Here is a 56,804-nt window from a genome sequence, read left to right on the forward strand (position 1 = left end):
GCAGTAGGGAGGATTTTCATGAAACACCACGCTTTTGGCCGCATGCCCTTCACCGTCACCAATGTCGGCTTCGGCGCCTGGCAGATCGGCGGCTCTTGGGGTGATATCAGCGAGGCGGACGGACGCGCGGCGTTGAATGCCGCGCTCGATGCCGGCATGACATTCATCGATACGGCGGATGTCTATGGCGACGGCCGCTCGGAAAAGATCATTGCCGATGTGCTGAAGACGAGTGGGGCGGCCAAGCGCCCGATGGTCGCCACCAAGGCCGGCCGCCGCCTCAACCCGCATGTCTCGGAAGGCTACACAAAGGCTAATCTCGAAGGCTTCATCGACCGCAGCCTCACGAACCTTGCCGTCGACAGCCTCGACCTCGTGCAGCTCCACTGCCCGCCGCGCGACGTGCTTTATCAGCCTGAGGTCTTCGAGGGCCTGAACGCGCTGCAGAAGGCCGGCAAGATCAAGGGTTACGGCGTCAGCGTCGAAAAGGTCGAAGACGGGCTGAAGGCGATCGAATATCCCGGCGTCGTCAGCATCCAGATCATCTACAACATCTTCCGCCAGCGCCCCGACCATCTGTTCTTCCAGGAAGCGCGCCGCAGGAATGTGGCGATCATCGCCCGCGTGCCGCTCGCCAGCGGTCTTCTCTCCGGCAAGATCACCCGGGACACGCATTTTGCCAGCGACGACCACCGCAATTTCAACCGCAACGGCGAAGCCTTCGATGTCGGCGAGACCTTTGCCGGGGTGCCGTTCGAAGTCGGCCTGCAGGCGGTGGAAGAGGTGCGCAAGCTGGTGCCCGAGGGCGCCACCATGGCCGCCTTCGCGCTCCGCTGGATCCTGATGAGCGATGCCGTCACCGTCGTCATCCCCGGCGCCCGCAATGCCGAGCAGGCCAAGGCCAACGCGGCCGCCGCCGACCTTGCGCCGCTTTCGGCCGATGTCATGGCGGCCACGCGCGAGATCTACGAGCGGCTGATCGCGCCGCATGTGCATCAGCGCTGGTAGGCATGGAGTGCTGATTCTCCGTCCGACGCCGACCTTTCGCAGGGCACGTCCCCTCTCCCCGTTTTTACGGGGAGAGGGCTAGCGTGAGGGGCAGCTTTCAGTTTGTCGCGCTCAGCTCGACCGGGAAGAACAGGGTCTCGCCGGAGGAGTCGCTGACGCCGTCATTGTCGGTGACCGCGTAAGGCTTGCCCGATGCGTCGAAGGTGAAGCCTTCGAGCTTGTCCAGAACATAGCCGTTGGTGGCAGACTTCAGTTCACCGAGGAAGTCATGGGCTTCGGTTTTCTTGACGACCGGCAGCTCGGCCCCGAGCTTGGCGGGCTTCAGCTCCGAAATCGCGACCTTGTAGAGCTTCTTCAGCCTGGCGGCATCGCCGACAAGGTTGTCGCGCTCGATGATGTAGACGCTGTCGCCCTCGGCCGATATTTCCGACAGACCGACCCAGCCGCTTTCCGTCTTGTCGAGCGGATAGCGAACGGCACCCCATTCCTTCTTCTTCGGATTGTAGGAGACGAGCTTGACGAAGCCCTTCTCGTCGTCGCTCCACTCGCGCTGGACCGCCATCCAGAGCGTCGTGTCGTCGCCGGTGCCGACAATGGTCACGCCTTCGAAGCCGTAGCGGATTTCGTTGGCGACGAGCTCCTTCGGCAGGGCGATTTCGGCTTTGATGTCACCCTTGGCATTGACGTTGTAGAGGGCGTGCGGAACGAGACGCTCGCTATAGCCCTCCGAGGCGAGCCAGAAGGAGCCGTCAGCGGCAGCCGCAATGCCTTCGATGTCGAGCTTCTGCGCCGGAGCGCCGTCACGCTTGACGACGAGGGCGTCGGTGATGACGGCCGGCTTCTTGCTGGCATCGATCGTGTAGATCGTCGGCTGTGAACCCAGAACGCTGTCGCTGACGGCGTAGAGCATGCCCGGCTTGCCCGGAACGGCAGCGAGACCCGAAAGGGCTGCGAAGCCGATCGGATTGCCGTCCTTCTCGGCGGAGACGATCTGCGGATAGGCCTTCTCGCCTTCCGAGCGCTCGTAGATCATCACATGCGAGCGCGTGCCGCCGTCCTTGCCGAGATCGACCTCGTTGGCGGTCGCAAAGAGATTGCGGGCGGGAATGGCGATCGCGCCTTCTGGCGAAATGCCTGATGGCAGCAGTTGGACGAGTTCGGGATCGGCGCCGGTATCTTTGAAAACGCCGACCACCGAGGCGCGCTCGGCGAGCAGGAAGAAATACTTGATGTCACCGAACTTGGCGGCTTCGAGGCCTTCCGGCTCGACGCCCTTCGATCCCGAGCGGCTTTCCGGATAGTGGCCGATATGGGTGACGGCGCGTTCGAAGGAGGCGCCCGATTCGTAGAGAAGCTTGCCCGTCTTATCGAAGATGGTGAAGCCGCGCGAGCCGCCCTGGTAGTCGCCTTCATTGGCAACGACGAGGCGGTTGTCGTCCAGCCACTTCACGGCGTCGGGCTCGCGCAGCACACCTTTGGCTTCGCCTGAGAATTTCAGGGCGCCGTCACGCTTGGTGTCGATACCGGTGAGATCGACGCTGCCGGCGGAGAAATGCGTCTTCACTTCAGCCGTGTTGGCGTCGATGATGACGATCTCGTTGTTTTCCTGCAGCGTCAGGGCAATCTCGTTCAGGCCGTTGAAGGCGACGAATTCCGGCTCCGGATCCTCCGGGGCGACGCCGGTAAGCCCGGTCAGCGTCACGTGCTTGATGGTGCCGCAATCGACGGTGCCGTTCTTGACCTGGAAGACGACGAGATCGCCGGCCGGCATCTGCGGGATCTTGCCGTCATTGACGTCTTCGTCGCGCTCATTTTCGATTGCGATGGTGCCGAGCGTCTTGTCCTTGTTGAGGGCGATCGAATCCGGCTGACCACCGAGATCGCACGTGTTTTCGATCTTCTTGGTCGCCACGTCGACGATCGCCAGACGGCCCGAGGGCTTCGCCTTGCTTTCGGAGGTGTTGACGGCAACCAGCGCCTTGCCGGCGCTCGAGGTGACCGAAGTCGGCTCGCCGTCCATCATCAGCGCGCCGCCTGCCTTGGGGGCCTTGGCATCGGTAATGTCGATAAAGCCGATCGCGCCGAGCGGGCTGTCGCTATAGATCAGCGTGTTGCCGTCGTCGGTCGCGGTGATGATCTCGGCGGAGCTCACCGAAAGCTTGTCCTTGTCGGCCGGCAGGTTCTCTGCGACCGGGAAGGAAGCGATGCGGTTGAAAACCGGCTCGGCCGCGGCCGGAAAGGCTACCGATGCGAGAAGCACGGCAGCAAGCGCTGCGCTGCGCGATGAAATTGTCATGAAATCCCCCATGTGTCGAACATTCGAAACATGAGTTTTCTGCGGGAGCCGCATGACAGAGGCATGACAGATGCGGCATTTTGCGTCAAATCATGTCAGGCAAGTTTCCGCTCCCGGCGCATCTCGTTTCGCATGATGAACAGCGAAGCAGACAGGATGAGAGCCGCTCCCAGCCAGAGGTAACCCGCCGGCGCATAGCCGAAGAACAGCCAACCGGCCAGCACGTTCAACGGCAGCTTCAGATCGTCGAACGGCTGGACGTAGGCGGCATCCGCTGCGGCATAGGCAAGCGTCAGGAAATACTGCGCTACGGCAGTCAGCAGCCCCGCCAGCAGGAACAGAGCAAGGGTTGCGCCCGTCGGCACTGCAAAGCCTGCCGCAAGCGCCAGCCCGCCGTTTATCGGCGTCAGCAGAACGAGCAGCCAGACGGTGATCGTCTCCGGCCGTTCGATGCCTGTCAGGCTCTTGGTGATCAGCGACGAGGCGCCCCACAGCAGCGCCGAAAGCACAGGCAAGAGAGCCGCCCAGCCAAAACCATCAGACCATGGCTGCAGAATGATCATCGCTCCGGTGAAGCCCGCCGCCGTCGCTGTCCAGCGGGCCGGGCCGACGCGCTCACCCAGAAAAAGCCGGGCGCCCAGAATGATGAAGAAGGGCGAGGTCATCACCAGTGCGATCGCCTGCCAGATCGGCACCGCGGCAAGGCCGGCGACCCAAGCCTCGACGCCGAGCGCGGCAAGCACGACGCGCGCAAGGTGACGCCAGGGATAGCGCGTGCGCATCGCCGCAAGGCCGAGCCTCTTCAGGAACGGCAGCGAAAACAGGAAGGCGAAGCCATATTGCCAGAAGGCTGCCGACGCCGAGGGAAAGGCAAGCTTCATCGTCAGCCATTGGGTGACGACGTTGAGAAGCGAAAAGGCAATGCCGGCAAGGACCATCCAGAGTGCCCCGACAACGGCGCGGGATGGCTCGACGGCAACGGAAGTCTGATTCATGTCTTTCATCCATAAAAGGGACCAACATAAATCAGGACGCATGAACCCCGACAGGCGACACAGGGCAACCCCTGCCCTTCGCACGGCCGACGCTCATTCTCTTCCATCCGGACTTTAACCGTCGGCTCCGGAATCGCACCGGATCCGCTGACCCTTCCCCCGCTTGGACACGAGAGAAGGCGCTCGCGGGCTCAGGCCGAAACCCTTACCGTCGGTGGGGAGTTTCACCCCGCCCTGAGAACAGAAACGTCGTAGATTAAAGCCCGGGCGACAGCAAGGCCCGCCAAAGCAAAAGGGGTCCGGCAAAGCCGAACCCCTCTTAAATCCTGCACAACCGGTCTCGTTTCCGGCTGGTGGGATAATCTCAGATCAGCCGTTGACGGCGTCCTTCAGGCCCTTGCCGGGCGTGAATTTCGGCACGTTGCGAGCCGGAATGTCGACTTCAGCGCCCGTCGACGGGTTACGGCCCTTCGATGCGGCACGATGAGAAACGGTGAAGCTGCCGAAACCCGCGAGGCGAATGTCGCCCTTGTTCTTGAGTTCAGCCTGGACAACGTCGAAAACCGCGTCAACAGCGGAAGCCGCGTCAGACTTCGTCAGTCCTGCCTTTTCGGCTACTGCGGACACGAGTTCATTCTTGTTCATGTTTCCACCCCTTTCTAAATGGTATGAAACGACTCAAAAGTAAGCTAGGCGCAGAATAGGTTTCATCAGGCCCGCCGAAAACCCAAAAGCCCTGCAAATCAAGGAAAAGCAAGCGTCTACATGACGTTTTCACAAAAAAGGCTGGCGTTTCCGCCAGCCTTTTTCCGTGTTTTGGGCCAATTGGGCATAAATGTGGCAAAGGCCACTCAATGCGCTATGGTTGCGCCTGTCTCATCGAGGCCTTCGACCGATGCGATGACCGGCGTTTCCACCGTGCCATCCCATTCGATCGGCTCCGGCCGCCGGATCAGCGCATGCTTGATCACCTCGCCCATGCGGGATACCGGGATGATCTCCATGTTGTTCTTCACGTTGTCAGGAATCTCCGCCAGGTCCTTGGCGTTTTCCTCCGGAATCAGCACCTTCTTGATGCCGCCGCGAAGCGCTGCGAGCAGCTTTTCCTTGAGACCACCGATCGGCAGCACACGGCCACGAAGGGTGATTTCGCCGGTCATGGCCACATGCCTGTCCACTGGAATGCCGGTCATGATCGAGACGATCGCGGTTGCCATGGCGACGCCTGCCGAGGGGCCATCCTTCGGCGTCGCGCCTTCCGGCACGTGCACGTGGATATCGCTCTTGTCGAAGCGCGGCGGCTCGATGCCGAAATCGACAGCGCGCGAGCGGACATAGGAGGCCGCTGCCGAGATCGATTCCTTCATGACTTCCTTCAGATTGCCGGTGACGGTCATGCGGCCCTTGCCCGGCATCATCACGCCTTCGATGGTCAGCAGTTCGCCACCGACTTCCGTCCAGGCAAGACCGGTCACGACGCCGACCTGATCCTCGCCCTCTGCTTCGCCATGGCGGAAGCGCGGGACGCCCAGATAGTCGGAGATGTTGGCAGCCGTCACGTGAACGGCCTTCGTCTTGCCCTTGATGATCTCGGTGACCGCCTTGCGGGCGAGTTTCATCAGCTCGCGCTCGAAGTTGCGGACGCCGGCTTCGCGGGTATACTGCTGGCTGATCGACATCAGGGCGTCGTCGCTGACCGAGAATTCTTCCGGCTGCAACGCATGTTCCTTGATGGCCTTCGGCAGCAGGTGCCGCTTGGCGATTTCGCGCTTTTCATCCTCGGTGTAGCCGGCGATACGGATAATCTCCATGCGATCCATCAGAGGCGCTGGAATATTCAGCGTATTTGCCGTCGTGATGAACATCACATCCGACAGGTCGTATTCGACTTCCAGATAGTGGTCCATAAAGGTCATGTTCTGGGCCGGATCGAGCACTTCGAGCAGGGCCGAGGACGGATCACCGCGATAGTCCTGGCCGAGTTTGTCGATCTCGTCGAGCAGGAAGAGCGGGTTGGACTTCTTCGCCTTCTTCATCGACTGGATGACCTTGCCGGGCATCGAGCCAATATAGGTGCGGCGGTGACCGCGGATTTCGGCTTCGTCGCGAACGCCGCCAAGCGCCATGCGGACATACTCACGGCCGGTCGCCTTGGCGATCGACTGGGCGAGCGAGGTCTTGCCGACGCCCGGAGGACCGACGAGGCAGAGGATCGGGCCCTTGATCTTGGTGGCACGGGCCTGCACGGCCAGATATTCGACGATGCGCTCCTTGACCTTGTCGAGACCGAAGTGATCGGCTTCGAGGATCTTCTCGGCATTGTTGAGATCGGCCTTGATCTTCGACTTCTTGCCCCAGGGAATGCCGAGCAGCCAGTCCAGATAATTGCGCACGACGGTGGCTTCCGCCGACATCGGGCTCATCTGGCGCAGCTTCTTCAGTTCCGCATCGGCCTTTTCACGGGCTTCCTTGGACAGCTTGGTCTTGGAGATGCGCTCTTCCAGTTCGCTCATCTCGTCGCGGCCTTCCTCGCCGTCGCCGAGTTCCTTCTGGATCGCCTTCATCTGTTCATTGAGGTAGTATTCGCGCTGGGTCTTCTCCATCTGGCGCTTGACGCGCGAGCGGATGCGCTTTTCGACCTGCAGGACCGAGATCTCGCCTTCCATGAAGCCGAGGGCCTTTTCGAGGCGCTGTTTGACGCTGGTGGTCTCCAGCATCTCCTGCTTCTCGGTGATCTTGATCGACAGATGCGAGGCGACCGTATCGGCGAGCTTGGAATAGTCGTCGATCTGGCTTGCGGCGCCGACCACTTCGGGCGAAATCTTCTTGTTGAGCTTCACGTAGCTCTCGAATTCGGAGACGACCGAACGCGACAGGGCTTCCAGTTCGACCGGATCGTCATGCGGCTCCTCGAGCACATGGCCGAGCGCCTCGTAAAAATCCTCGCGGCTGGTATAAGTGTCGATCTCGGCGCGGGCGCGGCCTTCGACCAGAACCTTCACGGTGCCGTCGGGCAGCTTCAGGAGCTGCAGCACGTTCGCCACGGTGCCTACATTGTGGATCGCGGAAGGATCCGGATCGTCGTCGCTGGCGTTGATCTGCGTCACCAGCATGATCTGCTTGTCGGAACCCATGACCTCTTCGAGCGCACGGATCGACTTTTCCCGTCCGACGAACAGCGGCACGATCATATGCGGGAAAACCACGATGTCGCGCAGGGGCAGAACAGGGTAGGCAGTGCTGCTCGCTACAGACGTTTTCTTCGTCATTTTATGTCCTTTCCATCGTCCCGTTGCCGGGCTCTCTGCACGGCCGCTTGGGACCGGCCGGCAATCTCACTTGTTGCTACAAGTGGAGGTTCTGACTACGCTTTTCAAGCCACGCTAACGCCCGCGTCCCTCGGATGTGACAGCTTTATTACAACGGAACGCCAACACTATGAAGCGCGTGGCTGGACCGGCGCTTACCACTTCCGACCCGGCTAAAATGCAAACGCCAGCAAGAGGCTTACGGATCATTGCATCATTGCCAAGCACTACCCCTTGCGCAACATCGGCAAAGGCAATTTCGGTTCCCACCGGCAAATACTAACAGCGCTTCGCATGGTTTTTCAAATAGAAAGGGGCCTGCCTATGGCAAGCCCCCAAAATAATCACACGAAAGCCTAAGCTCACGCCGAAGCGTTGGCCTTTTCTTCCTGGCGATCGGCATAGATGTAAAGCGGACGGGCCGAACCGCGCACCACTTCCTCGGAGATAACGACCTCGCGAACGCCTTCCAGCGTCGGCAGTTCGAACATCGTGTCGAGCAGGATCTTCTCCATGATCGAGCGAAGGCCGCGGGCGCCGGTCTTGCGCACGATCGCCTTGCGGGCGATTTCGCGAAGAGCGTCCTCGTGGAAATTCAGTTCCACATCCTCCATCTCGAACAGGCGCTGATACTGCTTGATCAGCGCATTCTTCGGCTCGGACAGGATCTGGATCAGCGCGTCCTCATCGAGGTCCTCGAGCGTCGCCAGAACCGGCAGACGGCCGATGAACTCGGGGATGAGGCCGAACTTGACCAGGTCTTCCGGCTCCAGTTCGCGCAGGACCTCGCCGACGCGGCGGTCATCCTGCGACTTGACGCTAGCGCCAAAGCCGATCGAGGTCTTCTCGCCACGGGCAGAGATGATCTTGTCGAGGCCGGCAAAAGCGCCGCCGCAGATGAACAGGATGTTCGTGGTGTCGACCTGCAGGAATTCCTGCTGCGGGTGCTTGCGGCCGCCCTGCGGCGGAACGGAAGCGACCGTGCCTTCCATGATCTTCAGCAGCGCCTGCTGCACGCCCTCGCCCGAGACGTCGCGGGTGATCGACGGGTTGTCGGACTTGCGCGAAATCTTGTCGACTTCGTCGATGTAGACGATGCCGCGTTGCGCACGCTCGACATTGTAGTCGGCCGACTGCAGCAGCTTCAGGATGATGTTTTCGACATCCTCGCCGACATAACCGGCCTCGGTCAGCGTCGTCGCATCGGCCATGGTGAAGGGAACGTCGATGATGCGGGCGAGCGTCTGGGCAAGATAGGTCTTGCCGCAGCCGGTCGGGCCGACGAGCATGATGTTCGACTTCGCCAGCTCGACTTCGCCGTTCTTGGAGGCGTGCGCCAGGCGCTTGTAGTGGTTGTGAACGGCAACCGACAGGATCTTCTTCGCCTGCCGCTGGCCGATGACGTATTCGTCGAGGACCTTGATGATGTCCTGGGGCGTCGGAACGCCGTCGCGGGACTTGACCATCGAGGACTTGTTCTCCTCGCGGATGATGTCCATGCACAATTCGACGCATTCATCGCAGATGAAGACGGTCGGTCCGGCAATCAGTTTCCGGACTTCGTGCTGGCTCTTTCCGCAGAACGAACAATACAGAGTGTTCTTGGAGTCGCCGCCGTTGCTGCCGCTGACCTTGCTCATATCACTTTCCTTCCAGCACGCCGCATTTCAAGGCGAAATCGCGGTCCACTCTATCAGCTCCTGGCGGCACTCCGTTTCCGGAGCCTTTGCCGAGAAGGGCTTCAGGGGCTACGAACCGGGCCCAACCAATTATGTCCTGGCCCCGGCGGCAACGAATTCCCCTTCGAATGCCGAATGCTATGTCACAAAAATTCAACATAGCATTAATAGTTACTATTAGCGTCTTCGTCGCCGGATGAAAGCCCTTGTTCAATCACAAATGGGATAGAACTGTGGCGAGGAAAACACCATCCCTATTAATTACTAGGCCTGTTCGCCTTCCATTTCGAGGCGCGACGTCAGAACCTTGTCGATCACGCCCCAGCTCTGGGCTTCGTCCGCATCCATGAAATGGTCACGATCGAGCGTCTTTTCAACTTCCTCGTAGGTGCGGCCGGTGTGCTTGACGTAGACCTCGTTCAGGCGGCGCTTCATCTTGAGGATGTCGCGGGCGTGGCGCTCGATGTCCGAAGCCTGGCCCTGGAAGCCGCCCGAGGGCTGGTGCACCATGATGCGGGAATTCGGCGTGGCAAAGCGCATGTCCTTGTGGCCGGCCGCGAGAAGTAGCGAGCCCATGGATGCGGCCTGGCCGATGCAGAGCGTCGAAACCGCGGGCTTGATGAACTGCATCGTATCGTAGATCGCCATGCCGGCGGTGACGACGCCACCGGGCGAATTGATGTAGAGGGCGATTTCCTTTTTCGGGTTTTCGGCCTCGAGGAAGAGCAGCTGGGCGCAGACGAGCGTCGCCATGTGGTCCTCGACAGCACCTGTCAGGAAGATGATGCGTTCCTTCAACAGGCGGGAATAGATGTCGTAGGAGCGTTCACCGCGGTTGGTCTGTTCCACGACCATCGGAACGAGGGCCATTGCGGTATCGACTGGGTTTCTCATGTGCGTCCTTTGTCAACGTCTCGCCGGCCGGCGCCGGGAATCAAAGAAAAATGTCTTACCCCTACATAGAGTGTCCCGGCCCTCCTCTTCAAGACACGCATGAGGATAACGTTAAGAAGGCGGGGCAAGGCGGCTCCTGGTAGCCTCTTTCCCCCAAACGCCTGTTAACGGCGAGCCCTTGGTACGGTCTCCCCCGGCTTTTCTCCATGACAGGATGAAGGAAGGCTTACTCTATTCGACTGTGCTCATACACGTTTACCCAACGGAAAGCCTACCGGCAGATATCCGCCTAAAACAATGCCGCGGCGCAGCAACATTAAGGAAGTGGCGAGCTTCCTCGGCAAGGATGTGAACGGACAGACAAGGGGTTGCTGCCGTGTTCAATTTCGCTACAGGTCTCGCCATCTGGTGTTCCGAGGCCATGACGCTCGCTTTGGTGCTGTTCGTCGCCTGGCGCCACAACGTCAGGAACGAGGCCTATCTCTATTGGGGCCTGGGCTTCCTGCTGACCGGCATCGGCTTTGCGATGGTCGCGCTACGCGGCGAAATCCCCAGCGTGCTTTCAGTAGAGACGGGCAATGCCATCGCCCTGCTCGGCCAGAGCGCCTGGGTGGCGGGTTTTCTGGCACTCGACCGCAAGCGGATCGAATGGTGGGCACTGCTGCCGCCGGCAATCTGGCTCGCCGGTGTCTTCCTGCCCTGGGTCAACAGCGATTATTCCAACCGGGTGGTGCTCTACAACCTTGCTTCGGCGACGGGTGCGACGGCACTTGCCATGGCGGTCGCCGCCGGCGACATGCGCCGTGAGCGTACCCGCATCAAGCTGATGGGTGTGTTCATCCTCCAGGGCTGCCTGTGCTTCGGCTCGGCGCTGACGATGGCATTGACGATGCCAAGCGATATCGAGGCGACCAATCTCGGCGGTGCCTCCGCCATGGCCAGCGCCTTCCTGCTGACCATCGCCTTTGCGTTCACCTGCCGTCTGATCATGGAGCGCTCTGAACGGCACCTGCGTGCCCTCACCCTGACTGATTCGCTGACCGGCGTGCTCAACCGCCGCGGCCTGCTCGGCTATTTCGACGGCATCCAGGAACGGGCTCATAACGAGCAGCGCCAGGTCGCGGTGATCCTTTTCGATCTTGACCATTTCAAGCGCGTCAACGACCGTTTCGGCCACCAGTCCGGCGATGCCGTGCTGACCGCCTTCGCGCGCATGGCCCGCCAGTATATTCCGAACAACATCTTCGGCCGCATGGGCGGCGAGGAATTCGCCGCCTTCGCCGCCGTCGCCGACCAGACGGAAGCCGAGGCGATCGCCGAAGCGATCCGCACCGAATTCTGCCGTCTTCCCGTCAGCACCGGCGAAGCGATCGTTCCGGTCACCGTCAGCATCGGCATCGCGCTCGCCTCCTCGATCGAAGCCAATATCGACAAGCTGATCTCGGCCGCCGACCGGGCGCTCTATGCGGCGAAGGCCGCCGGCCGCAACTGCACGGTCACCTTCGGCGAAGCGGAGGCCGCAGCCCCTGCACCGGCCACGCCGAGCGGCAATGCCGGCGAACTCGTGCCGACGGTCGACGACCAGGTCGACGCGCTGCGACGCATGGGTACGCTGTCACGAGCCGGGTAGTCCGGGATCGCTTGCCCCGCATCTTCCCGAGGCCCGGCAAATCCGCTAAGCCTCGGGGCATGATGATCCCATCTTTTCTCTCGATCGACCGCGCCAACCGTCATGTCTCGCTGGACGGCCGCAACCCGGCCTTCTACGGCGACCCGAATGCCGTCTATGCCGCACTTCATGCCCATTGCCCGACCTTCTACTGGAGCGAGCAGAAGCAGTGGTTCTTTACGGGTTACGACCATGTGAACGGCCTGCTCCGCGACCGCCGCTTCGGCCGGCAGATCCTGCATATCGCCAGCCGTGAGGAGCTCGGCCTTGCCGAGCCGATGCCGCATCTTGCCAGTTTCGATCTCTCGGAACGTTATTCCCTGCTCGAACTCGAACCGCCGGAGCACACGCGGCTGCGCACGCTCGTCAACCGCGCCTTCGTTTCCCGCCATGTCGAGAAGATGAAACCTGAGCTTGCCGAACTCGCCAACCGGCTGATCGACGGCTTCGCGGAGAAGCGCGAGATCGAGCTGCTCTCGGCCTTTGCCGACATCATCCCGGTGACGATGATCGCCCGGATGATCGGCATTCCCGAAGAGATGGGGCCACAACTGCTCGCCTGGTCGCACGCCTATGTCCGCATGTACATGTTCGGCCGTACGCGCGAGCAGGAGGAAGAGGCCGAACGGGCGGCGAAGGAATTTTCCGACTACGTCAAGACGGTGATCGCCGAACGCCGTGCGACCCCACGCGACGACCTGCTCACCCACATGATCCATACCGAACACAAGGGCCAGTATCTGACCGAAGAGGAGCTGGTTTCGACGACGATCGTGCTGCTCAATGCCGGGCATGAGGCGACCGTGCACCAGATCGGCAACTCCGTGCGCACCATTCTCGACAGCGGCTGCGATCCGGCGGACCTCTTCCGGGACGAAGCGACGACGGAGCGCACCGTCGAGGAAACCCTGCGCATCTGCGCGCCTGTCCACATCTTCCAGCGCTGGGCCCTGGAGCCTGCCGAAGTAGACGGCGTCTCCTTCAAGCGCGGCGACAAGGTCAGTCTCATCCTCGCCGCCGCCAATCTCGATCCGGCGAAATTCGCCGATCCCCTCACCTTCAAGCCCGACCGCAACGAGGCGGCGAACCTCTCCTTCGGCGCCGGCATCCATTTCTGCATCGGCGCGCCACTGGCGCGGCTGGAGCTCAACGTCGTGCTGCCGATCCTGTTCGAGCGGCTGGCCGGCCTCAAGCTGGCAAAGACACCCGTGGTCAAGGATGTCTACCATTTCCACGGGCTGGACCGGCTGGATTTGCAGTGGTGATCCATTCCTCTCCGGCGTCGCAGATCAGCCGTAGCGGCCGGTGATGTAGTCTTCCGTGCGCTTGACCTTCGGCGACTGAAAAATCTCGGCGGTCGGGCCGTATTCGACCAGTTCGCCCAAATACATGAAGGCGGTGTTGTCGGAGATGCGGCTTGCCTGCTGCATGTTGTGGGTGACGATGACGATGGTGAAATCCGTCTTCAGCCGGGCGACCAGCTCTTCCACCTTGGCAGTCGAGATCGGGTCCAGGGCGGAGGTCGGCTCGTCGAGCAGAAGCACCTCGGGGCGAAGTGCTACGGCACGCGCGATGCAGAGACGTTGCTGCTGACCGCCGGAAAGGCCGAGGCCACTGCCCTTCAGCTTGTCCTTGACCTCTTCCCAGAGCGCTGCCGAGCGCAGCGCCTGCTCGACGCGGACATCCATCTCGGCCTTGGAGATGCGCTCGTGGTGACGGATACCGTAGGCGATGTTGTCGTAGATCGACATCGGGAACGGCACCGGCTTCTGGAAGACCATGCCGACCCGGGCGCGCAGTTCGTTCATCGAATAGCCGGGGTCAAGGATATTCTGGCCGTCGAGCGTGACGGAGCCGGTGGCACGCATCTTCGGGTAGAGCATGTAGATGCGGTTCAAGATGCGCAACAGCGTGGACTTGCCGCAGCCGGACGGACCGATGAGAGCCGAGACCTGGCGCTCGGGAAAGCTCAGGGTGACGTCGCGGATCGCGTGGGCATCGCCGTAGTAGAAGTTGACGCCGGTCAGCGCCATCTTGTCGACTGTTATGGCCGAGTGGGCCGGGCGAGGTTCGAAGGCTTTGTTCTCAAGCATCATTTCGCATTCCTGCGGTTGAGGATGGCGCGGGAGCCCACGCTGAGGAGAAGCACGATCGCCGTCATGACGAAGGCGCCGGCCCAGGCGAGATTCTGCCATTGCTCATAGGGGCTCATAGCGAACTGGAAGATGACGACGGGAATATTCGCCATCGGCTGCGACATGTCCAAGCTCCAATACTGGTTGTTCAGAGCCGTAAAAAGGAGTGGCGCGGTTTCGCCCGAAATGCGGGCGATCGCAAGCAGGATACCCGTCAAGATGCCTGCGGAGGCGGCGCGGTAGAGTATGTTGACCGTTACCTTCCAGCGCGGGATGCCCAGCGAAAGTGCTGCCTCCCGCATGACGTCCGGAACCAGCCGCAACATCTCGTCGGTGGTGCGCACCACGACCGGCAGGAAGATGAAGGCGAGCGCGATGCCGCCGGCAAAGCCGGAAAAGCGTGACGTCGGGCGGACGACCAGCTCATAGACAAACAAGCCGATGATGATCGACGGCGCCGAAAGCAGGATATCGTTGACGAAGCGGATTGCTTCGCCGATCTTCTTGCCGCGGCTGAACTCCGACAGGAAGGTGCCGGCCAGCACGCCGATCGGCGTGGCGATGATAACAGCCAGAACGACCATCAGCAGGCTGCCCATGAAGGCGTTAGCGAGACCGCCGCCATCTTCGCCGGGCGGCGGCGTCATTTCCGTGACGAGACTAGGGCTGAGCGCAGACAGGCCGTGTATCAGCGTCGTCCAGAGGATCCAAGCCAGAAAGACCAGGCCGACCACGGTCGCGATGCCACAGAGCGACAGCGCGATCATGCTGCCGATCTGGCGGCGGCGGTAAATGGAACCCGAATGGGTGGCCATGACTACTCTCCCCTCTGTCTTGCCATGCGCACCAGCATGAGCTTGGCGGCCGCCAGAACGATGAAGGTGACAACGAAGAGGATGAGACCGAGCGCCGAGAGCGACGACCTGTAGAGATCATCTGAAGCTTCGGCAAACTCGTTGGCGAGCGTCGCAGCGATCGACGTGCCGGGCTCCATCAACGACACAGCGATGTTATGGGTGTTGCCGAGTACGAAGGTGACCGCCATGGTCTCTCCGAGCGCGCGGCCGAGACCAAGGAAGATGCCGCCGACGACAGCGGTGCGGGTGTGCGGAATGACGATGTCGCGCACCACTTCCCACTTGGTCGAACCAAGCGCATAGGCCGATTCCTTCAGCTGCGCGGGGACGACCAGGAAGACGTCGCGCATGACCGAGGAGACGAAGGGGATAATCATGATCGCCAGCACGATGCCTGACGTCAGCATGCCGATGCCGAGCGGGGCGCCGGTGAACAATGCGCCGATTATCGGGATCGGGCCTAGCCAGTCGATCAGCACCGGCTGAACGTAGTCCGACATGAAGGGAGCAAACGTGAAGAGACCCCACATGCCGTAGATGATCGAGGGAATACCGGCGAGAAGCTCGATGGCGCCGCCGATCGGACCGCGAATGGAGCGCGGCGCAACTTCGGTAATGAAAACGGCGATACCGAGGCTCACGGGAACGCCGATGATCATGGCGAGCGCCGAGGTGACCAGCGTGCCGTAAATCGGCACAAGGCCCGAGAACCGCTGGGCAACCGGATCCCATTCCATGCCGGTCAGGAAGCCAAAGCCGAAGGTCCGGAACGCGAGAAACCCGTCCCAGACCATGGAGAACGCCGCTGCGAACAGTGCGACCAGAACAAACAGGCCGCAGCCCAAAACTATCCAATAAAAAATACGATCGCCTGCCGCGCCGTCGCGGCGCTTGACGCCCGCGGTTGTGGCGGGCAGCGATGCCATTGCTTCGCTCATATCCGTCCGCTCTGCTGCTTTGAGGATGTCAAAGGATTCGGGGCGGAAAGCTTGGCTTGCCGCCCCGGCCGCAGTTTCGTCAGGATCAGCCCTTGAAGGAGGCCGTCCAGTAATCTTCGATCTGCTTCACCAGAGTTTCCGGAAGCGGAACGTAGTCGAGCGAGGAAGCTTCCTTCTGGCCGTTTTCGAGCGCCCATTTGAAGAAGGCGAAGGCGGCCTTGGAGCGCGCCGCATCCTTCGGCTCCTTGTACATGATCGCCCAGGTCGTGGCAGTCACCGGCCAGGCCTTTTCGCCCGGAGCATTGGTCATGATCAGGTAGAAGTCCTGAGCCTTGGTCCATTCGGCGCTCGCAGCTGCAGCCGAGAAGCTTTCGGCATTCGGCTTCGGATACTGGCCTGCGGCGTTCTGGATCAGCACGTAAGGCAGCTTGTTCTGCAGGGCGTAGGCGTATTCGACATAACCGATCGAATCCTTGACGCGGGTGACGTATGCGGCAACGCCCTCATTGCCCTTGCCGCCGATGCCGACCGGCCAGTTGACGGCCGTGCCTTCGCCGACCTTGCTCTTCCAGTCTTCGTTGACCTTGGAGAAGTAGTTGGTCCAGTTGAAGGAGGTGCCCGAACCGTCCGAACGGTGGACGACGGCGATCTGGCTGTCGGGCAGTTTCAGACCGCGGTTCAGATCGGCGATGGCCTTGTCGTTCCACTTGGTGACGTTGCCGAGGTAGATGTCGGCGAGAACCTTGCCCGTGAGCTTCAGTTCGCCCGACTTGATGCCCTTGACGTTGATGACGGGCACGATGCCGCCGACGACGAGCGGGAACTGACCGAAGCCGCCAGTCGTCAGGTCTTCCGGCTTCATCGGGGCGTCGGACGCGCCGAAGTCAACCGTTGCAGCCTTGATCTGGGCGATGCCGCCGCCCGAACCGATCGACTGGTAGTTCAGCTTGTCGCCGGTCTGCTTGTTGTAGTCCGCAGACCACTTGGACAGGACGGGGTAGACGAAGGTGGAGCCGGCGCCGGTGATATCGGCGGCGGAGGCCGAAACCGCCAGCGCGGCGACCAGGCCCGCACCGAGGCAGGCCGAAAGAAGTTTCTTGGTGAGCATATGAGCGCTTCCCTAATGGATTTGAAAAACAATGAGGCCAGCGCCATGGAGGGGGTGTCCATTGTCGGGGCGCTGAAATTCTCGTCACATCAGGCGGGCTAGGCGCGTTTTATTACAGTTTGATGACGGTTTTTGACCGCCGAAACCGAATGCAGGGCCGTGCGTCAAACGCGGCAGTTACGGCCTTTCGATTGAATCGCGGATTTAACAAAGCCTTAGCAAAAACATTGGGATAGATTGACGCATGGCTGTGGTGGATTGCCGCAGCGATGCCTGGAAATGTCGTTTTCAGGATTTCGAAATGCCGGGCGGCTCGTGGCCGATACCGAATTCGTGCGATGGCCTTTACGAGATCACGCGGCCGACTCTTCTCGCAGCCTGCTGGATATGTCGCATGCCGACATGGGTTTTCCGAGCATATACCCTTGAAGCTGGTCGCAGCCGGCGTCTCGCAAGATCGCCGCCTGACGGGTATTCTCAATACCTTCGGCGGTCACGGGTATCTGCAGAGCAGTCGCCAGGGAGATGGTTGCCCGAAGAATATCGGCGCCATTTGCGGTTACATCGAGAGCGGACACGAGCGAGCGGTCGATCTTCATGCGATCAAACCCAAACTGCCGCAATGCACCGATGCTGGCGTAGCCGCAGCCAAAATCATCAAGAGCAAACTTTATGCCGACGCGCTTGAGTTGGTCTATCGACCGACGGGCCTGATCCGGATTTGTCATCAGAACGCCTTCGGTGATTTCCAGTGTCAGGCGGTTTGGATCGAAATCCAACTCCTGCAGGATCGCGATCACCTGGGCAGCAAATTCCGGATTGCAGAGCTGGATCGGCGAAACGTTCACCGACAAAGTCAGACCGGGCCAGCTCTTGGCATGCCCGATCGACGTTCTCAGCATATGGACGCCAAGGGCATCGATGAGGCCGCACCTTTCAGCAAGCGGGATGAATATTTCCGGGCTGACGTTTCCCGTTGCAGTTTTCCAGCGCGCCAGTGCTTCAAGACCGGTGACAGCGCCGGTCGAAGCAGAGACGAGAGGCTGGAAAACAGCTTCGATTGCGCCGCTGCCGATGGCGTTTTTCAAGAGACCTTCCAGCTCGGCGACCCGTATGCGTTCCCGGTCCAGTTCGGGATCGTATTCAACCGCCTGACCTTTACCATTTGCCTTGGCTCGATAGAGGGCCATGTCGGCTCTGCGAAGAAGCTCCAAAGGCGATATGTCTCCATCGTGCGCCGCAGCTCCGATGCTTGCGCCAACTTCGATCGTTCGCCCGTCAATTTTGAAGGGCTCGGCAAACAGCGCCAGAATCGCCTCTTCCATCTCTTCGCGTGCAGTGGCTCCAACGTGCACCAACGCGAATTCGTCGCCTCCCAGCCGGGCCGCGGCCAGGACTTCGGGATGACTGGTCATCAGCGCGTTCGAGACGATCCGGATCAAATCATCCCCAACCGCATGCCCCCAAGCATCGTTGACCGCCTTGAAGCCGTCGAGATCAACCAAGTAAAGCCGCGGTGACGAAGGTTCCGGGCTCTCCAGATCCTCCAGCAGGCGGAGAAGACCCTGTCTGTTCAACAAGCCACTCAAGCTGTCATGGCTCGCTTCGAAGCGAGCTGTTTGCGCCAGTTGGCGCAGGCGCCGCGCTTCGGATGCGCCAACCAACAGAACGCCGATCAAGAATAGCGAAAGAACGACGGTAGAAGCTGCAAGATAAGGATAGACCTGCTGAAACACGGCACTTCCGGGCGCTTTGCTCGGCCAAACGAGGTAGCCGATCACGCCTCCCTTGATGTCGGTGATCGGCGTGTTCAGGAATCCCGGCTTGGGCGTCGTCTCAAGGCTCAGCCCCTCGAGTTCATGTTCGTTGGAGAGAGTGTCGAGTACCTCCGACGTAAAGGCCTTGTAGAAACTCAGCACGCTGAACTTCGGAACCTCGGCGGCGGCCTCGAACGGCTGGATCGCCTGCGAGGCGATGAGTGCCATACCGCTATCGGTCTTGATGAAATTGACCACCGGCGCCTTGGCCGGAGCTGCAGCCGCATTGATCTGCTGATAAAAGGCTTCTCCGAAAAACGTGCCCGGCTGGAAGGGCTTGCCTTTGGCATAGGCCGAGACGATCGAAGACCCGTCAGGGCCGGTCACGATCGCGCCGTCATAAAGCGCATAATCCTCGCTGGTTTTTCCCCAATTCTCATAGGCCCAATCCGCAGCGGCCGGAGATGAGACAGCACTGTAGGCATCGTCCCATATGGCATTGTCCGTAGTTGTCCCGCTCAAGCGAGCCACAAAGGCTGCGACCGCCGCGCGGGCGGCGCGACTGGCCCTGGCATCGTCGATCTCGTTCGCCGACCGGGTCATCGTGGCGACGACATGTGCCATAAGGCCGGTCAATACGAGAGCGACGACAAGGAAGCAGACGGTTGTCGCAATGATGGAAGACGTTTGAGTCCGAACGTGCCTGGCTGCAAGATTCGACGACATGCAAATTCCGCAAAGATTAATTGCAAGGCCATGTCTGGGGGACGGCAGGAGACATCATGTCCGCAATGCGCTGCAGATAAGGGTTTAGCATTTGCCGATGTAGGCACGATTAATGGGATTGGTTAAAAGCATTCAAATCCGGGATATGAGGCCACAAGCACCGTCTTTGCCCGCTTGCCGTTTCGGATCATCGCTGCGACTGCGACGACAAAAGGCGAAGCCGAAAACGGGAAAGGCCCGGCTTCGTCGCGCCCCATTTGCCGGCCCGCTCAAACCTTGATCACGTAGTCCTTGCGAGTCGTTTCAACGACTTCCCACGTTCCCTTGAAGCCGGGTCTCAGGATCATCCGGTCACCTGCCTTCAGATGAACCGGCTCACCGCCGTCCTCCGTCACGATCGAATGGCCGGCCAGCAGGCTGAAATATTCCCATTCCTCGTAGACGATCCGCCACTTGCCGGGTGTCGCCTCCCAGATGCCGGAATAAAGGCCACCTTCTCTCTCCTCTAGGTTCCACGTACGGAATTGCGGATCGCCGGAGATGATCCGGCCGGGCTCCGGGGCGCCGAACTCGGGTTCGACGCCGTCGATGCTGAAGGTGATGAAATTTGCCATCGTCGTCATGGACCTCTCTGATGTCAGTCTCCTTCGCAGCCAATGCCTGCGTGGGATTATTTGAAATCATTAGCGATTTTGTATCCCGTCGCATAGATCTTCGTGCTGGTGTTGCCGTGCTCCCCGTTTTCGCCGATAAAAATGCATGCCGGAGTATTTCTCGTGGAATCTCTAATGCAAACTCGTTGACCCCTGTTCGAGCCGCTTCAGTTGCCTTCTACTTTCCTGGAGCAAAATCCGCCTCCGACAGGTCCGGACGCGGACCCTATTTCCTCGAATTCGCAAAACGCGCGCGCTATGACTGCCAAGCCTCTTATGCTGACAGGCTGCTTCAAGACGCGCGCTCAGGCCGAAGACGCTGTGGCAAGCGGTGCAGTCGACATCGTCGGCCTCGCACGTGCGCTCGTCCTTGAGCCTTCACTTCCCAATCTCTGGAAAGACGATCAGAAACCCGAGCCGTCTTTTCCAAGGTTCTCGCAAGCCCCCGAGGGTGGGATCACCGCGTGGTACACGATGCGGCTGGCAGAGATCGGCGCGGACGAGGACAGCCCCGTTTTCGGCGACCTCGCACAGGCAATTCACGACTACGCAGCACGCGACAAATTGCGGACGAAGGTCTGGCTATCTCACTTCGCTGGTAATGCCCTCATGCGTGACCGCACAGTCTCGTTTCAGACTAACCGCGATCCATCGTTGAAAGGAGCGCCGTTGCCATTCGTTTAGCCTGACCGGCAGGCTCCGCTGAGCGAACCATTTGGGCTACCGCCGTTGCTCCTTCATGGAGAAGATTGATTTCATCCGCCACACGCCGAGGGTCGCGGAATCGCACAGCATGAGCCAGTTCTTCGAAGTAGGCGAGCGCCAAGCGCTTGTGCATCTCCGCCGCTCGGAACACGGGATCAGCGATGTCCTTGTGTTCTCCAGCAGCAGCCATAAATCCACAGCCTCTAAAATCCTTGTCCTTGAACCAGAGTTCCAGAAAGTCGAACGTCGACAGAATTCGCTCCATCGGATCGGTCGCACGCTTCTCGACAAACTCGCGCATCTTACGGCGATCCTCTTCGTCGCGCCGCTCGAGCGCCTTGAGGATCAGGTCCTCCTTTGTCTCGAAGTGTCGGTATAGGGTCGTTTTCGCTACGCCACTTTCCGCGATAATCAAGTCAATGCCAGTCGCATGGTAACCATGCTCGTTGAACAGGCGCAAAGATGTTTCGAGCAGATGGTCCCTGATTTCCGATCGCCGCATTATCCCTCACCGAAAAATACTGATCTGTAGTGATACTTAATCACTCGTCGGATGGTAAGCAATGGCTTGTTGGCTGGGAATAGAATACGGCTGCAGCTGACAGTTACGCGCAAGTCGCCATGCTGCACCGTCAATCGGAAGCGACATGGATCGCGATTTCGTGATTGGAAAACGATACAGATCAGTAGTATTAATTCAACATCGATACAGATCTGTATCGTTCTGGATTTGGGTCGTCGAACTGACCGCAAAGTCCAGACATCAATGGGAGAAGGAAATGACCCAATTTATCGATCATGTCGGCATCCAGCCGAAATCGAAACGCATCGCAGGCATCCTGCATCTAGCAGAGACCTATGGCCGCACGGCAACCACCGGTGGCCTCTATGTATCAATCATCGTGATCTATGCCTGGTTTGGCGGCATGAAATTCACAGCCTACGAGGCCCAAGGACTGGTCGATCTGGTCAGCAACAACCCTCTTGTAAGCTGGATGTACTCCATCTTGAGCGTGCGAGGCTTTTCGAGCTTCCTGGGAGTCCTCGAACTCAGCATCGGCGCACTTATAGCCGCAAGACTTGTCAACCCGATTTATTCGCTTGTGGGAGGCGTCCTGTCGTCCGGACTGTTTGTCACCACCATCAGCTTCATGATTACGACCCCTGGCGTGATTGTTCCCGAACTCGGGTTCCCGGCCATCTCGGTCGCTCCTGGCCAGTTCCTGCTCAAAGACGTCGGCCTTCTGGCGCTATCACTCTGGATTGCAATGGATTCCCTTACCGCAATCCGCTTCACGAGAACCTAAATCCGGAAGCTCGGCACATCTGCCATTCGTGCGAACGCCCCGATCCAAGCCTGGATCGGGGCGTTCGCCATTCACTAAGTTCCAAACTCGTGTCATTGTGCCCGCGATCTTCTTCACTGAACGTACGGAGGATTGGTGCCGTGAACGGGTTATCCCACGGCATTGGGGTGGCAGACTTCGAGACGTGGGCCAGTTTCGGTTTGATTGGAGGGCTGGGCTTCGTCCTCGGCTTCGCGATGAACCACGGGTCGATCTGCACCTTCATCGCTACGACGGAATTGATTTCCGAACGCAGACCCGCGCGATTTCTCGCTCTGGCCGAATGCGCAGTGTGGGCCGCGATCGCCTATATCATCCTCGACAAGTTGCCGACCATGAATGGTGGATGGTCGCCTTTGGTTCACATGGTCGGCGCAGCCATCCTTTTTGGTGTCGGCGTATATGTAAACGGTGCCTGCATTTTTGGATCGGTAGGGCACTTTGGTAACGGAGAGATGGATTTCGGTTTCACCTTCCTCGGGATTCTTGTGATCCTGTCCCTCGATTCTGTGTTCAATCTGCGCGCGGAGCCGATGCCAATCAGCGCTTCACCGCCGCTTGCGCTAGAAGCCTTGTTGGTGGTTTTGTTCGTGTTCCTACTCCTGAGACTCGGCGTCTCGATCAAATCGGAGACCAACTTCCGTCGGCTGACATTGGCAATGGGTACTATTGGCATAACTTCGGCCACCTTATCGGCGTTCGCCCCTCGCTTCTCAGTCACGACCTCGGTCGGATCGATGCTTTCGATCCCGGTGACGAGTTCACTCATCTTTGTCTGCATGTTTAGCGGCAGTCTCGTCTCGGCGAGAATTCGCCGGCATCAGTTTTCACTGAGCTGGCCGCCGACATGGAAGAGCGTGTCGCGAAGAACAATTGGAGGCTTGCTGATGGGCTTTGGGGCGCTCCTTATCCCAGGTGGAAATGACACTCTCCTGCTTGTCGGTCTCCCAATGGGAGCGTGGCAGGCCTTCGTCGCCTATCTTATCATGGTGGCAGCGCTTGCCGTGCTGATCGCTAGATTTGGTTCAACAGCGCGATCGTGGTCTTGAACCCTTCCCCAAAGTCCGAGCGCGCTCACGCTTGATCGTTACGACCGTATGGCTGCGCGATCGTCGCCTCGGCGCTGATTTTATGGCTGTATGCCGACAAACATCATCTGCGAAATTAAAAAACGTTTGTTGCGAACCACATCAGATCTTCGAGAGTGCCTGTTCGAGATCGGCGATGATGTCCTTGACGTCCTCGATGCCGACGGAGAGGCGCACCACGTCAGGGCCTGCGCCGGCAGCGATCCTCTGCTCGTCTGTCAACTGCCGGTGCGTCGTCGAGGCCGGATGGATGACGAGCGAACGGGTGTCGCCGATATTGGCAAGATGGGAGAAGAGCTCCAGCCCCTCGACCAGCGTCTTGCCCGCCTCATAGCCGCCATTGACGCCGAAGGTGAAGACGGAGCCGGCGCCCTTCGGCGAGTAGCGCTGCTGCAGGGCGTGGTTCGGGTCGTCGTCGAGGCCGGCATAGTTCACCCAGGCAATCTTGCTGTGCGCCTTCAGCCACTTCGCGACGGCGATCGCATTGTCGCTGTGGCGCTGCATCCTGAGCGGCAGCGTCTCGATGCCGGTCAGGATCAGGAAAGCGTTGAAGGGCGAGATCGCCGGCCCGAGGTCGCGCAGGCCGAGCACACGGGCAGCAATCGCAAAGGCGAAATTGCCGAAAGTCGCGTGCAGGACCATGCCGTTATATTCCGGCCGCGGGCTCGACAGCATCGGATAATTGCCGGATTTCGACCAGTCGAAGGTGCCGCCGTCGACGATGAGGCCGCCCATGGAATTGCCGTGGCCGCCGAGAAACTTCGTCAGTGAATGCACGACGATGTCGGCGCCGTGCTCGATCGGACGGATGAAATAAGGCGTTGCCATCGTATTGTCGACGATCAGCGGCAGGCCGTTGCGATGCGCGACGTCGGCGATGGCGGCGATATCGACGAAAGTGCCGCCGGGATTGGCGAGGCTCTCGATGAAGATGCCGCGCGTCTTGTCGTCGATCTGGCTTTCGAAGCTTGCCGGATCGGCGGCATCGGCCCAGCGCACCTGCCAGCCAAAATTCTCGAAGGCATGGCCGAACTGGTTGATCGAGCCGCCGTAGAGCTGGCGGGCAGCGATGAAATTCTCGCCGGGGCGCATGATATTGTGGAAGACGATCACCTGCGCCGCATGGCCGGAGGCGACGGCAAGGGCTGCGGTGCCGCCCTCGAGCGCTGCGACACGCTCCTCGAGCACGGCCTGCGTCGGGTTCATGATGCGGGTGTAGATGTTGCCGAAGGCCTGCAGGCCGAAAAGGGCGGCGGCATGATCGGAATCATTGAAGACGAAAGCGGTCGTCTGGTAGATCGGCGTTACCCGCGCGCCAGTCGTCGGGTCGGGCTGCGCACCGGCATGGATCGCCAACGTGTTGAATCCCGGATCGTTCTTGGCCATGTCGTCCTCCAGTTGTTGCTGACGGGCAGGATCATAGCCGGTCGCTTGCGAAAGTTAATCGCGATCCGTTTCAACCCGTGGGCGTTCGGTGGAAAATCCGTCTCCGAGGACCGCAACTCAGGCAATAAGACGGGGATACTCGATCGCCGGGCAGCGATTCATCACCACCTGGATGCCGGCGGCCTCCGCCTTTGCCGCAGCCGCATCGTCGCGGACACCAAGCTGAGACCAGATGATCTTCGGCAGCGGCCTCAGCGCCAGCGCCTCCTCGACGACCCCGTCCAGATATTCGGAGGCGCGAAAGACGTCGACCATGTCGATCGGCACGGGAATGTCGGCGAGCCGGGCATACACGGTACGGCCCTGGATCTGTTTGCCCGCCTGCCCCGGATTGACAGGAATGACCTCGTAGCCGCGCGACAGCAGATAGCCCATGACGCCGTTGCTCGGCCGGGCCGGATTGGGCGAAGCGCCGGTCAGCGCGATGGTCTTTACAGAATGCAGGATTCCGGCGAGGTAATCATCCGTGTAGGCGTCGTGATTCATGTCCATTTCTCCACTCCCGAAAGCCCTTCGGCGCGGCCGGCATATTTTTTTGCGTGTCCGTGAAACCGACTGGGCATCTTTTCCGTATATATGAATTGGATACTCCCTGAGGATGATTCGATGAAAAAAGTCGCTCTTGCCCTCATGCTCGTGCTGGCCACATCGCCGGCGCTGGCGATCTCGCGCTACAATCCGCTAACCATGAGCTGTGCCAGCGTGCGTGCCGCCATCCACAATCAGGGCGCGGTCATCTTCCGCTACCAGTCTCCCCGTGGCTTGCCGCTCTACGATCGCTATGTCCGCAACAGCAATTATTGCGACGCGACCGATTATGCGGAATGGACATATATCCCTTCAAAAGACACTCCCCGCTGCCAAGTGCTGAACTGCCAGAACATCGACAACCTTGACGGGATGCTCTTCGTTCCGCATCATCAGCTCTGATGTTTTTCGCCGTCATGTCGGGCGCAGGAACAGTACGCCTTTCGCGGTTGCGAAAGGTTTGAGATCAATCCCGCGCTGCGATTTCGCGATGATTGCACAATCAGAAGCTTTAATTTTCCCTTATGTCAAAGTTATAGAATAATATCTATATTTCAGCACCATAGAATAATCAGTTGTCGAATTCCTGCAGGTATTTTCTCTTTTTGTTCTCGATAAAGCCACGCTTTGTTCCCGCATCCATTAGAAACATCTCATAGTTGAAAGGATCGCGTGGATTGAACGCATGTCGCGCGCACGTAAAAATTGCTCCAATGGGTCGCCATTGTTCACCTCCTGAAAGGATGCTATTCGTCATATGGACACGTAAGCGACCGCCGCCATGCAATTTCGTGCAAATCCCAGTTGTCTTTTCACGAATTTGAAACGCCGAAGGCGAGGCGTGTTCCGCTTCCTCTCATCCTTTCCGGATTACTCCCTTGCCTCTCGACGTCATCCTGCTCGTTCTCTTCGGCGCACTGCTGCACGCGACATGGAACGCCATCATCAAGGCGGGGAGCGATAAGTCCCTCGACGCGGCGCTGATCTCGGCCGGCGGCGCGGTTTCGGCATTGCCGTTCCTGCCATTCCTGCCGTTGCCGCACGCCTCGGCCTGGCCGTTCATCGGCGCCTCTGCCATCCTGCAGTTCGCCTATTTCCAGCTGGTCGCCGCCGCCTACCGGGCCGGCGATATCGGCCTTGTCTATCCGCTGATGCGTGGCTGCGCGCCGCTGCTGATCGCTGCGACAAGCGGTTTCATCCTGAAGGAAAATCTTTCCGGCGGCGCCCTTGCGGGCACGATGACGATCTCGGCCGGCGTGCTGACACTTGCCCTCGAGGCGCGGCGCGGCAGCAGCCGCGCCGTCATCCTCTCGCTTGCCAATGCCTGCGTCATCGCCAGCTACACCTATGTCGACGGAATCGGCGCGCGCATCTCCGGCAATGCGGTTTCCTACACTTTGTGGATGTCGCTGCTGCCGCCGCTGCTGCTGTTTTCCTGGGCAGCATCCCAGCGCGGCGCTTTCGCGGTCGTGCGTCACGTTCGCCGCAACTGGTGGCGCGGCCTTATCGGCGGCGCCGGCTCGATCGCTTCCTACGGGCTGGCACTCTGGGCGATGACGAAAGCCCCGGTCGCGACCGTCGCAGCCTTGCGCGAAACCGCAATCCTGTTTGCACTGGTGATCTCGATCACCGTCTTCAAGGAAAAAGCCAGCATCTGGCGCTACGTCGCCGGCGTCGTCATCGCGATCGGCGGGCTGCTTCTGAAACTGGCGTGATCACTCACCTGTCCATTCGGCCTTGCGCTTGCCGAGGAAGGCGCCGATCCCTTCCTGCGCATCCTCAGTCAGCATGTTCTCGACCATCACCCTGGCGGCATAATCATATGCCGCCTCCACCGGCAGTTCGAGCTGCCGGTTGAAGGCTTCCTTGCCGATCTTCAGTGTCAGTGGCGACTTGCTGGCGATCACAGCCGCATATTTGGAAACCACCTGCGCCAGATACTGCTTTGGCACGATACGGTTGACGAGGCCGAAGTCCTTGGCGGTCGAGGCGTCGATCGTCTCGCCGGTCAGCAGCATCTCCATCGCCTGCTTGCGGTGCGCGGCACGGGAAACGGCCACCATCGGCGTCGAACAGAACAGGCCGATGTTGACGCCCGGCGTACAGAATGTCGAATTGTCCGTGCAGATCGCCAGATCGCAGGAGGCAACGAGCTGGCAGCCCGCAGCCGTTGCAAGCCCGTCGATCTCGGCGATGACAGGCTTCGGCAGATGCGCGATCTTCAGCATCAGATCGGCGCAGAGCCGGAAGGACCTTTCGAAGAAACCGCCCCCCTGATCTTCATCGGCGCGATGGGCGGTGAGTTCCTTGAGATCATGCCCGGCGGAAAAGACATTGCCGGTCGAGGCGATGACGACGACGCGCACATCCGGCTCCGCCCCGGCCGTCTCGAGTTCTTGCATCAGCGCTTCGAGAAGCGCGATCGAAAGCACATTGGCCGGTGGGTTGTTGAGCACGAGCCGCAGCACGCCGTCGCGCAGCGAGCGGGTCAGCATGCCGCCCTCTTCCGCTCCGGCGGCGTCCTTCCGGAAGGATACGATTTCGGCCATGATGCTGCTCCCTGCGCTCGATTCCAGGCAGACGTTTTGCCACAAGGCGCCGGAAATTTCGAGCAGGATCCACACTCCCCGCAGAGACCGTTGCCGTCAGGACCAGAACCACGACTTCGATGTTTCTGCGCTCGCCTGCGCACGGGTCAGACCGACATCGCAAAGCTCGTCGTCGGTGAGTTCCAAAAGCGTGCGGCGGCTGCGGCGCTTTTCGAGGTGATGTTCGATCGTCATCAGCAGCCGCAGGCTCCAGCGCGCCATGCCGCGAAGTCTCGACCGAACGATATCGCGAGGTGTGTCAAGGATCCCGCTTAATTCCAGGGCCATCTCTTCTTCCTTTCTTCAACGGATGAAAGATGCGCTGGAAGATGCCGCGAAAGAAGCTTATGGATATTATGATATGCATAAGGATCTCTTTTGTATGCCTCTCCACCTCGATCAGCTTGCCGCCTTTGTCAACGTCGCCGAGCTCGGAAGCTTCACGGCTGCGGCCGACAAGGAAGGCCTGACGCAGCCGGCCGTCAGCCTGCAGGTGAAGGGGCTCGAGCAGCGGCTCGGCGTCCGGCTGATCGAGCGTGTCGGGCGGCGGGCGCAGCCGACCGCGGCAGGCCTCGACCTGCTCGTGCATGCAAGGCGACTGCTTCAGGAATCGGCCGCCGCGGAAGAAGCGATGATGCCGTATAGAGATGGCGCCAGCGGCCGTGTGCGCATCGGCAGCGGCGGCACGGCGTCGATCCATCTGCTTCCTCCCGCCATCGCCGTCGCCAGAAAATCCATGCCCGGCCTCGAAATCACCGTGCGCATCGGCGATGCCGATGACATTCTGCGCGATCTGGAGGCCAACAGCCTCGATATCGCCGTCGTCGCCCTGCCGGCATCGGGACGGAACTTCGAGATCGAGCCGTTCTACGAGGAGGAATTGCTGGCCGTCGCGCCTGCGGGCAGCCTGATGCCCGAAGGCGGGCCGGACGCCGCCTTCATGCGCGACAGGACGCTGCTGCTTTATGAGGGCGGCAATACCAGGCGGGCGATCGACGCGTGGCTGGCTGCACCGGATACCAGGATCCGACCTGCGATGGAGTTCGGCAGCATCGAGGCGATCAAGGAGCTGGTGGCCGTGGGGCTCGGCTGGTCGATCCTGCCGGGGCTGGCGCTGAAGCGCGACCGCGCCGGCCTGGTGACGACTTCATCGCTAAACCCGCGGCTCACGCGCCGCCTCGGCATGGTTCTGCGCCGGGACAAACATCTGACACGCGGCCTTCGCGAAATGATGAAATGCCTGCGCGCGTTCAAAGGTTGAGAACCGCTTTGGACCAGGGGACGCGATTTCAAACCGGCAGAGATGACGTGAAAAACGTCAGACGCAACAGTTCGCGACCGCAGAAATATGAGGTATCCAAATACCACATATCTAAGTATTTGTTTTTGCTTCAAAATTTTTCCAAACCTTCGGGAAATCGATATTGACCCAGTGTCACATTGCCTTTATACACCGCCCCAGAACGCAGCCTGTCCGGGCTGCTTTCTTTTTGGCATGCCTAAAGCCTGCCAATCCAAGCAACAAGAAACGCCCTTCAAGCCCTCGGGCCAAGGGTCCCAAAAGAGAGTATTCACTATGGCAACCTTCTCCCAGAAGCCTGCAGAGGTGGAGAAGAAGTGGGTGATCATCGACGCCGAAGGGCTGGTCGTTGGCCGTCTCGCTTCCATCATCGCTATGCGCCTGCGCGGCAAGCACAAGGCAACCTTCACGCCTCACGTTGACGACGGCGACAACGTCATCGTCATCAATGCCGAAAAGGTCGTTTTCACCGGCAAGAAGTATTCCGACAAGGTCTACTACTGGCACACCGGTTATGCCGGCGGCATCAAGGAACGCAGCGCACGCCAGATCATCGAAGGCCGCTTCCCGGAGCGCGTCCTCGAAAAGGCCGTCGAACGCATGGTTCCGCGTGGCCCGCTCGGCCGTCGCCAGATGAAGAACCTGCGCGTTTACGCCGGCTCCAACCATCCCCATGAAGCCCAGCAGCCGGTCGCCCTCGACGTTGCCGCGCTCAACAAAAAGAACGTAAGGAGCGCCTGATATGGCTGACCTCTCCTCCCTGAAGGATCTCGGCACGGTTTCCGAAGCTGCTGCTCCGGCCCACGTCCGCAAGGTCGACTCGCTCGGCCGCTCCTACGCGACCGGCAAGCGCAAGAACGCCGTCGCCCGCGTCTGGGTCAAGCCGGGCTCCGGCAAGATCACCGTCAACGGCAAGGAATTCGCGGAATATTTCGCACGTCCGGTGCTGCAGATGATCCTACGCCAGCCGATCGTTGCGGCTGCCCGTGACGGTCAGTTTGACATCGTCGCAACCGTTGCCGGCGGCGGCCTCTCCGGCCAGGCCGGTGCCGTTCGCCATGGCGTGTCCAAGGCGCTTACCTACTTCGAACCGGGCCTGCGCGCGGTACTGAAGAAGGGCGGCTTCCTGACCCGCGACAGCCGCGTCGTCGAACGCAAGAAGTACGGCAAGGCAAAGGCCCGCCGCTCGTTCCAGTTCTCCAAGCGTTAATCGCTTCGGACAGACGGAATTTACGAAGGCCGGGGCAACCCGGCCTTTTTGTTTTGCGCTGTCTAAATCAATCGGAAGCGTGCCGGCATGCCATTGTCGCATTCCAGCGCTGCTGGTAGAAACTTGGCAAAGCGCTTCGGAAATGAGCGAAGCCACAGTCAGGGTCGCATCATGGGAACAACCAAGTCCGCAGACAAATAAGCCGCAACAACTCTGCCCTGTTGTTGCGGCGTCTGTCCGGTCAATCCCGATACTGATGAAGAGACAGATCGCCGCCGAATGAAATCATTTGAGCGGGTTCTTTCCCATGTCTTATCCCAAAATCCAGCAATGGACCTATCCCCTGCCGGCAGCCTTGCTGCTGATGGCACCTTTCGACATCCTGGCCTCGCTCGCCATGGATATCTATCTGCCGATCGTGCCGGTCATGCCGGAGGTGCTCGGCACTTCGCCGGCGGTCATTCAACTGACCCTCAGCCTCTACATGCTCGTGCTCGGTGTCGGCCAGATCGTCTTCGGCCCAATTTCCGATATTGTCGGACGACGGCCTGTCCTGCTTGGAGGTGCTGCACTCTTTGCCGCTTCATCCTTCCTGCTTGCCGGCTCCTCGTCGGCGCCGATCTTCGTGGTCTTGAGATTGCTGCAGGCAGTCGGCGCGTCGGCGACCCTCGTCGCAACTTTCGCAACCGTGCGTGACGTCTACGCCGGGCGTCCCGAAAGCAGCACGATCTATAGCCTTCTCGGCTCCCTTCTCTCCTTCGTGCCCGCACTCGGCCCGATCATCGGAGCTTGATCACGGATCGCTTCGGCTGGCGCGCCATCTTCCTCGTCATCGGCCTCCTTGCGGTTGCCGCGCTTTTCAACGCCGGCATGCGATGGCACGAAACCCGCCCTGCCGTTACCGCGAAGATCGCTCTCCGCCCGATCCTGACAAGCCTTCCCTTCTGGGTTTATACGGGCGGCTTCAGCACGGCGATGGGCGCCTTCTTCGTCTTCTTCTCGACGGCACCCCGTATCCTGATCGACAAAGCCGGTTTTTCCGGCATCGCCTTCAGCTTCATCTTTGCCACGGTGGCGCTGGTGATGATCGTTACGGCGCGTTTTGCCAAACGTTTCGTCATGCGCTGGGGCATTGCAGGCAGCCTTGCCAGAGGCATGGCAATGCTGCTTCTCGGCGCCGTGCTGCTTGCCTTTGGACAGCTGTTTCTGCAGCCTTCCCTCGTCAGCTTCGTCGTGTCGATGTGGATCATCGCGATCGGTATCGTCGTTGCGACAGCGGTCACCGCCAACGGCGCGCTCGACGGCTTTGGCGACACGGCCGGGACGGCGGTCGCGCTCTATTTCTGCGTCCAGAGCATCATCGTCGGCTTTGCCGGAACCTTCTTCGTGATTCTACTCGGCGGCGACAGTGCCTGGCCGCTCGTGGGCTATGTCTCAGCGACCGCGCTGACGACCCTGGCTGGGTTGTGGTGCCTGCGGGAGCCGGCCCGATAGGCAGCGGACAAATGACGGTCGCTCGACGATAACGAGCGGCCGTCGTCCGAACGATTGCTTGAAATCCGTCCGCACCTCGCCTACCCCTTTCTGCGCGCGGGGGATCGGCCAATTCCTTCGCGAGAGACCCGCCGCCCGACGCCCTGGCGTCGAACGGCGATCCTGCAATGCAGTGTCCGTATCGAACGCGACTATGATTTTGCGACCGAAAAAGGAGCCTGATTTGGCGAACAGATCGATTGACCACGCCTTTACGGCGACCAGCCTCACCTCCGCTGCCAGCGATCCGACCTTTGCCGGCGCGCTGTCTTTCATGCGCCGCCGCTTCACCAAGGAGCTCGCCGGCGTCGACGTCGCCGTCTGGGGCATTCCCTTCGATGCTGCGACATCGAACAGGCCGGGCACACGCTTCGGGCCGCAGGCGATCCGGCGCGCCTCGGCGATCTTCGACAATGATGCGCAATATCCCTTCAACCGCGATCTCTTCGCCGACATGGCGGTGATCGACTACGGCGATTGCCTGCTCGACTATGGCAATCATCAGGACACGCCAGCCGCTATCGAACGCCAGGCGAATGTCATCCTCGACAGCGGCGCCTTCCTGTTGACGCTCGGCGGCGATCATTACGTCACCTGGCCGCTGCTGAAAGCGCATGTGGCAAAACATGGCCCCCTCGCGCTCGTGCAGTTCGACGCGCACCAGGATACCTGGTTCGACGAGGAACGCCGCATCGACCACGGTTCTTTCGTGGCGCGGGCCGCTCGCGAAGGCATCATCGATCCCGACCGCTCCATTCAGATCGGCATCCGCACCCATGCGCCTGAGGATTGCGGCGTCAATATTCTCTACGGTCATCAGGTCGAGGAGATGAGCGCCAGCGATATCGCCTCGGCGATCATCTCCCATACGCGCGGGGCGCCGGCCTATCTCACCTTCGATATCGATTGCCTCGATCCAGCCTTTGCGCCGGGCACCGGCACGCCGGTTTCAGGCGGACCATCGAGCGCCAAGATCCTCTCGGTGCTGCAGCGCCTGCACCAGCTCGATATCCGCGGCGCCGACGTCGTCGAGGTATCGCCGCCCTATGATCATGCCGATATCACCGCCATTGCGGGGGCAACGGTGGCGATGTATATGCTGGGGCTTCATGCCGAGCGCCGCGCCATCGCGGTGTCACAAGGCTGACCTATCATCCTCAAACTGAATCCGGAAACCTTCAGAACCCATTGAAAGCGCAGGTTTAACATGGCACCGAAAATCTTCATCGACGGCGAACACGGCACGACGGGTCTGCAGATCCGCACGCGCATGGCAGGCCGCCGCGATGTCGAACTTCTGTCCATACCCGAAGCCGAGCGGCGCAACGCCGCCATGCGCGAGGACATGCTGAACGGCGCCGACATCGCCATTCTCTGCCTGCCCGACGATGCGTCGAAGGAAGCGGTGCAGATGGTTTCGGCCAACAACAATGTCCGCGTCATCGACACCTCGACCGGCTTCCGCGTCAATCCCGGCTGGGCCTATGGTTTTGCCGAAATGGACAAGCAGCAGGCCGACAAGATCGCTGCCGCCCGGTTCGTCGCCAATCCCGGCTGCTATCCCACTGGAGCGATCGGCCTCATCCGGCCGCTGCGCGCCGCCGGCATTCTGCCGGACGGCTATCCGGTTACGGTCAACGCGGTCTCCGGCTATACCGGCGGCGGCAAGCAGATGATCGCGCAGATGGAGAACCCGGATCATCCGGATGCGATCACCGCGCCGCATTTCCTCTACGGCCTGCCGCTCACCCACAAACATGTGCCCGAGATGACCGTGCACGGCCTGCTCGACCGCGCGCCGATCTTCTCGCCGTCGGTCGGCAAGTTCGCGCAAGGCATGATCGTGCAGGTGCCGCTGCATCTCGACGATCTCGCCGAGGGCACGACGTTGCAGAGCATCCATGCCGCCCTCGTCGCTCATTATGCCGGCCAGGATATCGTCAGTGTCGTACCGCTGGCCGAAAGCAAGACCCTGCCCCGTATCAACGCCGTCGAGCTCGAAGGCAAAGACACGATGAAGCTCTTCGTCTTCGGCACCCCGGGCGCTTCGCAGGTCAATTTGGTGGCGCTGCTCGACAATCTCGGCAAGGGCGCCTCGGGCGCTGCGGTGCAGAACATGGACCTGATGCTCGCCTCGTAAGGCGTGAGCGGCGGCATCGACCTGATGCCGCTCAAGCTTTGTGTCGATCTCATCATCATGATCTCGCGGCCGCCTGCCTCGGCGGCCGCAGCATCGCTTTCGGCTCGATCATCAGCGACGATTGGGCTATGAGAGCGGACCTTCCTCGCCTGCCGTTCCCGAATCAAGGAGCCTTATGTCATGACGCTCGATGCGCTGGTCGATGGCGTGCACGCATGGTTTACCGCTGCCCTGCCCGACCATGGCATCTATGCGCTGATGGCCTTTGCTTTCATCGCCGGGCTTGCCCGCGGCTTTTCGGGCTTCGGCGCCGCGCTGATCTTCGTTCCGCTCGGCGGCGCGATCGTCGGGCCGAAGCTGATCTCACCGATCCTGCTCGTCATCGACGGCATTGCCTCACTCGGGATGATCCCGCCGGCCTGGCGCGGCGCCAACCGACGAGAAGTCTTCGTCATGGCGGCCGGTGCTGCGCTCGGCATCCCAGCCGGCACGGCGATACTGGCGTTGCTCGACCCGCTGCTCTTGCGCTGGAGTATCACGATCATCGCCATCTGCCTGCTTGCGCTGCTGGTATCGGGATGGCGCTATCACGGGGAGCCATCCGCGCCGCTGACCAGCGGCATCGGCTTGATCGCCGGGCTTTTCAGCGGCGCCGCGCAGCTCGGCGGGCCGCCGGTTGTCGCCTATTGGCTCGGCGGCAAGAGCGACTTCACCCGCGTCAGGGCGAATGTCGTGCTCTATTTCTCGATTTCGAGCGTCTTCAGCGCCATAAGCTATTACTTCGGCGGACTGTTCGTGCCTGCCGTCTTTGCGCTCACAGTCGTCATTCTGCCGAGTTATGCGGTCGGGCTCTATGGCGGCTCGAAACTGTTCGGGCTTGCCGAGGAGCGGACCTTCCGCATCGCCTGCTACGTCCTGATCGCCGCCGCCGCGATCATCGGCATGCCGCTGCTCGATGGCGTGCTGCGCTAGAACCCCTCCGTGGAGCGAAGGCCGCTCGCGTCAATCGCGCTCGGCGATCATCGTCCCGTGCGGATATTCGCCGTAAAAGCCGCGCCAGTTGGCGACGGCGAAGCCGAAAACCACCAGCGCGCCGGCCTGATGCAGCAGGCCCCAGTGAAGCGGCACCTGCATCAGCAGCGTGGCTATGCCGATCGCTGCCTGCAGCGTCACCAGCACGAAAAGCAGGATGGCGCGGCGTGCATGGGTGGTCCAAGATGCTGCGCGAAGGGCGATCACCATGTTGATCAACGTCAGTGCGAAGAGCGTATAGGCGCCGATGCGATGGATGAACTGCACCGTCTTCGGGTTCTCGAAGGCGTTGATCCAGAAGGGCTGCTGGATCAGCAGATCGGAAGGGATGACGGCGCCGTCCATCAGCGGCCAGGTATTGTAGGAAAAACCGGCGTCGAGGCCCGCCACCAGCGCGCCGAGATAGATCTGGAACAGCGCGAAAATGGCGATCGCGGCGGCAAAACCGCGCGAGCTTCTTGTCGGCGCCGGATCGTCGGAATGTCTGGAGAGACCGCGCATGATCCACATGCAGCCGGCAAAGATCAGACAGGCCATGACGAGATGCGTCGCCAGCCTGTACTGGCTGACGTCGGTGCGGGAGGAAAGGCCCGAGGACACCATCCACCAACCGATAAAACCCTGCAGGCCGCCGAGCGCCAGGATGCCGACGAGCGGCCAGCGCAGACGCTTCTCGATTCGCCCCGTCAGCCAGAAATAGATGAGCGGCAGCGCGAAGATCACGCCGATGGCACGCGCGATCAGCCGGTGCGCCCATTCCCACCAGAAGATGCCCTTGAACTCATCGACGGTCATGGAACTGTTCAACTGCTGAAATTCAGGAATGCGCTGGTAGAGGCGGAATTCCTCCTCCCATTCGGCGGCCGACAGCGGTGGGATGACGCCGTGGATCGGCTTCCACTCTGTGATCGACAGGCCGGAATTGGTCAGCCGCGTGGCGCCGCCGACGAGCACGAGACAGAAAAGCGCCAAAAGCACGAAGCCGAGCCAGAAGCGCAAGGCGCGGCGGTCGCGATTCTGCTTGCGCATTTCGCTCAGGATCGCCTGTTCCGTGGTCCGGTTTGCGACGGCCATGATGTCTCCTTCTATCCGGCAGTTGATTTGCCCCACCGGCTCATGCAAAACAAGCCCCGAACCTTTGCGGCATGCCGTCGCGCCGGTTCGTCCCCTCCATGCCGAGAGATAACCGATGCCCGTCCGCCTCCGCAAATTCATCGGCACGATCCTCATCATCGTGCTCGTGGTCGTCTATGCGCTGGTGGCGAATACGATCGCGGTGGCAACGCTCGGCAACGCGCCCTGGTGGGGACATCTGCTCTATTTCCTGCTCACCGGCCTGCTATGGGTCTTGCCGGCGATGGTGATCATCAAATGGATGGCCGGACCACCGCAGCGCTAAAGCGCGTCGCGATCTTTCAGATACGCTTGTCGCGCTTTAGGTCTTTGTTTTTACGCATGTCGTTGTCGCAAAAACCGCGGCACACTTTTGCGCGACATGCTTTAGGCCCATTAACGGCCGAATAACCGTGATCTGCGGAAAACCTCGCCCATCGCCTGCGGTTAAACCAAATATACGTCCGGCATACCTACCCTCCCGTTCAGCATTCTTGACCGGAGAAGACCGTGCAGACGCAACAGCTCGATGTCCATGAACAGCCGTCCGACGACGTGGCGCTGGCCGATACGGCCATTTCGCGCCTGCGCCAGCTGAGCATGAAACTCGCCATGGCCCAACTCGACATCGAAGTCTTCGACGCGATGCAGCCGCTGGAGGATGACTGGCGGGCGCTGGAGCGCGACAACCTCCAGTCCCTGCATCAGAGCTACGACTGGTGCGCCGCCTGGGTGAGCGCCTTCCAGCGGCCGCTTGCGATCGTCAAAGCCACTCATGCGGGTCAGACCGTCTTCATTCTGCCGGTCGAGATCGTCAAGTCCCGCGGGCTCAGGACGGCGAGATTCATTGCCGCCGATCACAGCAATATCAATACCGGCCTGTTCGCAGAGAGCTTTGCCGAAGCCGGCAGGACCATCGCCCCCCATGAGTTCACCGGCCAGCTCCGGCATGCGCTGAAGGGCCGCGCCGATCTGCTGCTGCTGCAGAACATTCCGCTCGAATGGCGCGGGCGAGAGAGCCCGCTCGCCGGGCTGCCGATGGTGCAGAACCAGAATCATGCCTATCAGCTGCCGTTCCTCCCCGCTTTCGAGGACACGCTGAAGCAGCTCAACGCCAAGAACCGGCGCAAGAAATTCCGTGTTCAGTCGAAGCGTCTCGAGGCGGCCGGCGGCTTCGAATACGTCATCCCCGAGACATCGGCAGAACAGCACGGCCTGCTCGATATCTTCTTCCGCCTGAAAAGCGCCCGCTTCGCCAGCCTCGGCCTGCCCGACGTCTTTGCCGACAGGGAAACGCAGACCTTCCTGCACGGTCTCATCGACAAGCAGGACGACACCAGGCAGTACTTCGGGCTGCAGATGCATATGCTCCGGCTCAAGGGCGAGCAAGAGGGTAAGGTCGCCGCGATTTCAGGGATTTCGCGCAAGGGCGACCATATCATCTGCCAGTTCGGCGCGATCGATGAAGAGCTCGTGCCAGATACGAGCCCCGGCGAATTCCTCTATTGGCAGACCATCTCGGCATTGCATGGCAAGGGTGTCGCGCTGTTCGATTTCGGCCTCGGCGACCAGACCTACAAGCGTTCCTGGGCGCCGGTCGAGACCGCGCATTACGACGTGGTGTTGCCGGTATCGCCGTTCGGCGTCGTCGCCGGCGCCGCGCACCGGCTCGTCACCCGCGGCAAGGCGCACATCAAGGTGCGCCCGAAGCTCTATAAATTCGCCCAGGGCATCCGGGCACGGATCGGCTGACCGTCAAAAAACTAGGCGGCCCGGCCGAGTGCCTGCTCGGCCCCTTCGCCGCCCGACATCAGCACCACGCGCTCATAGCCGGCAGCCTGGAATTCCGTCATCAATGCAACGAAAATGGCCTCCTCGACCTCAGGCAGCGAGAGGATGATCTCGACGTCCCGGCTGTGCGTCAGCCGCGATACGCCGGCGACATCGGCCGAACCGCATTCGACCACCACGAGATCGTAGGCGGCGGCGAGCGCATCGAGCAGCAACGACAGCCGGTCGACACCGCGCATGGCGCGGCGAACGTCGCTCTGGCCCTGGGGAATGAGATGGGCATCGGAGAGGCGGTCGCCGTGGATCGTGTCGCCGAAGGCGGCCTCGCCGCAAAGCAGGTCGGTGACGCCAAGGGCGGCCGGGTCTTCGGCCATCAGTTCCGTGGGGTAGCCGGAGCCGGTCATATCGATCAGAATGACGCGCTGGCCGGCATCGGCGAGCATGCGGGTCAGCGAAACCGTCGCCGCCGAGCCATTGTCACCGGTCGGAGATATGGCGATTGCCAGCGGCGCGCGGCTGCCAGTGAGATAATCCGCAACTGAGGCGACGGAGAATTCATTGTCATCCTCCGGCTCGTCCTCTGGCGCCTCATCGGCAACCTTCACGTCCTCGATCGTATCCTCTTCGTCCGCGACGACGGCGAGCATGCTCGGCCGAACGGGCTTTCCGGCGGCAGCCGCGATCGGAGCGGCCTGCGGCACATGTTTCTCCTCGACGACTGCTTCTGCCTCGACTGCCTCTGAAGCCGCATCTGTCGGGCGGAGTGCCCGGCCACTGAAGAGTTCGGCCAGCATGATCACGATGGCGCTCATGATCAGCGTTGCGACGGCAGCGACGACGACGATCGGCACCACCTTCGGGAAATAGGGATCGACCGGCTCGACGGCCTTGGAAACGATCCGGGCATCGGCTGGGCTCGAATTGCTGTCGGCGCGGGAGGCGGCCTCGCGGTAGCGCACCAGATAGGTTTCGAGCAGTTGGCGCTGGGCGTTCGCCTCGCGCTCCAGCGCATTGAGACCGACCTCGTCCTCACCGGCGCGGGCGCTGTTTGCCTGCACCGTGTCCGACTGGCGCTCGAGCTCGCTCGCGCGGAGATCCGCGACCTTCGACTCGTTCTCGATGCTCGCCAGGATCTTCTGCGTCTCCTGGCGAATCTGGCTACGGATATCGGAGAGCTGGGCGCGCAGGCTTTTCAGCCGCGGATGGTTGTTGAGAAGGCTGGTCTGCAGATCGGAGATCTGCGACTGCAGGCCGGATTCCGTCCCCTTCAGCCGCTGGATCGCCTGGGAGGACATGATGTCAGGCAGCGTATCGGAGGCTTCGCCCGAAGACAGTGCGTTGCGCACCGCCTGCGCCCTCGCCTCGGCATTGGCCTTGTCGCCCCGCACGCGGGTCAGCTCAGCGGAAATATCGTTCAGTTGCTGGGCCGGAAAAGTGGTTGTGCCGTTCGTCTGCAGCAGCCCGTGCGAGGTGCGGTATTCAGCGACCTTCTTCTCGGCTTCGCTGACCTTCTGGCGCAGGCCTTCGATCTCAGGCTCCAGCCAGCGGGTCGCCTCGGAGTTGGAATCGAGCTTGGCGCCGCTCTGGGTCGAAAGATAGACATTCGCCATCGCGTTCGGGATGGCGGCAGCGAGCTTCGGGTCCTTGGAAGTGAAATTGATGCCGATGACGCGTGAACCCGGCACCTGATAGACCTGCAGGCGTTCGACGAAGGCGTCGATGACGCGCTCTTCCGGCGGATTTTCCAGCGGGTTCTTCTTCAGGTGAAGCTTCACCAGGATACTGCTCATCGCCGAGCCGCTGGCGGCATCGTCGAATTCCGGCAGGTTATAAAGCTTGAGGTCGTTGATGACCTTCTTGAGGAGATCGGCCGATTGCAGGAGCTGCACCTGGCTGGCGATGTTCAGTTCATCCATCAGCGGGCCGGCGCTGGCGTCATTGATCTGCTGCGTACTGGCGAAGGCCGGCGCCCGGGGTTCGATGAGGATGCGTGTTTCGGTGCGATATTGCGGCGACATGATCTTGGCGCCGGCAAAGGCGACGCCCGCCCCCACGAGGGTGATTGTCAAAATCCGCAGACGGCGCGCCCAGACCGCACGGACCAACTGGCCGAGGTCGATGTCCACATCCTGATCACGAGCTACGCCGGACATGCTCTTACTCCACAACAAAGGTGCCGTAAGCGTAAACGACCATGGTAACTCAACGGTTAATGGTGATCTCGCCGGGAAGAGCGATGATCGATGAAGGAAACCGGGAAATTGCAGACGTCCTTTACCGGGCATTAACCCTAACGGATCGATAACGACTGCACCGAGTTCATTTTTGTGAGCACAAGCGGATGTCTGTCGTCCAGCCCAAGATCCTTTTGGCCCTGAGCCTTGCAGCCATGACGGCAGCATTGGGCGGCTGCACGACGTACAAGCCGGCGCCGAAGGCCTTCAACGAGGCCACCATCCAGCCCTATACGCTGGACAGCGGCGATCGGCTGCGCATCACCGTCTTCGACCAGCAGAGCCTGACCAATACCTATACGGTGGATCAGGCCGGCTATGTCGCTTTCCCGCTCATCGGCCAGGTCCCTGCCCGCGGCCGAACCCTGCAGCAACTCTCGGGACAGATCGCCCAGAAGCTGCAGCAAGGCTATCTTCGCGATCCCGACGTCACCATCGATGTCGATCGCTACCGTTCGGTCTTCATCATGGGTGAAGTCGGCCAGCCCGGCCAGTATGCCTATGTTCCCGGCATGACGGTGCAAAATGCCATCGCGGTTGCCGGCGGCTTCACCAGCCGCGCCAACCAGCGCATGGTCGATGTCACCCGCAAAATCAATGGACAGGTGCTGACCGGCCGCATCAACATATCGGGGCCGATCATCGCAGGTGACACGATCTACGTTCGCGAACGGCTTTTCTGAGCGATGGCAAAACACCAGCCGCTCCGCATCCTCCATTGCTTCAGATCGCCGATCGGCGGGATTTTCCGCCATGTCCGCGATCTCGTCGAGGAGCACAGCAAAGCCGGCCATGAAATCGGCATCCTCTGCGACAGCTCGACCGGCGGCGAGTACGAGGACAGCCTGTTCGACGATATCCGTCCCTATCTCTCGCTCGGCCTGACGCGCGTGCCGATCCGGCGCTCGATCAGCCCGTCCGATATTGCGACGATGTGGGATACTTACAAGAAAATCAAAAGTTTGCGGCCGGATGTGCTGCACGGACACGGCGCCAAAGGCGGCGTGCTCGCGCGACTTGCCGGCTCAGCGTTGCGGGTGAACAGGTATCGCGTAGCCCGCCTCTATACCGCGCATGGCGGAAGCCTGCATTATTCGCGCTCCTCGCTCGGCGGACAGTTTGTCCTCAAGATGGAACGCCTGCAGGAATATTTCACCGATGCGCTGGTCTTCATCTGCGAATATGAGCGCGATACCTACGCGCGCAAGGTCGGGCGACCGCGGACGAAGACGAGACTGATCTACAACGGCATCGGCGAGCGCGATTTCGAGCCGATCCCGACCCGCTCGGATGCCGTGCATTTCATCTATGTGGGAATGCTACGGGACCTCAAGGGTCCCGATCTGTTTGTCGATGCCTTCGCCAAGACCGAACGGCTGCTCGGCAGGCCACTGTCGGCGCTGATGATCGGCGACGGGCCGGATCGCGACCGCTACCGCGAGATGATGGTCGAACGCGGCCTTGGCAAACGCATCGGCATGCTGCCGGCAATGCGAGTCCATGAAGCCTTCTCCATGGCGCAGAACCTCGTCGTTCCCTCACGCGCCGAAGCCATGCCCTATATCGTGCTCGAGGGACTCGGCGCCGGCAAGACGATCATCGCAAGCCGTGTCGGCGGCATTCCAGAGGTGCTCGGCGCGGACAGCGCAGCACTGGTGGAGCCCGGCAATTCCGACGATCTCGCCCGCGTCATGGCGGAAACGCTGAGCACACCCGACTGGCACGCCAGGACGATGCCTAAGCCCGAAGCGGTGAAGGCGGTGTTTTCCTCCGCCGTCATGGCGCGTGATGTCCTGAAATTGTACCAAGAGCTCGTCAATCCCGCTGCCGGCCAAGTATTGCCTGTCGCCTCGTAAATGTTTCTTAGGGGCTTTCTGCTATTTCGCTTGGGTAACAACGAGCGATGAAACCCCATGAACAAGCTGGAAAAAGGCGATCAATTCGACGTGGACGCACTGCGCAAGCAGGTTTCCGACATCGAGGTGCGCGGCGAAGCGGGTCAGGAGAAGCCTTCCGATCCGACTGAGATCAACCCCTATGCCCGGCAGATCGCCGAACAGTACCGTGACGGAACCCGTTCGCCAACGATCATCATCGGGCAATTGCGGCTGCTCGAATTCCTGGCGCTCTTTGCGATAGCTCTGATCACCTATTATTTCAGCCCCGGCGACGGCGGCGATTCCCCGTTGATGCGGGCGGGCATTGCGGCGATTGCCTCGGCCTTGACCGTCATCAGCCTGCAGCTTGCCGATACCTATACAATTCCGGCACTTCGCTCCAAGCTGCGGCTGATACCGCGCATCCTCGTTGCGTGGACGATCGCGTTTGTCCTCACCACCGGCCTGTTCACACTTCTTCGCGGCACGACATCGGCGATGGTCGATGCCTATATCGTCTGGTTCGCTGCGGGCGCGCTCTTCCTTGCGGCCGAGCGCTTCCTCGTCGCCTACGGCATCCGCAACTGGGCGCGCAACGGCATCATGGAACGCCGCGCCGTCATCGTCGGCGGCGGCGAGCCGGCCAAGGACCTGATCCGCATCCTCGAACAGCAGGCCGACAACGACATCCGCATCTGCGGCATCTTCGACGACCGCGGCGAGAAACGCTCGCCGATCATGGTCGCCGGTTATCCGAAGCTCGGCACTGTCGCCGAACTCGTCGAATTCGTGCGGTTGACGCGCATCGACATGCTGATCATCGCCCTGCCGCTGTCGGCCGAAGCCCGTATCTACGACCTTTTGAAGAAGCTCTGGGTTCTGCCGGTCGATATCCGCCTTGCCGCGCATGCCAACCGGCTGCGCTTCCGGCCGCGCGCCTATTCGCATGTCGGCTCGGTGCCGATGCTCGACATTTTCAAGAAGCCGATCCGTGACTGGGATTCCGTCGCCAAGCGCGGCTTCGACCTGTTCTTCACTTTGGTTGCGCTCGCGCTGCTCTGGCCGCTGATGATCGCGACCGCGATCGCCATCAAGGCGACTTCAGAAGGCCCGGTCTTCTTCATGCAGAAGCGCCACGGCTTCAACAACGAAATCATCAACGTCTTCAAGTTCCGCTCGATGTACACCAACATGGCCGATCCCACCGGCAAGGCCGCGGTGACCAAAAGCGATCCGCGCGTCACCCGCGTCGGCCGCTTCATCCGTAAGACCTCGATCGACGAATTGCCGCAGCTTTTCAACGTTTTGAGGGGTGAGCTCTCGCTGGTCGGCCCACGCCCGCACGCCGTTCTCGCCCAGGCGCGCGATCGCGCCTTCGGCGATGTCGTCGAGGGTTATTTCGCCCGCCACCGCGTCAAGCCCGGTGTCACCGGCTGGGCGCAGATCAACGGCTGGCGCGGCGAAGTGGACAATGACGAGAAGATCAAGTTCCGCACGGCCTACGACCTCTACTACATCGAGAACTGGTCGCTCTGGTTCGATCTCAAGATCCTGTTCCTGACGCCGATCCGACTGCTCAACACGGAAAACGCCTATTGAGCGCGATCGAGGCGACATATCCCCGTGTCGCCCAACCGCAGCGGATGACGCTGCGCCTGATCGGCTCGGCCTTCGTCGCCTTCGGCGTCTTTCTTTCCGGTTTCGTGATCGACGAGCCGGCGCCCTATGAACTCTGGATGGCGGGGTTGATCGGCCTCTGGTTCATTCTGGGCCTCAGGATTTCGCGCAGCGTGGCGCCGCTGCTTGCCCTGCTGCTGACCTTCAATATCGGCGGCATGCTGTCGCTGACGCAGATGAAGGACCTGGCAACGGCGCCGATGTATATCGCGGTGTCGACCTTCCTGGCGCTGACGGCGGTCTTCTACGCGGCAATCATCGAGGACAGCCACAAGCGACTGCCGCTGATCTTCAATGCCTGGGCCTTCGCCGCCGTCGCCACCTCCGCGCTCGGCATACTCGGTTATTTCCACGCCTTCCCGGGCGCGGAAATCTTCACGCTCTACGACCGCGCCAAGGGCGCCTTCCAGGATCCGAATGTTTTCGGCCCCTTCCTGGTGCCGCCATCGCTCTATCTGGTCCACGGTATCCTGGTCGGCGACCTGAAGAAATCGCCGCTGAAGGCCGCCGCCCTGCTCGTGCTAGCGCTCGGCATTTTCCTCTCCTTTTCCCGCGCCGCCTGGGGGCTCTTTGCGCTCGGCGTGGTGCTGCTGATCTTCATCATGCTGCTGAAGGAGCGCAGCGGCGCCTTTCGCTTGCGTGTCCTGGTCCTGTCGCTTGCGGCGATCATCATGCTGATCGCGTCGCTGCTGGTGGCGCTGCAGATCCCGAAGGTCGCCGAACTGTTTTCGGCGCGCGCCCAGCTGGTACAGCAATATGACGGCGAACATCTCGGCCGCTTCGAGCGCCACCGGATCGGTTTCACCATGATGATGGAGCGTCCACTCGGCATCGGCCCGCTGGTGTTCGGCACGATGTTTCCCGAGGACGAGCACAATATCTGGCTGAAATCGCTCACCTCCTATGGCTGGCTCGGCTTTGTCAGCTATGTCGGCATGCTTCTCTGGACGCTGGCTCTCGGTTTCCGAAACCTGCTGCTCGACCGGCCGTGGCAGCCCTTCCTGATGATCGCCTGGATCTCGGTTCTCGGCCATGCGACAATCGGAAACGTCATCGACATCGACCACTGGCGCCATGTCTATCTGCTGCTCGGCACGGTCTGGGGCTGCGCGGCGCTGGAAGTGCGCCACAAGCGCGAGCGAAGACTGAGGCGCGCGGCGTGAGGTCTTGCCGCCGACCGCATCGGCTGTCTATTTCGTCGCTCCTGCCGTCAAGCCAGCAATAAACCGCCGCTGGAAAATGAGATAGGTCACGATGAGCGGGAAAATGACAATCACCGCGCCGGCGGTCAAAACGGGCGTGTTGACGGTATAGCGCCCTTGGAAAAACAGCATGCCGAGGGGCAGCGTCCGATAGTCGTCGTCGTTGACCAGGATGAACGGAATCAGAAACTCGTTCCAGGTCCATATGAACAGGAACAGCGCCAGTGTCGACATTGCCGGCACCATGAGCGGGATAACGATCTTGCGCAGGATATGGAAGCGTCCGGCGCCATCGAGAACCGCCGCTTCGAGAACTTCTTCCGGCAGTTGCTGCATCGCGCTGGCGAGGAAGATCGTCGAGAACGGTATCGACATCGCGATCTGCGGCAAAATCAGAGCCGCATAGGTATTGATCAATCCCAGATACCGCATTTCGTAATAAAGCGGGATGATGAAGGCTTCCGCCGGCACCATCATGCCGAGCGTCAGGATAGCGAACAGCGTGCGCCGGAACGGAAACGACAGGTAGGCGAAGGCAAAACCAGTCAGCAGGCCCAAAAAGACGCTTGCAGCAACGACGGGTATGACAACGATGATCGAATTCCAGAAGTAAATGTTGAAATGTCCGGCATTCCAAGCATCGACGTAATTTTCGAAATGCGGATATGCCGGCAGCGCGAATGCACCCTGCAGAACGTCGGCCTTGCTCTTTATCGAGGTTAGAAGCAGAAGCAGGAACGGCGTGATCGTTACGAAAGCAAGAAGCCAGAGGACAAGGCGAAGGAATAGCGTACCGGGGGAGATGTTAGACCAACGGCTCATCAAGCCCGTCCTTTGTTCTGCGATCCCACAAATCGGTGAATTGCATAGTTGATGACAAACGTGAGGACCGCGCCGACAATGGCGATGGCCGCTGCGGCGCCGAATCGATTAAGCTCGAAGCCGAGCTGATACATGTAGATGTTCGGCACGAGCGTCGCGTTGGCGGGTCCGCCCCTGGTCATTGTAAAAATCAGGTCGAAGCTTTTGATTGACGCTATCACCGTCAGGAGCAAAACCACCCTTATTTCAGGTAAGAGAAGCGGCAGCGTTATCCAGAAAAAGGTTTTTCGCGCCGAAGCGCCATCGACCTTGGCAGCGTCGAAAAGAGACGGGTCGATACGCTGAATTCCGGTCAGGAAGATGACCATGCAAAAACCGAAGAAATACCAGGTGGCAACGATCCCGACCGCGGGAAGCACAAAATTGAAATTTCCCAGCCACGGGAGTGCGAAGGCGCCCAACCCCACTGCTCTCAGAAACTGATTGAACGGGCCAAATGCAGGATTGTAGAGCCATGCCCAGATGATGCCCAACACGGCGGTCGGCATGATGTAAGGCAGGAACAAGAAGGTGCGCAGTGCAAGTTGTTCGCGCTGCTTCAGATTCCAGACGCAAGCGGCGAGAGTTATGCCGAGCACGAGCGGCAGGACACAGTAGAAGATCATGAGCTCGGCATTGTTACGCAAGGCAATATAAAAACGGCTGTCAGAAAAGAGATCGACGTAATTGCCGAGACCAACCCACTTGGGCATGCTCAGGCCGTCCCAGCTGGTCAGGCTCAAACCCAAAGCCGCGACGATCGGTCCAAAGACAAAAGCCGCGTAGAACAGCAATCCAGGCAATAAATAGATAAAATTGGTCTGTTGCGAGCCATCAAGTGCGGAGCGTTTCATCCATTACTCCATAAAGCTAAAGCTGTGGTCGTCGCGCAGCAAGCCGATCGCAGTGCTCATTTATTTGGATCGACGAGACTGAGTTCACGGCCGCAGGGGACGGCCGTGACCAGCGCCTGCAGTCTTTATTTCTTATCCTTCAGGTACGCCTGATAATCCTTGTCCATAGCATCGACAAAGGCTTCGGGCGTGATATTGCCGGACAGAAGAAGCGGCGTGTTGTCGTCTATTGTCTTCAGCATCGTCGGGCTCGACCAGTCGGGGTAATGGCCGAGAGCGTCGTTTGCGTTGAGTGTCTTCCACATTTCGATGCCGGAGCTGAGGAGCGGCGTGAGCTTTGGCTTTGCGTCAGCCGCGAGCGAAGTTGCCGGAAGATAGCCGGCATTGGCCCAGGTTTCAGCAGCCTTTTCCGAGACCATATAATCGATATATGCGCCGGCTACGTCCTGTGTCGGCTTCGTTTTGGCAAGGCTCGTTATCGCCCAGGCAAGATCCACGCCCCCGACACTCATGGGCTTGGAAATACCTTTCGGGGCGGGAATTGCCATGAAGCCGATATCCGGATTGTGTTGCATGTCACCGAAATACCAGGTCCCGGAGATCAGGAACGCGCCCTGCCCGGAAATGAAAAGCTGAACGGCGTCGTCACCCGAGATGCCTTCGTAACCGGGGAAAAAATAACCGCCCTGTGCCCACTGCTGCACGAGTTTGGCGGATTCGATGTTCCCCTTGGTGTTCCAGGAGCCGCCCCGGCCGTAGATCAGATCGTCAAGCTCGGCACGATTGCTCGCGTCGATATGAGCCTGCTCGATGGCGCCGATCATGTGCAGGGCCAGATGCTGTTTTGCCGAGCCCATCATGAAGGGCGGGACGCCCTTTTCCTTCAGCTTGTCGAGATCGGCTAGAAGCTCCTCGAAGGTTTGCGGCAGCGCTACTCCTGCATCGCTGAGGATCTTTTTATTGTAGAAGAGGCCAACGATCTCGCCGAGGCCGGATATGCCGTAGGTCTTACCGACCCCAAATTTTCCATCCTCCCAGCGGTCTCGAGCAAGCACGGAATCCGACTGGCGCTTCTCCCAGCCATATTGTTTGATGTAGTCGTCGACCGGCAGGAGCAATCCTTCCTTGACCATCGCCCCCATGTCACCGGCACCCTGATTGACTTTCGTGATGACAGGGCCATCGCCTGCCGAAACCGCAAGCTTCAGCGTCAGCTTCATGTCATCAAAAGTGCGGGCGGTGCGTTTGATCGTGACGCCGGGATGGGCAGCTTCGAAGTCCTTGTTGAGCTGCTCTATGACCGCACTCTGGCCTTCATAGGTTTGGTCATCCCACACAGCCAGGTCGTCGGCGCGCGCGGCTGCCGAAAGGCCAAAACAAAAAAGCGCCGCGCCAGCAAACGCGACAGCTGCTTTCAATCCGTATGCCGGCAGTATGCTGATCGATTTCATAGTTCTTGTCATCTGCTCCACCTCATCTGGTTTATTCTCCACTCCCCGCTCAGGCCATGCGCCAAGCACCGGCCGAACGTTTTCTTCCCCCAGAGCTTTGCCTGGCTGGCGAATCTGAGGTAATCGTCAATGCATCCGCTCCTCTCGCGACCTAAAAAGACAAAGCGCCACGCTGGAGGTGGCAAAGTGATGGACACCAGCTGCTTCATCCGCCCCGCGATTGAAGCGGATATCGACGCCCTTTTCGACATCTGCCTGAAAACCGCAAATGGCGGTGAGGATGCCAGCGCGCTTTATAGCGACCCGCATCTGCCCGGCTACATCTGGTCGGTACCCTACCTCAAATTCGCCAAGGACTTTGCCTTTGTTCTCGTTCAGGACGACCGGCCGGTCGGCTACGTTGTAGGGGTGCCGGACACCGGCGGGTTCGACAGAGACTTGCAGATGAACTGGTGGCCGTTCGTCCGCCAGCAGATTACAGGACTGGCACCCAGCCGCCCGCGCGACGCCGACGTGATGGAACGAATTCAAAATCCGCGCAGCGGAACGGGGTGGCTTCAAGACCAGTACCCGGCGCATCTCCACATCAACATCCTTCCCGGACTTCAGGCAAGCGGTTGGGGACGCAGGATGATCGGCACGGAGCTTCAGGCGCTTCGAAATCACGGGGTCGGCGGCGTGCATCTCGGGGTTGACCCAAACAACGAACGCGCCAAGGGTTTCTACCGTCACCTTGGCTTTTCCGAATTCGAGCAGGATGGCTCCGTCGCCTTCGCAATGCGGATCCATGCGGGATTGGGTTGAAGCATTTCCTGGCTTCTCCGAGGCAGGGAAAGGCCTTGCCTCATCGGTATAAGAACCCTTGATTGGAGAAAATCTCACACGCCCAGAGCTGCCTGCTCCCCACGAGGCGAGATCAGCGTGCCCATCCGGATGAACGTCCGCCTGAAGGCGTAGTGCTATTGTCGGCAGTAAAACAGATTGCTCGGCGGAAAGCTGTCCATCAATCGAGGGCTTCATCATGAGCAAATCCTCGGCAGCCAGGTTCAAGGGATCGGCGGGGCGCAAAAAAGGAAATAGCCAGGGAAGCCTAGGCCGGTTCCTCTTTGGGCGATCTTGGCGAGCGCACGGCTAACCAGACGATACGTATGGCGCATACTTCTACTCGACCCTCTTTATTTCATCGCGCATTTTTATCGCGCGTTGATCCAAAGCCTACAGCTGGCCTCCCATTTGTCAAGGACATAGACAAATTGCGTGCTTCAATGTATTGAATTGCAGTTAGTCGCGATAGTTGTGAACCCAATATCGCCCTATTAAGTATGCGCTCCGAACTAATTGACTGAGCTCGCCGGATGGCAATGACATCTTCTGTCGCACAGACTCCGATCGCACGAAAAATTTCAACCAATGCCGTCATTCGAACCGTGTTCGCGAATGGATCAATCTCTCGCGCCGATATTGCCAAGCTAACCGGCTTGTCAAAGCAGACGATTTCCGATGTCGTGCGCGACCTTGAGGATGACGGATGGCTGAAACCAGTCGGGCAGACCGATGGTCGCCCGGGCCGGAATGCGATCACCTATGAAATCAATGCCAGGGCGGGACTGGCCGTCTCCATCGATCTCGGGAGCACCAAGATTGCTGCGGCTATCTGCGATCTGTTGGGGAACGTGGTTGCTGAAACCAAAGTATCCACCGATCCGCGCGGCGGAATGCATCTCGTCAATCAGTTCAGTGATCTTATCGTGGAACTCGCGCTTGCGGCCGGGACGACTGCCGACAAACTCCGTCTGGTCGTTCTGGGCAGTCCCGGTGTGCTCGATCCGGCCACCGGACATATCAACGTAGCGCCAAGCATCCCCGGCATCGACGCCATAAATCTGCGGCAAGTCTTCAGCGACAGAATGGGGATACCGGTGATCGTTGAAAATGACGTCAACCTGGCCGCGCAAGGGGAGAGATGGCGGGGACACGGTGTCGAAACCAGCAATTTTGCTTTCGTTGCTCTCGGCACGGGCGTCGGCATGGGCATCATCGCCAACGGAACTCTGTTGCGCGGCGCGCGTGGGGCGGCCGGCGAAATCGCCTATCTGCCGATCGGCGGAGATGCTTTTGATCCTGGCGGATTTACGCTTGGAACCTTTGAGAGTGCGGTCGGCAGCGTCGCGATGTTGCGCCGCTACGTCGGTTTCGGCGGCCGCAACGCATCCACCGTGGCCGATCTCTTCGCCGCGTTTAATGCAGGAGAAACAAGTGCTGCGGCTGCCATCGAAGAGACGGCAAGGCTGGTCGCAGTCGCTATCGCTGCAATCGGAGCGGCTCTCGATCCTGAACTGGTGATCACCGGCGGCAGCATCGGCGCAAGACCGGAACTCGTAAACGCCATCCGTGGTTTCCTGCCGCGTTGTACGCCTTACCCGCCGCGCATCGAGATCAGTCGCTTTGGGAACCGGGCCGCCTTGATGGGAGGAATGGGGATCGCGGTCGAGCGCATGCATGACGATCTATTTGGTGTCAAATTGAGGGAAGTTTGAAGAGCGCATACCATAGGGCGAACGTGCAGCGTCGCCACTTGAGAAGCGCTGGAAATGCGCTAGATTTTCCATCATGATAACAGCAACGCAGATCCGCGGCGCGCGCGCCATGATTGGAATGAGCATCGAAGAGCTCGCCGCCGCCAGCGGCCTGCCGGTCGAGACCCTGATGGCGCTGGAAAATGGCGAATTCGCCGGCGAGCCGCACGCGCTGTTCGACGTACGCAGCACGCTCGAGGCGAACGGCATCATCTTCCTGTCCAGCGGCAATCAGGATGAAGGCGGCCCCGGCATCCGGTTACGCGCACGCACCTCCAGCGATGACGGCATCCGGCCGGAAAACCTCAACGCCGCCAACGACGACTGACGGAACCAATCGCTCGCCCGGGCGTTTCGCTGTCCCAGAACATATCGGGGCCTATAACATATCGGGGGCAGTCTCTTGAACCGCAGCAATGGTCTCTACGTTATCATCGGCGTTCTTGTCGTCGCCGTCATCGGCCTCGGCGCCTATATCTTCCACGAGGAAAGCAAGCCGCAAGGCGTCGAGATGAGCATCGGTAAGAACGGTGTCTCGATCGAGCAGAACTGATCTATAAATAGGTTTTTGCAAGGTCGGCGAGTTTGCCGCCGTCCTTCACGCCCTGTCTGTAGAGCTGAATGATGACCGCACCGATCCGTTCGGCCTCCGGCGTCGTCCTGGCGAGGCCGCGTTCGTCGCAGACCTTGTCGAGGACCTGCGAAAGCAGATCGAGATCTTCCGAAAATAACGGCAAATCATGCGGATGAATTGATGATCGTAACATCACGCCGCATCTCCTCCGAGGGCAAACGCATCCACGCTTGCATCGCCGGCCGCCCTCCGCAACCGACCATAAAGTGATTATGCGCGAGGGTCTGAACTTTAGCAACTACGCAAATTCTTGTGGAACAAAATTATGGAACAAAATTTTATCCCGCGCGTTCTGGCCGCGTTTGGTAGCAGGAATCAGTGAGTGCAGACGTGAGTGAAAAACGCTTTCCCTCCCCCGTTCGGGTCGTTTCTCCAAACAGCAGCCTGATCGTTTCCACCGTCTGGGAGGCCGTCGAATATCTGAAGCGGTGGCCGAGCAAGCGTGGGCGCGATTATCGCGTTGCGCGCCAGCACTGCCTGGATGCGCTCGATGGACTGCGCAGCCCGCGTGCAGCACAGGCTTCCTTCATCACGGCAGCGAAAACGGCGGGATTGCTGGTGTAAGATCGTCAGCTGTTGCGTCCACCGCCGGCAGCGATGAGCTGAGGATGGACGGAGCCTTCCATGATCACCTTGGCGGTAACCTCGATCACCTGCTCCTCGGCGAGCTCGGCAAGCGCGAGAGCGACATCGCCTTCCGACCAGCCGGCTTTGACGGCCTCGTCCGACAGAGCCTGGAACGCGCTGGCGAGACTCTGCCTGCAAGTTAGATTGTGCTTCATATCCGCCATGCTCGACTAGGCTATCTGTGACAGGGATAATGTTAATCTACACATATTCACGAGAATGCGAAGAGGCTTCAGGTTTTTTTCAATCCAAATTTGGGTTGTTAACTTCCAAACTGGGTATAACCTTAACAAAAGACAACAAATACCACCTCTCCCAACTGAGGCAGTACCAAAAAGAACTAAAGGATTTATTTGCGATGCACCTTCAAAGGGTATTTCATCGCGTTATTTAGTTTAAATGGTCGAACCGGTCGGAGCCGGATGCAGCGGCCCTTTGAACCACGAGAATGCGGCAAACCTGAACGCGGGCCGTTTTCAGCATCTTCAGGGCACCCTGTCAATCAGCTTCGGGATCCGGCGGGCGAGCGTCGGGCGTGCTGGAGAATGTCTCGCGCTGTCGGTACTGCCAATCGGCAGTGACGCTTAGTCGCCACGAACGCCTTCGGCGTTAATCACCGTAATACCACAACGACACCACACTCCCGTCAAAGTCCGCCGTACCATTGGCGGCTCACTTCTTCAGGTTTTCAGGAGGTAAAATGTCTATCGAACTGGACGCTACTACATATATACACGCCAAATCGGCGACCGCCCATTCCTATATTCTGCCGGCCGTTGTCGATGTTCTCGAGAACAGTTTCCAGGAGGCAAAAGAAACGGCGGTCTTCGACCTCGGTTGCGGCACCGGCGGTGCTGCCGCCGTGCTTGCCGAAAAAGGGTATGACGTCGTCGGCGTCGATCCCTCGAAGGACGGCATCGCCAAAGCGAGAACGGCCCACCCCGATCTTCCACTGGAAATCGGTTCCGGTTACGAAGATCTTTCCAGTCGGTACGGGACCTTCGATGCGGTGATCAGCCTTGAAGTGGTGGAACATGTCTATGATCCCAAGGCTTTCTCGACGACTATTTTCGACCTGGTGAAGCCTGGCGGCATCGCGGTCGTATCGACGCCTTTCCACGGCTACTGGAAAAATCTGGCTTTGGCCGTGAGCGGAAAGATGGACGACCATTTTATGCCTCTGAAGGACCATGGTCATATCAAATTCTGGTCTCCCGGAACGCTCAGCACGCTCCTGGTCGAAACAGGCTTCGAAGACGTCGACTTCGAATATGTCGGGAGAATTCCGCTGCTGGCAAAATCGATGATCGCAATCGCTCAGAAACCGCACTGAAAGCGGTCGAAGGCCCGCCGCCGTTTTGCAATGGGGGTTACGCCTCACCTGCGACATGAACAAATGACATTTTCGTTCGGGACGTTCGGCTCCCGCTTCAGCATTTCTGCCTATGTCTCGTTCCGCTTTCCGCCGCCAGCGGGACGAAGAAAGTGACATTCTGACTGGGATTTCAAGGGGATAAATGGTCGGGGCGACTGGACTCGAACCAGCGACCCCTTGACCCCCAGTCAAGTGCGCTACCGGGCTGCGCTACGCCCCGACCTGCCGAAACGGCTTGTTTCGTTTAGTTTTTCAGCGCGTGCAATGCAAGCGGAAAAACCTTACCTTCAACAAAAAGGAGGCGGTTTGCGCGAATGGTCAGATCGCCGCGAGCGTCAACCGGCCTTCGGCGGTTTGACTCGGCTGCCAGGCCTGGTAGTTGGCGATCGAAAAATGCGGTGTTTCGAAGGGCGTAGCGTGGGTTTCGGTGATGACGGTGACGTCGGCGCCGGCGGCCTCGCCGGCGAGGATGCCGGCGACCGCATCTTCGAAGACCAGGCATTTTTTCGGATCGACGCCGAGGCGACTTGCGCCGAGCAGATAACCTTCGGGGCTGGGCTTGCCTGATTTGACCTCTTGGCCGCTGACGATGACCCTCGGCATCGGGATGCCGGCGGCTTCCATGCGGCGCCTGGCGAGCTCGATCGGCGCCGAAGTGACGATTGCCCATCGGCCCTCAGCGATGGCGGAGAGGAAGCGGACGGCGCCGGGGATCTCGACGATGCCGGAGACATCCTCCATTTCCTCGGCGAGCAGCAGATCCGCCTCATGGGCAGGATCGACGCCGGGCAGGCCGAGCCCGCGGATCACATCGGAGGCGCGGATGCCGTGGATCGTCTTCAGGAAGACCTCCGGCTCGAAGCCGTGGCGCCTTGCCCATTCGCTCCAGACGCGTTCGACGACCGCAATGGAATTCAAGAGCGTACCATCCATGTCGAAAAGGAAGGCGTCATAGGATCTGTCGAGGATGTTATGGAGAGCGGGCACGGGCGTTTCCTTGCGTGTCCACAGCGCCGCGCGTCTTTAAAGACGCACAAAGGGACGCTGCGGTATTTTGAAGCTACGCAGGCGACTAGCGGAGAGCGGAAGCGGCGTCAACGTCAGTTGTTGGTGTCTGGATGCGTGACGTTGCGGACGTCGGCAAGACCGCGGGCCGCGTCGCGGCTGCCGGTCGCGGCAGCGGCTTCGAAGATACGGGTCGCATCGCCGTACATTTTGAGATTGAGGTAGCAGTAGCCGCGCAGAACCATCAGGTCGATGCGTTCCTGCTGCAGCCGGGCGCGCTGATCGAGATAGATGAGGGTTTCGCGGTAACGTCCGGCGTCGAAGGCTGAAAGCGCCCGGTCGGCGAGGATCGCCACCTGAAGCTCGGCGGCCCGCTGGCGGTTCTGCGGCGCCTTGGTGGCCGCGACGGCGGCATTGCCGGAGAGGCCGGCGCGGAGATAGGCAAGGCTCTGGCCGTAGGCTGCATCTTCACGGACCTTGCGGGCCGGGCTCTGCAATGCCGCCTCGAAGGCCGAGATCGCCTCCATCGGCCGGTTGATATCCATCAGGCACCAGCCGCGCGACAGCGCGTCGGCCGGCTTAAGCTGCCCCGCATCGATGGTCGTCGAGCAGCCGCGCGTCTGGCGTGGACCGCGCGGGACGGTCACCGTGTCCATCGCCGGTCTCGCCGCACGAACGACCACTTCCGCACCCGGCTGCAGGGTCACGCGGCGTTCTGCCGGAAGCGGCTCGGCCGGGGGACGCTGCGTCGGCTGAGCCGCCGGTTGCTGTGCGGCAAGCGCCCCCTTCTCCGGCGGCGGCGTAACGGCATTCGGTATCAGGGAGGACGTGTCTTCGAGATTGGTGATTCGGCTCGACCGGCCGGCCCAGGCGCGCTGGAGGTCGAGCACGCCCTTGCGGTCGCTCAGTTGCTCGCGGGTGATGACAAGGCCATAGGCGGACGGTTCGTCGTCGGGTTTCCAGGCAAGCGCCGTCTCGAACCAGCGCGCGGCGGTCTGGAACTGGTTGAGGGAGCGGGCATACCAGCCGAATTGCTGCGCCGTCGGCACATATTTCCGGGCGATGACCTCGCCAGCGATGCGATGCAGTACGTCTTCGGCCAGATCGGCCGGCGGCTGCAGCGCCATCAGGTTGGCGGTGGCGGCGAGATAGGTTGATGTCGCATCCTCGGAATCTGTGCGCCAGCGAAACATCACCTCTTCGGCTTCCTCAGGCGCCTTGCGGGCGATCAGCGCCAGCGCCAGCCCCTGCGAGGCGGCCGCCGAATCTTGCTTGGCTCGGGCGGCGCGGAACCATTTCTCGGCATCGGCATCATTGTTGCGGCGAAGCTGGTACCAGCCGAGCAGCAGCGCATCGGAGGCAAGCCCTTCCGTCTCGGCGAGTTTTTCGAGGCGGGCGAGATAATCTGGCGCGATGGCGAGATTCGGATCGTCATCGCCCTCGGCCATGAAGCGTCGGGCGAGGTTGTCGCGGATCGCGTCGAATTCCTTGCTGCCGTCTGCGGCAGGCCTTTCCAGCGCGAGCAGCGCCTGCATCGGCTGGTAGGCAAGCAGCGTCGAAGCCTTCTCGACCGTCGCCTGCCGCTCGGCCGGATTGGTGCAGTTCTTCAGGATATAAGTGTAGGCGTCCTGGCCGCGCTGCGCCCTCTCCGTCTGGATGAAGGCTTCGGCGACGCGCCAGAGAACATCGACCTCGCTGCAGGTCAGCAGGCTCGGTGTTGCAGCAGCGATATCGACCACAGTCGCATATTGCTTGAGGTCCGAAGCATTGACGAGGCGGGCACGGCCCTCGGCGACGTCAAGCCGGTCGAGCAGATCGGCCGGCGGCTGCCATCCGGCATCGGCTGCCTGGCGGTCGGCGACAACCTTGCGCAGTTCCGCATAGCGGCCATCGGAATAGAGCTGCCACATGGCCTCGAGCTGCTTGTCGCCATTCTGCGGCACGGCGAGCGGATCGGCCGGGGGAACCCAGTTAGGATAGAGCGCCTGAAGGCGGGAGATCTCGGCCTGCAGGCGCACCTTGTCGCCGCGGCGGGCGAAATAACGAAGCGCACTTTCATCGACGGCAGGCTGCGGCGCCGCGGCCGCCTGTTGTGGTGCCGGCGGCTCGGAAACGATGGGGGGTGTGACTGGTGCCGGCTGAGCGACCGTCTGAGCCGGCGGAGCAGCCGTCTGAGGTGCCGCAAGCTGCGGTGCTGCAGGCTGCGATGCAGCGGCATCCGGCTCGGACGTGTCCGGTGTTGGCGGCGGCGGGGAAGTGATCGCCTCTATCTTGTCGGCGACGAGTTGCGCATTGAATTCGGGATTGCCGGTAGGAGCATCGGCCGGCTTGATGCGGCCCATCATCATCAGCTCCGGCGCCGGCTTGCCGGCGGCCCCAAGGCCGAACTTTTCCTGCAGAGCGGCGCGATCTTTCAGCCCGGTGACGAGGGTCGCCACCACGACTGCCGCTGAAACCGCCACGAGAGAAGACTTCACAGACACTCCGGATGCTTCTCCCCGATATAGGCCAGCCCCAGCAGCTGGAGCGTGGACGGATAATAGAGTGCGGGCGCAAATTGCAGGGCCGAGCCCGGCAGCTTGGTCCCA

General features: G+C 60.5%; 53 protein-coding genes, 1 tRNA gene, 1 pseudogene and 1 riboswitch (1 of these 56 running past the window's edge). Of the genes and pseudogenes, 27 read left to right on the forward strand and 28 right to left on the reverse strand.

The genetic code is table 11. The annotated features are described in order from the left end of the window. The first annotated feature begins 18 nt into the window (after positions 1-18). Positions 19-1,008: an aldo/keto reductase gene (locus FFM53_RS04485; RefSeq protein ID WP_138387556.1), complete on the forward strand. Its 990-nt coding sequence runs from the start codon at positions 19-21 to the stop codon at positions 1,006-1,008. A gap of 97 nt (positions 1,009-1,105) precedes the next feature. On the opposite strand, the gene FFM53_RS04490 is transcribed toward FFM53_RS04485, so the two are convergent. The 6 genes from FFM53_RS04490 to clpP all read right to left on the reverse strand — a co-directional run bounded on the left by FFM53_RS04490 (position 1,106) and on the right by clpP (position 10,180). Next, positions 1,106-3,316, reverse strand: a complete 2,211-nt coding sequence (locus tag FFM53_RS04490) for an esterase-like activity of phytase family protein (RefSeq protein WP_173883541.1) — start codon at positions 3,314-3,316, stop codon at positions 1,106-1,108. Between the two features lie 83 nt (positions 3,317-3,399). After that, entirely contained in the window at positions 3,400-4,308 is a 909-nt protein-coding gene (gene ribN, locus FFM53_RS04495; RefSeq protein ID WP_425504949.1) for a riboflavin transporter RibN, read from the reverse strand. 82 nt (positions 4,309-4,390) lie between these two features. Beyond that, positions 4,391-4,545: riboswitch (FMN riboswitch) on the reverse strand. A 123-nt stretch (positions 4,546-4,668) separates the two neighbouring features. Further along, positions 4,669-4,944, reverse strand: a complete 276-nt coding sequence (gene hupB / locus FFM53_RS04500) for a DNA-binding protein HupB (protein WP_003547346.1) — start codon at positions 4,942-4,944, stop codon at positions 4,669-4,671. Between the two features lie 206 nt (positions 4,945-5,150). Continuing rightward, complete coding sequence (gene lon / locus FFM53_RS04505; RefSeq protein ID WP_138387559.1) at positions 5,151-7,568, reverse strand: endopeptidase La; 2,418 nt, start codon at positions 7,566-7,568, stop codon at positions 5,151-5,153. Between the two features lie 401 nt (positions 7,569-7,969). Beyond that, on the reverse strand, positions 7,970-9,247 hold the full coding sequence (gene clpX / locus FFM53_RS04510; protein WP_003547337.1) for an ATP-dependent Clp protease ATP-binding subunit ClpX: 1,278 nt from the start codon (positions 9,245-9,247) through the stop codon (positions 7,970-7,972). Positions 9,248-9,550: 303 nt separating this feature from the next. Beyond that, positions 9,551-10,180, reverse strand: coding sequence for an ATP-dependent Clp endopeptidase proteolytic subunit ClpP (gene clpP / locus FFM53_RS04515; protein WP_003547334.1), 630 nt, complete (start codon positions 10,178-10,180; stop codon positions 9,551-9,553). 376 nt (positions 10,181-10,556) lie between these two features. Here clpP and FFM53_RS04520 point away from each other — a divergent pair, with 376 nt between their 5' ends. Both FFM53_RS04520 and FFM53_RS04525 read left to right on the forward strand, forming a co-directional pair. Further along, a complete protein-coding gene (locus tag FFM53_RS04520) occupies positions 10,557-11,810 on the forward strand; it encodes a GGDEF domain-containing protein (protein ID WP_138328263.1) in 1,254 nt (417 codons plus the stop codon). Positions 11,811-11,869: 59 nt separating this feature from the next. After that, a complete protein-coding gene (locus tag FFM53_RS04525; RefSeq protein ID WP_138328264.1) occupies positions 11,870-13,114 on the forward strand; it encodes a cytochrome P450 in 1,245 nt (414 codons plus the stop codon). A 24-nt stretch (positions 13,115-13,138) separates the two neighbouring features. Here FFM53_RS04525 and pstB read toward each other — a convergent pair whose 3' ends face one another. From pstB to FFM53_RS04555, 6 genes are all read right to left on the reverse strand, one after another. Next, the gene (pstB, locus tag FFM53_RS04530) at positions 13,139-13,945 is read right to left on the reverse strand and encodes a phosphate ABC transporter ATP-binding protein PstB (RefSeq protein ID WP_138328265.1); all 807 of its coding nucleotides are present in this window, start codon (positions 13,943-13,945) and stop codon (positions 13,139-13,141) included. Beyond that, positions 13,942-14,799, reverse strand: coding sequence for a phosphate ABC transporter permease PstA (pstA, locus tag FFM53_RS04535; RefSeq protein ID WP_138328266.1), 858 nt, complete (start codon positions 14,797-14,799; stop codon positions 13,942-13,944). The genes pstB and pstA overlap by 4 nt, the downstream gene beginning before the upstream one ends. 2 nt (positions 14,800-14,801) lie before the next feature. Then, entirely contained in the window at positions 14,802-15,779 is a 978-nt protein-coding gene (pstC, locus tag FFM53_RS04540; RefSeq protein WP_138328267.1) for a phosphate ABC transporter permease subunit PstC, read from the reverse strand. A gap of 85 nt (positions 15,780-15,864) precedes the next feature. Then, positions 15,865-16,887: a phosphate ABC transporter substrate-binding protein PstS gene (pstS, locus tag FFM53_RS04545; RefSeq protein ID WP_138387560.1), complete on the reverse strand. Its 1,023-nt coding sequence runs from the start codon at positions 16,885-16,887 to the stop codon at positions 15,865-15,867. Between the two features lie 353 nt (positions 16,888-17,240). Continuing rightward, positions 17,241-19,370, reverse strand: coding sequence for a bifunctional diguanylate cyclase/phosphodiesterase (locus tag FFM53_RS04550; RefSeq protein WP_138387561.1), 2,130 nt, complete (start codon positions 19,368-19,370; stop codon positions 17,241-17,243). A gap of 269 nt (positions 19,371-19,639) precedes the next feature. Then, a complete protein-coding gene (locus FFM53_RS04555; protein ID WP_138388015.1) occupies positions 19,640-19,984 on the reverse strand; it encodes a cupin domain-containing protein in 345 nt (114 codons plus the stop codon). A gap of 297 nt (positions 19,985-20,281) precedes the next feature. Between FFM53_RS04555 and FFM53_RS04560 the strand changes: the two genes are divergently transcribed. Further along, positions 20,282-20,707: a hypothetical protein gene (locus tag FFM53_RS04560; RefSeq protein ID WP_246413089.1), complete on the forward strand. Its 426-nt coding sequence runs from the start codon at positions 20,282-20,284 to the stop codon at positions 20,705-20,707. On the opposite strand, the gene FFM53_RS04565 is transcribed toward FFM53_RS04560, so the two are convergent. After that, positions 20,661-21,230 carry a TetR/AcrR family transcriptional regulator gene (locus FFM53_RS04565; protein ID WP_138328270.1) on the reverse strand — a complete coding sequence of 190 codons (570 nt, stop codon included), beginning with the start codon at positions 21,228-21,230 and terminating at the stop codon, positions 20,661-20,663. The genes FFM53_RS04560 and FFM53_RS04565 overlap by 47 nt on opposite strands. A 277-nt stretch (positions 21,231-21,507) precedes the next feature. On the opposite strand from FFM53_RS04565, the gene FFM53_RS04570 reads away from it, so the two are divergent. Together FFM53_RS04570 and FFM53_RS04575 are read left to right on the forward strand one after the other, a co-directional pair. Next, positions 21,508-22,035, forward strand: coding sequence for a YkgB family protein (locus tag FFM53_RS04570; protein WP_138328271.1), 528 nt, complete (start codon positions 21,508-21,510; stop codon positions 22,033-22,035). A gap of 140 nt (positions 22,036-22,175) precedes the next feature. Continuing rightward, positions 22,176-23,123: a YeeE/YedE thiosulfate transporter family protein gene (locus tag FFM53_RS04575; RefSeq protein ID WP_246413092.1), complete on the forward strand. Its 948-nt coding sequence runs from the start codon at positions 22,176-22,178 to the stop codon at positions 23,121-23,123. A 141-nt stretch (positions 23,124-23,264) separates the two neighbouring features. On the opposite strand, the gene FFM53_RS04580 is transcribed toward FFM53_RS04575, so the two are convergent. Both FFM53_RS04580 and FFM53_RS04585 read right to left on the reverse strand, forming a co-directional pair. Beyond that, complete coding sequence (locus tag FFM53_RS04580; RefSeq protein WP_138387562.1) at positions 23,265-24,548, reverse strand: O-acetylhomoserine aminocarboxypropyltransferase; 1,284 nt, start codon at positions 24,546-24,548, stop codon at positions 23,265-23,267. A 117-nt stretch (positions 24,549-24,665) separates the two neighbouring features. Continuing rightward, positions 24,666-25,094 (reverse strand): CoA-binding protein, encoded by a 429-nt coding sequence (locus tag FFM53_RS04585; RefSeq protein ID WP_033180348.1) that lies wholly within the window; start codon positions 25,092-25,094, stop codon positions 24,666-24,668. Between the two features lie 120 nt (positions 25,095-25,214). On the opposite strand from FFM53_RS04585, the gene FFM53_RS04590 reads away from it, so the two are divergent. Further along, positions 25,215-25,538, forward strand: coding sequence for a hypothetical protein (locus FFM53_RS04590; protein WP_138387563.1), 324 nt, complete (start codon positions 25,215-25,217; stop codon positions 25,536-25,538). A 476-nt stretch (positions 25,539-26,014) separates the two neighbouring features. Further along, the gene (locus tag FFM53_RS04595) at positions 26,015-26,851 is read left to right on the forward strand and encodes an EamA family transporter (RefSeq protein ID WP_138387564.1); all 837 of its coding nucleotides are present in this window, start codon (positions 26,015-26,017) and stop codon (positions 26,849-26,851) included. On the opposite strand, the gene FFM53_RS04600 is transcribed toward FFM53_RS04595, so the two are convergent. Continuing rightward, complete coding sequence (locus tag FFM53_RS04600) at positions 26,852-27,685, reverse strand: enoyl-CoA hydratase (protein WP_138387565.1); 834 nt, start codon at positions 27,683-27,685, stop codon at positions 26,852-26,854. A 96-nt stretch (positions 27,686-27,781) separates the two neighbouring features. Further along, the gene (locus FFM53_RS04605; protein WP_138328276.1) at positions 27,782-28,012 is read right to left on the reverse strand and encodes a DUF1127 domain-containing protein; all 231 of its coding nucleotides are present in this window, start codon (positions 28,010-28,012) and stop codon (positions 27,782-27,784) included. Positions 28,013-28,085: 73 nt separating this feature from the next. Between FFM53_RS04605 and FFM53_RS04610 the strand changes: the two genes are divergently transcribed. From FFM53_RS04610 to FFM53_RS04640, 7 genes and pseudogenes are all read left to right on the forward strand, one after another. Beyond that, the gene (locus FFM53_RS04610; protein ID WP_173883543.1) at positions 28,086-28,985 is read left to right on the forward strand and encodes a LysR family transcriptional regulator; all 900 of its coding nucleotides are present in this window, start codon (positions 28,086-28,088) and stop codon (positions 28,983-28,985) included. A 315-nt stretch (positions 28,986-29,300) separates the two neighbouring features. Then, entirely contained in the window at positions 29,301-29,765 is a 465-nt protein-coding gene (rplM, locus tag FFM53_RS04615; protein ID WP_003558420.1) for a 50S ribosomal protein L13, read from the forward strand. Position 29,766: 1 nt separating this feature from the next. Continuing rightward, positions 29,767-30,234 (forward strand): 30S ribosomal protein S9, encoded by a 468-nt coding sequence (rpsI, locus tag FFM53_RS04620; protein ID WP_003558419.1) that lies wholly within the window; start codon positions 29,767-29,769, stop codon positions 30,232-30,234. A gap of 307 nt (positions 30,235-30,541) precedes the next feature. After that, positions 30,542-31,728, forward strand: a pseudogene (cml, locus tag FFM53_RS04625) (CmlA/FloR family chloramphenicol efflux MFS transporter). A 223-nt stretch (positions 31,729-31,951) separates the two neighbouring features. Then, positions 31,952-32,914 carry an agmatinase gene (gene speB, locus FFM53_RS04630; protein WP_138328279.1) on the forward strand — a complete coding sequence of 321 codons (963 nt, stop codon included), beginning with the start codon at positions 31,952-31,954 and terminating at the stop codon, positions 32,912-32,914. A 60-nt stretch (positions 32,915-32,974) separates the two neighbouring features. Beyond that, complete coding sequence (gene argC, locus FFM53_RS04635; protein WP_138328280.1) at positions 32,975-33,907, forward strand: N-acetyl-gamma-glutamyl-phosphate reductase; 933 nt, start codon at positions 32,975-32,977, stop codon at positions 33,905-33,907. 180 nt (positions 33,908-34,087) lie between these two features. Next, positions 34,088-34,879, forward strand: coding sequence for a sulfite exporter TauE/SafE family protein (locus FFM53_RS04640; RefSeq protein WP_138387567.1), 792 nt, complete (start codon positions 34,088-34,090; stop codon positions 34,877-34,879). A gap of 30 nt (positions 34,880-34,909) precedes the next feature. Here the strand turns inward: FFM53_RS04640 and FFM53_RS04645 are convergent, their stop codons facing one another. After that, a complete protein-coding gene (locus FFM53_RS04645) occupies positions 34,910-36,013 on the reverse strand; it encodes a COX15/CtaA family protein (RefSeq protein ID WP_138387568.1) in 1,104 nt (367 codons plus the stop codon). A gap of 115 nt (positions 36,014-36,128) precedes the next feature. Here FFM53_RS04645 and FFM53_RS04650 point away from each other — a divergent pair, with 115 nt between their 5' ends. Together FFM53_RS04650 and FFM53_RS04655 are read left to right on the forward strand one after the other, a co-directional pair. Then, on the forward strand, positions 36,129-36,338 hold the full coding sequence (locus tag FFM53_RS04650; RefSeq protein WP_003547289.1) for a DUF2842 domain-containing protein: 210 nt from the start codon (positions 36,129-36,131) through the stop codon (positions 36,336-36,338). A 224-nt stretch (positions 36,339-36,562) separates the two neighbouring features. Next, positions 36,563-37,804 (forward strand): GNAT family N-acetyltransferase, encoded by a 1,242-nt coding sequence (locus FFM53_RS04655; RefSeq protein ID WP_138387569.1) that lies wholly within the window; start codon positions 36,563-36,565, stop codon positions 37,802-37,804. An 11-nt stretch (positions 37,805-37,815) separates the two neighbouring features. On the opposite strand, the gene FFM53_RS04660 is transcribed toward FFM53_RS04655, so the two are convergent. Beyond that, positions 37,816-39,996 carry a GumC family protein gene (locus tag FFM53_RS04660; RefSeq protein ID WP_138387570.1) on the reverse strand — a complete coding sequence of 727 codons (2,181 nt, stop codon included), beginning with the start codon at positions 39,994-39,996 and terminating at the stop codon, positions 37,816-37,818. A 188-nt stretch (positions 39,997-40,184) separates the two neighbouring features. Here FFM53_RS04660 and FFM53_RS04665 point away from each other — a divergent pair, with 188 nt between their 5' ends. The 4 genes from FFM53_RS04665 to FFM53_RS04680 are packed head-to-tail and all read left to right on the forward strand — an operon-like array spanning position 40,185 to position 44,794. Next, positions 40,185-40,760: a polysaccharide biosynthesis/export family protein gene (locus tag FFM53_RS04665; RefSeq protein ID WP_003558401.1), complete on the forward strand. Its 576-nt coding sequence runs from the start codon at positions 40,185-40,187 to the stop codon at positions 40,758-40,760. A gap of 3 nt (positions 40,761-40,763) precedes the next feature. Beyond that, positions 40,764-41,933: a glycosyltransferase family 4 protein gene (locus tag FFM53_RS04670; protein ID WP_138387571.1), complete on the forward strand. Its 1,170-nt coding sequence runs from the start codon at positions 40,764-40,766 to the stop codon at positions 41,931-41,933. 57 nt (positions 41,934-41,990) lie between these two features. Continuing rightward, positions 41,991-43,553 carry an undecaprenyl-phosphate glucose phosphotransferase gene (locus FFM53_RS04675; RefSeq protein ID WP_138387572.1) on the forward strand — a complete coding sequence of 521 codons (1,563 nt, stop codon included), beginning with the start codon at positions 41,991-41,993 and terminating at the stop codon, positions 43,551-43,553. After that, positions 43,550-44,794 (forward strand): O-antigen ligase family protein, encoded by a 1,245-nt coding sequence (locus FFM53_RS04680; protein WP_138387573.1) that lies wholly within the window; start codon positions 43,550-43,552, stop codon positions 44,792-44,794. Before FFM53_RS04675 ends, FFM53_RS04680 begins: the two co-directional genes overlap by 4 nt. A gap of 27 nt (positions 44,795-44,821) precedes the next feature. Here the strand turns inward: FFM53_RS04680 and FFM53_RS04685 are convergent, their stop codons facing one another. From FFM53_RS04685 to FFM53_RS04695, 3 genes are all read right to left on the reverse strand, one after another. Next, the gene (locus FFM53_RS04685) at positions 44,822-45,655 is read right to left on the reverse strand and encodes a carbohydrate ABC transporter permease (protein WP_003547275.1); all 834 of its coding nucleotides are present in this window, start codon (positions 45,653-45,655) and stop codon (positions 44,822-44,824) included. Continuing rightward, positions 45,655-46,548, reverse strand: a complete 894-nt coding sequence (locus FFM53_RS04690) for a carbohydrate ABC transporter permease (RefSeq protein ID WP_077976210.1) — start codon at positions 46,546-46,548, stop codon at positions 45,655-45,657. Before FFM53_RS04690 ends, FFM53_RS04685 begins: the two co-directional genes overlap by 1 nt. A gap of 125 nt (positions 46,549-46,673) precedes the next feature. After that, positions 46,674-48,011 (reverse strand): extracellular solute-binding protein, encoded by a 1,338-nt coding sequence (locus tag FFM53_RS04695; protein WP_138328289.1) that lies wholly within the window; start codon positions 48,009-48,011, stop codon positions 46,674-46,676. A 177-nt stretch (positions 48,012-48,188) separates the two neighbouring features. Between FFM53_RS04695 and FFM53_RS04700 the strand changes: the two genes are divergently transcribed. The 4 genes from FFM53_RS04700 to FFM53_RS04715 all read left to right on the forward strand — a co-directional run bounded on the left by FFM53_RS04700 (position 48,189) and on the right by FFM53_RS04715 (position 51,128). Continuing rightward, a complete protein-coding gene (locus tag FFM53_RS04700) occupies positions 48,189-48,803 on the forward strand; it encodes a GNAT family N-acetyltransferase (protein WP_138328964.1) in 615 nt (204 codons plus the stop codon). Positions 48,804-49,354: 551 nt separating this feature from the next. After that, positions 49,355-50,536 (forward strand): ROK family transcriptional regulator, encoded by a 1,182-nt coding sequence (locus FFM53_RS04705; protein WP_138387574.1) that lies wholly within the window; start codon positions 49,355-49,357, stop codon positions 50,534-50,536. 73 nt (positions 50,537-50,609) lie between these two features. Then, complete coding sequence (locus FFM53_RS04710) at positions 50,610-50,903, forward strand: helix-turn-helix domain-containing protein (protein ID WP_138328291.1); 294 nt, start codon at positions 50,610-50,612, stop codon at positions 50,901-50,903. 75 nt (positions 50,904-50,978) lie between these two features. After that, on the forward strand, positions 50,979-51,128 hold the full coding sequence (locus tag FFM53_RS04715) for a hypothetical protein (protein ID WP_173883544.1): 150 nt from the start codon (positions 50,979-50,981) through the stop codon (positions 51,126-51,128). A 1-nt stretch (position 51,129) separates the two neighbouring features. On the opposite strand, the gene FFM53_RS04720 is transcribed toward FFM53_RS04715, so the two are convergent. Further along, the gene (locus FFM53_RS04720; protein ID WP_029872887.1) at positions 51,130-51,342 is read right to left on the reverse strand and encodes a hypothetical protein; all 213 of its coding nucleotides are present in this window, start codon (positions 51,340-51,342) and stop codon (positions 51,130-51,132) included. Positions 51,343-51,539: 197 nt separating this feature from the next. Between FFM53_RS04720 and FFM53_RS04725 the strand changes: the two genes are divergently transcribed. Next, positions 51,540-51,773 (forward strand): DUF982 domain-containing protein, encoded by a 234-nt coding sequence (locus FFM53_RS04725; protein ID WP_017990989.1) that lies wholly within the window; start codon positions 51,540-51,542, stop codon positions 51,771-51,773. Between the two features lie 5 nt (positions 51,774-51,778). Here FFM53_RS04725 and FFM53_RS04730 read toward each other — a convergent pair whose 3' ends face one another. Then, entirely contained in the window at positions 51,779-52,000 is a 222-nt protein-coding gene (locus FFM53_RS04730; RefSeq protein ID WP_138387575.1) for a hypothetical protein, read from the reverse strand. 536 nt (positions 52,001-52,536) lie between these two features. Between FFM53_RS04730 and FFM53_RS04735 the strand changes: the two genes are divergently transcribed. Continuing rightward, positions 52,537-53,169 carry a class I SAM-dependent methyltransferase gene (locus tag FFM53_RS04735; RefSeq protein WP_138387576.1) on the forward strand — a complete coding sequence of 211 codons (633 nt, stop codon included), beginning with the start codon at positions 52,537-52,539 and terminating at the stop codon, positions 53,167-53,169. 185 nt (positions 53,170-53,354) lie between these two features. Here the strand turns inward: FFM53_RS04735 and FFM53_RS04740 are convergent. From FFM53_RS04740 to FFM53_RS04755, 4 genes are all read right to left on the reverse strand, one after another. Beyond that, positions 53,355-53,431 (reverse strand) — tRNA-Pro (locus FFM53_RS04740). 98 nt (positions 53,432-53,529) lie between these two features. Continuing rightward, positions 53,530-54,198 carry an HAD family hydrolase gene (locus FFM53_RS04745; RefSeq protein WP_138328293.1) on the reverse strand — a complete coding sequence of 223 codons (669 nt, stop codon included), beginning with the start codon at positions 54,196-54,198 and terminating at the stop codon, positions 53,530-53,532. Positions 54,199-54,311: 113 nt separating this feature from the next. After that, a complete protein-coding gene (locus FFM53_RS04750; protein ID WP_138387577.1) occupies positions 54,312-56,693 on the reverse strand; it encodes a cellulose synthase in 2,382 nt (793 codons plus the stop codon). After that, positions 56,690-56,804 carry the 3' portion of a family 8 glycosyl hydrolase gene (locus tag FFM53_RS04755; RefSeq protein WP_138328295.1) on the reverse strand. Its footprint extends 932 nt past the window's final position, so the window shows 115 of its 1,047 coding nt (coding positions 933-1,047); its start codon lies beyond the right edge, outside the window; it ends in the stop codon at positions 56,690-56,692. Before FFM53_RS04755 ends, FFM53_RS04750 begins: the two co-directional genes overlap by 4 nt.

It is taken from the genome of Rhizobium indicum (assembly GCF_005862305.2).
Taxonomy (GTDB): domain Bacteria; phylum Pseudomonadota; class Alphaproteobacteria; order Rhizobiales; family Rhizobiaceae; genus Rhizobium; species Rhizobium indicum.

Bases quoted from the DNA above. Each gene is read 5' to 3' on its own strand.
- FFM53_RS04610 (WP_173883543.1), top strand. From the start codon at position 28,086: ATGCATAAGGATCTCTTTTGTATGCCTCTCCACCTCGATCAGCTTGCC.
- FFM53_RS04590 (WP_138387563.1), top strand. From the start codon at position 25,215: ATGAAAAAAGTCGCTCTTGCCCTCATGCTCGTGCTGGCCACATCGCCG.
- pstB (WP_138328265.1), bottom strand. From the start codon at position 13,945: ATGATGCTTGAGAACAAAGCCTTCGAACCTCGCCCGGCCCACTCGGCC.
- FFM53_RS04525 (WP_138328264.1), top strand. From the start codon at position 11,870: ATGATGATCCCATCTTTTCTCTCGATCGACCGCGCCAACCGTCATGTC.
- hupB (WP_003547346.1), bottom strand. From the start codon at position 4,944: ATGAACAAGAATGAACTCGTGTCCGCAGTAGCCGAAAAGGCAGGACTG.
- rplM (WP_003558420.1), top strand. From the start codon at position 29,301: ATGGCAACCTTCTCCCAGAAGCCTGCAGAGGTGGAGAAGAAGTGGGTG.
- FFM53_RS04710 (WP_138328291.1), top strand. From the start codon at position 50,610: ATGATAACAGCAACGCAGATCCGCGGCGCGCGCGCCATGATTGGAATG.
- FFM53_RS04705 (WP_138387574.1), top strand. From the start codon at position 49,355: ATGGCAATGACATCTTCTGTCGCACAGACTCCGATCGCACGAAAAATT.
- FFM53_RS04550 (WP_138387561.1), bottom strand. From the start codon at position 19,370: ATGTCGTCGAATCTTGCAGCCAGGCACGTTCGGACTCAAACGTCTTCC.
- FFM53_RS04585 (WP_033180348.1), bottom strand. From the start codon at position 25,094: ATGAATCACGACGCCTACACGGATGATTACCTCGCCGGAATCCTGCAT.
- FFM53_RS04580 (WP_138387562.1), bottom strand. From the start codon at position 24,548: ATGGCCAAGAACGATCCGGGATTCAACACGTTGGCGATCCATGCCGGT.
- FFM53_RS04730 (WP_138387575.1), bottom strand. From the start codon at position 52,000: ATGGCGGATATGAAGCACAATCTAACTTGCAGGCAGAGTCTCGCCAGC.
- pstS (WP_138387560.1), bottom strand. From the start codon at position 16,887: ATGCTCACCAAGAAACTTCTTTCGGCCTGCCTCGGTGCGGGCCTGGTC.
- FFM53_RS04640 (WP_138387567.1), top strand. From the start codon at position 34,088: ATGACGCTCGATGCGCTGGTCGATGGCGTGCACGCATGGTTTACCGCT.
- FFM53_RS04650 (WP_003547289.1), top strand. From the start codon at position 36,129: ATGCCCGTCCGCCTCCGCAAATTCATCGGCACGATCCTCATCATCGTG.
- FFM53_RS04555 (WP_138388015.1), bottom strand. From the start codon at position 19,984: ATGGCAAATTTCATCACCTTCAGCATCGACGGCGTCGAACCCGAGTTC.
- ribN (WP_425504949.1), bottom strand. From the start codon at position 4,308: ATGAAAGACATGAATCAGACTTCCGTTGCCGTCGAGCCATCCCGCGCC.
- FFM53_RS04695 (WP_138328289.1), bottom strand. From the start codon at position 48,011: ATGACAAGAACTATGAAATCGATCAGCATACTGCCGGCATACGGATTG.
- clpP (WP_003547334.1), bottom strand. From the start codon at position 10,180: ATGAGAAACCCAGTCGATACCGCAATGGCCCTCGTTCCGATGGTCGTG.
- pstA (WP_138328266.1), bottom strand. From the start codon at position 14,799: ATGGCCACCCATTCGGGTTCCATTTACCGCCGCCGCCAGATCGGCAGC.
- FFM53_RS04675 (WP_138387572.1), top strand. From the start codon at position 41,991: ATGAACAAGCTGGAAAAAGGCGATCAATTCGACGTGGACGCACTGCGC.
- FFM53_RS04490 (WP_173883541.1), bottom strand. From the start codon at position 3,316: ATGGGGGATTTCATGACAATTTCATCGCGCAGCGCAGCGCTTGCTGCC.
- FFM53_RS04570 (WP_138328271.1), top strand. From the start codon at position 21,508: ATGACCCAATTTATCGATCATGTCGGCATCCAGCCGAAATCGAAACGC.
- FFM53_RS04690 (WP_077976210.1), bottom strand. From the start codon at position 46,548: ATGAAACGCTCCGCACTTGATGGCTCGCAACAGACCAATTTTATCTAT.
- pstC (WP_138328267.1), bottom strand. From the start codon at position 15,779: ATGAGCGAAGCAATGGCATCGCTGCCCGCCACAACCGCGGGCGTCAAG.
- FFM53_RS04720 (WP_029872887.1), bottom strand. From the start codon at position 51,342: ATGTTACGATCATCAATTCATCCGCATGATTTGCCGTTATTTTCGGAA.
- FFM53_RS04560 (WP_246413089.1), top strand. From the start codon at position 20,282: ATGACTGCCAAGCCTCTTATGCTGACAGGCTGCTTCAAGACGCGCGCT.
- FFM53_RS04645 (WP_138387568.1), bottom strand. From the start codon at position 36,013: ATGGCCGTCGCAAACCGGACCACGGAACAGGCGATCCTGAGCGAAATG.
- FFM53_RS04485 (WP_138387556.1), top strand. From the start codon at position 19: ATGAAACACCACGCTTTTGGCCGCATGCCCTTCACCGTCACCAATGTC.
- FFM53_RS04565 (WP_138328270.1), bottom strand. From the start codon at position 21,230: ATGCGGCGATCGGAAATCAGGGACCATCTGCTCGAAACATCTTTGCGC.
- argC (WP_138328280.1), top strand. From the start codon at position 32,975: ATGGCACCGAAAATCTTCATCGACGGCGAACACGGCACGACGGGTCTG.
- FFM53_RS04700 (WP_138328964.1), top strand. From the start codon at position 48,189: ATGGACACCAGCTGCTTCATCCGCCCCGCGATTGAAGCGGATATCGAC.
- FFM53_RS04685 (WP_003547275.1), bottom strand. From the start codon at position 45,655: ATGAGCCGTTGGTCTAACATCTCCCCCGGTACGCTATTCCTTCGCCTT.
- FFM53_RS04665 (WP_003558401.1), top strand. From the start codon at position 40,185: ATGTCTGTCGTCCAGCCCAAGATCCTTTTGGCCCTGAGCCTTGCAGCC.
- FFM53_RS04600 (WP_138387565.1), bottom strand. From the start codon at position 27,685: ATGGCCGAAATCGTATCCTTCCGGAAGGACGCCGCCGGAGCGGAAGAG.
- clpX (WP_003547337.1), bottom strand. From the start codon at position 9,247: ATGAGCAAGGTCAGCGGCAGCAACGGCGGCGACTCCAAGAACACTCTG.
- lon (WP_138387559.1), bottom strand. From the start codon at position 7,568: ATGACGAAGAAAACGTCTGTAGCGAGCAGCACTGCCTACCCTGTTCTG.
- FFM53_RS04735 (WP_138387576.1), top strand. From the start codon at position 52,537: ATGTCTATCGAACTGGACGCTACTACATATATACACGCCAAATCGGCG.
- FFM53_RS04660 (WP_138387570.1), bottom strand. From the start codon at position 39,996: ATGTCCGGCGTAGCTCGTGATCAGGATGTGGACATCGACCTCGGCCAG.
- FFM53_RS04605 (WP_138328276.1), bottom strand. From the start codon at position 28,012: ATGGCCCTGGAATTAAGCGGGATCCTTGACACACCTCGCGATATCGTT.
- rpsI (WP_003558419.1), top strand. From the start codon at position 29,767: ATGGCTGACCTCTCCTCCCTGAAGGATCTCGGCACGGTTTCCGAAGCT.
- FFM53_RS04670 (WP_138387571.1), top strand. From the start codon at position 40,764: ATGGCAAAACACCAGCCGCTCCGCATCCTCCATTGCTTCAGATCGCCG.